Consider the following 56,189-nt stretch of genomic DNA (forward strand, 5'->3'; position numbering starts at 1 on the left):
GCGCGCCGCCCGGTCCATTTCGGCGATGCCGGTCGCGACCTTGTCGGTGCTGCCGGATTTGGAGATCAGGAAGTGCGTCGCCGCGCGGGCCGCCACCTGCGGCGCATGGGTGACCGAGAGCACCTGCACGCGCCTGGACAATCTTGCCAGCCGCTGGCCGATGGCATCCGCGACGGCGCCGCCCACCCCTGTGTCGATTTCATCGAAGACCAGCGTTGGCGCCGAGCCCCGGTCGGCCAGCGCCACCTTCAGCGCCAGCAGGAAGCGCGAAAGCTCGCCGCCGGAAGCAACCTTCATCATCGGCCCGGGCCGGGTGCCGGGATTGGTGCGCACCCAGAACTCGATCTGGTCGATGCCCTCTTCCATGCGGCTCTCGGCCTCGCTCTTCATCTCGACGATGAAGGCGGCGCGTTCGAGCTTAAGCGCCGGCAGTTCGGCCATCACCGTCTTTGTCAGCCCGACCGCCGCGGCATGGCGAAGCGAGGACAACTGCGCGGCGGCGATATCATAGGCTTCGCGCGCTGCGGCTGCCTGCTTTTCCAGCCCATGAAGGCGCTCCTCGCCGGCATCGAGATCGGCAAGATCGGCAACCATCGTGTCGCGCAATTGCGCCAAATCATCGACGGCAACGCTGTGCTTGCGCGATGCCGCGCGCAGCGAAAACAACCGCTCTTCCGCCTTTTCCAGCCGCTGTGGATCATATTCGGTGGCGCGCAAAGCCGCCTCGACACCCGACTGCGCCGCGTCGAGCGACAGCATCGCCTCATCCAGCGACTTGACCACTTCGTCGAGCAGCCCAGGGGCCTCGCCGGCCTTGCGCTGCAACCGCCTGAGCAGGCTGGCCAGTTGCGGCAAGGGCGAGGATGGACCCGAAAGCACGTCCTGCGCGTCGTGGATTTCGGAGGCGATCTTCTCGGCCCGCATCATGTGGGCGCGCAAGTCGGCAAGCTCAGTCTCCTCACCCGGCTGCGGATCGAGCTTGGTCAGCTCCGTGACCGCTGCGCGCAGGTAGTCCGCTTCGCGCGCCGCCGCCGCCACCTTGGCACGATGGCGCGAGAGCTCCTGCTCGCAGGCGCGCCAGTGCCGCCAGGCCTCGGCCGCCGACCGGACGGCGCCGAGATGGCCGCCGAAGGCGTCGAGCACGTCGCGATGCGCGCCGGGATCGACAAGGGCGCGTTCGTCATGCTGGCCGTGGATCTCGACCAGCGCGCGGCCGACGTCGCGCATCAGCGTCACGCTGGACGGCTGATCGTTGACGAAGACGCGGGTGCGGCCGTCCACCGTCTGCAAGCGGCGCAGGATGATGTCGCCGTCGTCCTCGATGGCATTCTCGGCAAGCAACGCGCGCACCGGATGGTTGCGCGGCACGTCGAACACGGCAATCACCTGGCCCTGTGCCGCGCCGTGGCGCACCAGGGAAGCGTCACCGCGAGCCCCAAGCGCCAAGGACAGAGCGTCGAGCAGGATGGATTTTCCGGCGCCGGTCTCGCCCGTCAGCACCGAGAGACCGGGCTGGAAGTCGATATCCAGCTTCTCGATCAGGACGATATCGCGGATCGACAGCCTGGAAAGCATCGTTACGCCTGCATCAGGCGCCGGTGATCAGTTTCCCGGCCTTGGATATCCACGAGCCGGCATTCTCGCGCGGCGCAAGCCCGTTGCTCTGCAGGAGCTTGTAGGAATCCTTGTACCATGGGCTGTCGGGATAATTGGTGCCGAGAACGGCGGCAGCGGTCTGCGCCTCCGAAGTCAGGCCCATCGCATAATAGCTCTCGGTCAGGCGCGCCAGCGCCTCCTCGACATGCCGGGTGTTGGAATAATTCTCGACCACATTGCGAAAGCGCTTGACCGCGGCGATGTATTCGCGGCGTTCGAGATAATAGCGGCCGATCTGCATCTCCTTGCCGGCGAGTTGGTCGTTGGCGAAGCGGATCTTTTCCTTGGCGTCATCGACATATTCTGAATTAGGCCAGCGCGTCACGAGATCCTGCATGGTCTGCACGGTCTGGCGCGCTTCCTTCTGATCCTGCGTCACGTCCTTGATCTGGCGGTAGTAGCTAAGGCCGATGATGTACTGCGCATAAGCCGCGTCATCCGTTGACGGATACAGCGTCAGATAACGCTTGGCCGACGAGATCGCTTCGTCGTAGCTGCCCTTGCGATAGTCGGCGAACGCGCCCATCACCATCGATTTGCGGGCCCACTCCGAATAAGGATGCTGGCGGTCGACCGCGTCGAACTTCTTGCTCGCCTCGTCGAGGCGTCCGGCATTCAGATTGGCGAGCCCTTGGTTGTAGAGAACGTCGGCCGGCTCGGTCTGATCGACATAGGTCGACAGGTCGATATCTTTTTCCGACGACATGCAAGCAGACAGGAAGAGCGATGGAACAACCACCGAAAGCGCCAGGAAAACGGACCGCTGCGGCGCTTTCAATTGACCGACTCGCTTGAAGAACATGATTGGATTGCGCCCTTTCGGCGTTATTTCAGTGCCTGTTGCATATCGTTTCCCCAAAACTGGTCCCCACTTCCAGGCGACATGCACTATCGACGGCAGCAGCCATAAACCATAACCGCCTTGCCCGGCAACGCTATGTCTAGGCAATCGAACATTTTTGTGGCGGCCGGGCCGCGCCGGAGCATCCCTGCGATTTCGCCGGCAAATGATGCATTCATGCAACACCAGCGAGCTGCGATGGTATCCGGAAAGTGGCGGCGACTCAGATCATCCAGGGCGCATAGAGAGGCGCGTTGACGGCGCTCATCTCGGCCGCACGGCCGCGCTCGCGGCGGGTCGTTTCGACGATCTCGAACGCGGTACGGTCCGACAGCACGCGCCGCAAGGCGGCCGCATTCAGCCTATGGCCGCCACGATAGGAGCGGAAGCAGCCGATGAAGCGGGCCCCGGCCAGTGCCAGGTCGCCCATGGCGTCCAGCGTCTTATGGCGTACGAACTCGTTGGGGTAGCGCAAGCCGCCCATGTTGATGACGCGGTTGTCGTCACCGATGACCAGCGAATTCTCAAGCGAGGATCCCAGCGCATAGCCGGCGGCCCACAGCCGCTCGACGTCCTTCATGAAGCCGAAGGTGCGGGCGCGCGCGATGTCGCGGCGGAAAATGTCCGCATTGATGTCGGACGCGAACAGCTGCCGGCCGATCGCCGGGCTTTCGAAATCGATCTCGACCTCGAAGCGGGTGCCGTCATAGGGCCTGAACTCAGCCCAGGAGGCGCCGTTCTCGATGCGGACCGGCTTGACGATCCGGATGTAGCGCCGCTTGACCGACAGCGTTTCGATGCCGGCCTGGTCTATGGCCTCGACGAACGCCATGGCGCTGCCGTCGAGGATAGGGACCTCATGGCCGTCGATCTCGATGATGACATTGTCGATGCCGAGCCCGAACAGCGCCGCCATGATGTGCTCGACCGTGGCGATGTGCTCGCCAGAGGGATCACCGAGCATGGTGCACAGGTCGGTTGCGCCGATCTCGGAAAACAGGGCGCGGAACTCGCGACCTTGCCCGTTCTCACTAAAAAGCTGGAAAACGATGCCGGTGTCGGCATCCGCCGGGAGAAAGCTGATGGAAACTTCCTTGCCGCTGTGAACGCCGGTGCCCGTAAGCGACGCGCGCGTCTTCACTGTCGTCTGATAGTCGTGCAAGACAATCCCCATAAGCCCGAAATGCCTAGGTCCGCTTCTCCAGCCCGAGGGCGCGGCTCTCTTGTAAAAATCGGCAGGCCAGGTCACTTCCCCCGAAATCCCGGCAAACCGACGACGGTAGGCAATGAAGATAATGTCCCGTCAGGGATAGTCCAAATCACGGTTTCTTACTCTTTGTAACCGCAACCGACGTATGGATAGCCTCTTAAGTGCTTGAATTTGCATTCTTTTAAACGTTAACAGGCAAGCAATTCCTTGCTTGCCTGTTAACAATTGTTACAGCCCGTTAACCGCTCAGTTGGCCTGGCGACGCAGGAACGCCGGAATTTCCAGCTGGTCGTCCTCCTGAGTCGCCCTGGCCTGCGGCGTCAGGCGGCCTTGGTCGTCGAGCTGGCCGCGACGAGGCGCGTAGAGCTGCGCGTCCTGGCTTGCCAGACGGCGCACTTCCGGTGCGGCCTGACGCAGCTTGGGCTCCCGCGGCTGCGCCGGCTGCAGGCGTGCAGGCTCTTCCTCGCGGCGCGTCAGGCCGTTGGTCAGACGCTTCAAGAGCCCCATCGGTCCGCTGTTCTCATGGTCGGCCGGGCGGCTCTTGGCGTCGACCTCGGCCTTCACGACAGGCGGAAAGTCCTCGACGCGCGGCATGCGCTGGGGAGCCATCGCGACCGGCTGCTGGACTTCGCGCAGGATCTCGCGCGGTTGCGGCGCCGGCTGCATCTGCTGGACCACGGGCTGCACCATCGGTTGCGGCTGCGCCGGCGGAGCCTGGAAGATCTTGCTCTGCGGACGGAAATCATCCGCATGGGCAATTGGCGCCGGACGGGCTTGCGCCATCGCCGCGGCGTTTGCTTCGGCCAGCTGGATCGCTTCCGCGACCGGATCGGCGGCGCGCGGCTCGTACGCAGCCTGCTGGGCCGGCGCGGGGCGGCTTTCCGCCGCGGCAACGGCCGGGCGGGCCGGCTTCTGCGGCGCGGTGCGGATCGAGATCGGCGCGGCGGCGATTTCGGCCGCCGACTTGTCGATGCCGGTGGCGACAACCGAGACGCGGATGACGCCTTCGAGCTCCTCGTCGAAAGTGGCGCCCAGGATGATGTTGGCGTCCTGGTCGACCTCCTCGCGGATGCGGGTCGCCGCTTCGTCGACTTCGAACAGCGTCAGGTCGCGGCCGCCGGTGATCGAGATCAGCAGGCCCTTGGCGCCCTTCATCGAGGTCTCGTCGAGCAGCGGGTTGGCGATCGCGGCTTCCGCGGCCGCCATCGCGCGGCCCTCGCCCGATGCCTCGCCGGTGCCCATCATCGCCTTGCCCATCTCGCGCATCACCGAACGAACGTCGGCGAAGTCGAGATTGATCAGGCCTTCCTTGACCATCAGGTCGGTGATGCAGGCTACACCCGAATAGAGAACCTGGTCAGCCATGGCGAACGCGTCGGCGAAGGTGGTCTTGTCATTGGCCAGCCGGAACAGGTTCTGGTTAGGGATGACGATCAGCGTGTCGACGCATTTCTGCAGCTCCTCGATGCCGAAATCCGCCGTCTTCATGCGGCGCTGGCCTTCGAAATGGAACGGCTTGGTGACGACGCCGACAGTGAGGATGCCCTTCTCGCGGGCGGCGCGCGCCACGACCGGCGCCGCTCCCGTGCCCGTGCCGCCGCCCATGCCCGCCGTGACGAAGCACATATGGGTGTTGGACAGGTGATCGATGATCTCGTCGATGCATTCTTCCGCTGCCGCGCGGCCCACTTCAGGCTGGGATCCGGCACCCAGCCCCTCGGTGACATGCGCGCCGAGCTGGATCAGCCGGTCGGCTTTCGACATGGTCAGCGCCTGCGCGTCGGTGTTGGCGACAACGAACTCGACGCCGCGCAGACCGGCGGTGATCATGTTGTTGACGGCGTTGCCGCCGCCGCCGCCGACGCCGAACACGGTGATGCGTGGCTTAAGCTCGGTGATGTCCGGCTTTTGCAGATTGATGGTCATTGTCTCCGTCCTTTGCCTTTCCTGCCGCTTCGCCGCCGCGGCCACTTATGGGGCTGTCCCCGTCAATTAGAAACTGTCTCTCAACCACTGACTCATGCGATGCAGTTTTCCGCCCGTTCCGGTCATCCTGAGACCGGAAATTCCTTTCGCCGGATGGCTCTCGAAGCTCGCCATCTGCGGATAGATCAACAAGCCGACGGCCGCCGAGAAGGCCGGCCCCTTCGCCGCTTCGGGCAGGCCCGCCACGCCGAGCGGGCGGCCGATGCGCACATTGCGCCCCAGGATGCGGCGCGCCGCTTCCGGCAGGCCGGCAAGCTGGCTGGCGCCGCCGGTCAGCACCACGCGCTTGCCCACCGCATTGCCGTAGCCGGACTTGTTCAGCCGGTCGCGCAAAAGCTCGAGCGTCTCGTCGATGCGGGCGCGCACGATGCGTGTCATGACGGAGCGCGGAATCTGGAGCGGCACTTCGCCCTCGTCGCCGATCGGCTGGATCGAGACCAGGTCGCGGTCATCGGCGCTGCCGGGCAACGCCGAACCGTGCATCACTTTCAGCCGCTCGGCGGCATCGAGCGAGGTCGACAGTCCCTTGGCCATGTCCAGCGTGACGTGGTTGCCGCCGATGGCGATGGCGTCTCCATGGACGAACTTGCCTTCCGAAAACACCGAGATCGTCGTCGTGCCGCCGCCCATATCGATGCAGGCGGCGCCCAGTTCCAGCTCGTCGTCGACCAATGCCGCCAGCCCGCTGGCATAGGGCGTCGCCACCATGCGCTCTACCGAAAGATGCGAGCGGTTGATGGAGAGCTCCAGGTTGCGCATCGGAGCGGCGTCGCCGGTCAGCACATGCATGTCGACGCCAAGCGTGTCGCCGACCATGCCGCGCGGATCGCGCACGCCGCGCTCAGCGTCGAGCGAGAAGCCGACGGGGAGCGAATGGACCACCTCGCGCTCGGTCTTCAGCGCCTGCTTGGCGCCGGCACCGAGCACCCGCTTGATGTCGGTCTCGTCGGCCTCATGGCCACCGAGGTTTATGGTAGCCGAGAAGGCTTCGCTCTTCAGCCGGCCGGCGGTCATGTTGACGATCAGCGAATCGACCGTCAGCCCGGCCATGCGCTCGGCGGCGTCGACGGAGAGGCGAATGGCGTGTTCGGCACGGTCGAGATCGATGACGACGCCCGATTTGACGCCCTGCGACTTCTGGTGTCCGATGCCGATCACCTGGATGCGGTGCGAGCGTCCGCGCAGCAGCTTGCCGTCATCGCATGGCTTCAGCTTCGCCACCATGCAGCAGACCTTGTTCGAACCGACATCCAGTACCGTCAAGGTGCCGGAGCGGCGCGAAGAGGCATCGCCTGAACCGCCAAGCCAGCTCATATCTTCGTCTCCGGCTTGCGCTTCAGCATTTTCGGCTTCTCGTTGAGCGCGGCTTCGCGCTGGGTCGCCGCCTCCGGCGTCAGTTGCACGACCAGCCGGTCGGACAGCCGCATGTCGACGGCGGCGATGTCGCGCGACAACAGCCCCTTGTCATGGTCCATGCCGACGAGTTCGGCGAGTGCCTGATCCTCGCCATCCTCGGGGAGCTTGACGGTGATGCCGTTGTCGAGCTTCAGGTCCCAGCGCCGATCGCCGACACGGACATAGCCCCTGATGCGGGTCGCGAGATCCGGGTATTTTTCGATCTTCGCCAGGAATTCCGGCGCCTTGGCCGGCGCGCCGGCTCCGATCAGCAATGGCAGCAGCACCTGCTTGCCACCCGAGAACGGTGCGATAACGGCACCGTCTTTTTCGATGACGGAGAGATCGCTGCCCTGCTGCCAAAGTGCGAACGCCTGACGCTCCTCGACGCGCACCTCCAACGTGTGCGGATAGACCTTGCGCACCGCGGCGACCTCGATCCAGGGCAAGGTGGCGATGCGTTCCCGCGCCGCCTCGGCATCGAAGCCGATCAGCGACGTCCAGCCGTCGAGCTCGAGCCTGTCGAGAATATCGATCTCGGACGTCTGGCGATTGCCGACCACCTTGACCTGGTCGACGGCAAAGCCGGTCCGGGCGGTGATGCTCTGGACGATGCCGTCGGCATGACCGCCGAGATAGGCACCATAGGCGCCGCTCGAGGCAATGAGCACTGCCGACATGATCGCGGCGGAGAAGCGCGGCGCCTGGAATTCGCCCTCGCCCAGGCGCGCCAGGATACGCACCGGGCGGCGAAGCACGCGCGGCAGCACGAAATGGTCGAACGACAATGGCAGGCTGAACAGCGCCGGCCCGGCCGCGCCCTTCCCCTTGCCCTGCCCCCACTTCAACGCAGACACGAAGCGTCCTCCACCATCCAACTCAACAGATCGCCGAACGAATGCCCTGCCTGGGCGGCGATTTCAGGCACCAGAGACGTCGGCGTCATGCCCGGCTGAGTATTGACCTCGAGCCATACAACCTCGCCATTTTCGGAGTGACGATCGTCATAACGGAAGTCCGACCGGGAAACGCCCCGACAGCCGACAGCTTGGTGAGCCTTGAGCGCCAGTGTCTGTATTTTTTGGTAAATATTCGGTGAAACTTTTGCGGGGCATTCGTGTTTTGATCCGCCCGCGACATATTTTGAATCGTAATCATAGAACGAATGGCCCGTCGGGATGATTTCGCAGACGCCAAGCGCCACGTCGCCCATGACGGCACAGGTCAGCTCGCGCCCATGGATGTAGCGCTCGACCATGACGGTATCGCCATATTTCCACTCGGACGAGCCGATGACCTGCGGCGGATGCGACTGCCCCTCATGCACGATCACGACGCCGAAGCTCGACCCCTCATTGACCGGCTTCACCACATAAGGCGGCTTCATCGGATGGTTGTTCTGAATGGCGAAGCGATTGGCGACCTTCGATTCGGCGACGGGGACACCGGCCAATTTCACGACTTTCTTCGACTGCTCCTTGTTCATCGCAAGCGCCGAGGCGAGCACGCCGGAATGGGTGTAGGGAATGCCGAGATATTCGAGAATGCCCTGAATGGTGCCGTCCTCGCCAAAAGGACCATGCAGCGCATTGAAGGCGACATCGGGCCTGAGATCGGCAAGCACGGAGCCGACGTCGCGCCCGACATCGACGCGCGTGACTTGATAGCCTTCCGTCTCAAGCACATCGGCACAGGCCTTCCCCGAAGACAGGGACACGGGCCGCTCGGACGAGAAACCACCCAGCAGGACGGCCACATGCTTGTTTTTCATTCCCCGTCATCCCCTCTCACGGCGGATCAAAAACCAAGATTTCCGCAACATTGAGTCCGAGTCTCCCGGCAGGTTGCCCCCCCAGACGGAAAACGCGGGAAACGCGTCGAACGACTCAAATCAGGAAACGCTTTGGAGCAGAGAATCAGAGAGTTGATTCACTGGCAAGTGCTTATGATTCCGGGAGATTCACTTTCTGAGAAAATGGATGCGAAAACCGCGCTGTTGAGTCTTTGGAGCAACGGTCGCGCGGTCGTTCCGGACCGGTTGAAGTTCATGCGTCACATGAACTTCAACCGCGGCTAGAGCAGCTGTCCAAGAAACTCCTGCACGGCGTGTCCGGGGCGGAAGTCCCCGATGCGCTTGATCTCCCAGTGCAGCCGGATGCCGGAATGTTCGAGCACCCGCGTGCGCACCGTTTCGCCGAGATATTCGAGTTCGTAGCCGGTCGCTGTCCCGGTGTTGATCATGAAATTGCAGTGCATGGGCGACATCTGCGCGCCGCCGATCAGCAGGCCGCGGCACCCGGCCTTGTCGATCTCTTTCCAGGCTGAGGTGCCTTCAGGATTCTTGAAGGTCGAGCCACCGGTCTTCTCGCGGATCGGCTGCACCGTCTCGCGATGGTTCTGCACCGCGTCCATCGCCGCCTTGATCACTGCCTTGTCCTCGGCAAAGCCCTCGAAAATCGCCGAGGTGAAGATCAGCCCGGACGGTGCCGACGAGTGCCGGTAGGCATAGCCCATATCGGCATTGCTCAGCGTCTGGACGTTGCCTTTGCGGTCGAGCGCACGCACCTCGACGACGCGCTCGCGCGTCTCGACGCCATTGGCGCCGGCGTTCATCCTCAGCGCCCCGCCGATGGCGCCCGGTATGCCGTGGTAGAAATGGAAGCCGCCGATGCCGGCTTCCAGCGCCACCGCGGCGATGCGCTTGTCGGGCGTGGCCGCGCCAGCCTTGATCGATGTCGGCGAAACAATTTCGGTTTCACCGAACCCCTTGGCCGACAGCCTTATGACGAAACCCGGAATACCCCCATCGCGCACAAGCAAGTTCGAGCCGACGCCGACTATGGTCAGCGGTATCTCTTCGGGAACCGCTTTCAGGAAAGCAGCGAGATCCGCCTCGTCCGCTGGCTGAAAGAGCGCCTCGGCCAGTCCTCCGGCGCGGAACCAGGTGATCTTGTCCATCTCGGCATTCGGCGTGATGCGGCCGCGCAGGCCGGCAAGCCGGCCGCCAAGTCTGTCGATCAGCGCCTGGCCCTGCATCATGAGACGGCCAGCTCCTTGGGCAGCGCATAGGCCCATTGCGTGATGTTGCCGGCGCCGAGGAAGACGACGAAGTCGCCGGGCCTGGCCAGATCACGGACAACAGGCGCTATTGCTTCCGGACCCTCGATGTAGCGCGCGTCGCGATGGCCCCCGGCGCGGATGCGCGACACCAGCGCATCCGAGGTCACGCCTTCGATCGGCTCCTCGCCGGCGGCGTAGACCGGCGCCACCATCACCGTGTCGGCGTCGTTGAAGCAGGCGGAGAACTCATTGAACAGATCATGCAGCCGGGTAAAACGGTGCGGCTGGGCAATGGCGATGACGCGGCCCTTGGTGGCGCTGCGCGCGGCTTTCAGCACCGCAGCGATCTCGACCGGATGGTGGCCGTAATCGTCGAACACTTCGACGCCATTCCAGGAGCCGGTTTGGGTGAAGCGACGCTTGACGCCGGCGAAGGACGACAGGCCTTTCTTGATCGCCTCGGCCGACAGACCGAGCTCATGCGCCACCGCGATCGCCGCCGTCGCATTGGAAACGTTGTGGCGGCCGGGCATCGGCAGGCGCAGATCCGATATCGTCGTCTGGCCGCGTCCCTTGCGGTCGCGGATCACCACGTCGAATTCCGAGGTCGCGCCGGCCATGCGATGGTTGGTGAAGCGCACGTCGGCCTGCGCGTTCTCGCCATAGGTGATGACGCGGCGATCCTCGATTCGGCCGACCAGCGCCTGCACCTCCGGGTGGTCGGTGCACATGACGCCGAAGCCGTAGAACGGCACGTTCTCGACGAACTGGCGGAAGGCTTCGCGCACCTTCTCGAAACTGCCGTAGTGATCGAGATGTTCGGGATCGATATTGGTGACGACGGCGATATCGGCCGGCAGCTTGAGGAAGGTCCCGTCGCTCTCGTCGGCTTCGACCACCATCCACTCGCCGTCCCCCATGCGCGCATTGGTGCCATAGGCGTTGATGATGCCGCCATTGATGACGGTCGGGTCGAGCCCGCCGGCTTCGAGCAGCGTCGCTACCATCGAGGTCGTCGTCGTCTTGCCGTGCGTGCCGCCGATCGCCACTGCCTGGCGGAAGCGCATCAGTTCGGCCAGCATTTCGGCGCGGCGCACGATCGGCAGCAATTTCTCCCGTGCCGCCTTCAGTTCGGGGTTGGATTTCTTGATAGCCGTCGAGACAACCACCACTTCGGCATCGCCGAGGTTTTCTTCCCTGTGGCCGACAAAGCATTCGATCCCCTTGTCGCGCAGCCGCTGCACATTGGCGCTGTCGGCCTGGTCGGATCCCTGCACCTTGTAGCCGAGATTGTGCAGCACTTCGGCGATGCCACTCATGCCGATGCCGCCAATGCCGATGAAATGCACGAGGCCTATGGTCTGCGGCATCTTCATGCGTGCGTTCCCTTCTTAAAATCCGAAACGGTTTTGCGGGACGCAATAGCCTCTGTGAGATCGGCGAGCAACCGTGCGGCGTCCGGTTTGCCGACCGACTTCGCCGCCGCAGCCATTGCCGTGAGCCGTTCGGGCTCGGCCATCAGGGCGCCGATCAGCGCCGCGATGCGCTCGGGCGAAAGTGAGGATTGCGGTTCCACTTCGCCACCGCCGGCGGCCGCAAGAGCGGCTGCGTTCGCGGCCTGGTCGTGATCGAGCGCATAGGGATAGGGCACCAGCAGCGCCGGCCGCCCGATGACCGCGATTTCCGAGACGGTCGACGCGCCGGAGCGCGACATCACCAACTGTGCGGCCGCTATACGCGCCGCCATGTCGCTGAAGAAGGGCGAGACCTCGACACCGACGCCAAGCGCTGCATAGGCCGCCTTCACCCGCCCGACATCATCGGCCCGAGCCTGCTGCGTGATCACCAGCCGCTTGCGGAGTGCGTCGGGGAGCAAGGCGACGGCCGCCGGCACCGCATCGGAGAAGAACTGCGCGCCCTGGCTGCCGCCGAACACCAGCAGGCGGAAGGGATCATCTCCGGCCGAGGCGACGTAGGCGGTCTTTGCGGCTTCGAGCACCTGTGGGCGAACCGGATTGCCTGTCGTCACCGTCTTGGCGCCGACGGCGCTTTCGTCTTGGGGCAGGAAGCCACCGGCAATCGCATCGACGCGGCTGGCCAGCGCCCGGTTGGCGCGTCCCATCACCGCGTTCTGCTCGTGGATCAGCGTCGGCACCTTGCGCCGCGTCGCGGCGTAGAGCGGCGGCAAGGTCGGATAGCCGCCAAAGCCGACCACGGTGTCGGGCTTGATCCTGCCGATGATGGCGGACGCCTGGCGCACGCCGCGCCAGATTTTCCAGAAAGCGCCAAGCAGGGCAACAGGATTTTTGGAGCCCAGCGTCGCGGACTGGATCGGGTGGATGGCGGCGGCCGGGAAGTGGCCGGCAAAGCGCTCAGCGCGGTCGTCGGTCGCCAGATGCACCGTCCAGCCACGCGCGTTCAACTCATGCGCCAGTGCCTCGGCCGGAAACAGATGTCCGCCGGTTCCGCCCGCCGAGAGAAGGATAACGCCTCTGGCCATGTCACTCCGCCGGCATGGCGCGCTGTGGCAAGGCAAAGCCCACCTGCTTGCGCTTTTCCGGTCGCTTGCGCGTCAGCGCCAGCACCATTCCCATCGAGATGGCGATGGCAATCTGCGAAGAGCCGCCATAGGAGATGAACGGCAGCGTCATGCCCTTGGCCGGCACCAGCTGCAGGTTGACGCACATGTTGATGACTGCCTGCAGGCCGAACACGGTGACGAGGCCGCCGACCGCATAGCGGGTGAAATCGTCATGCTCCTTCAGCGCCGTGTTGAGGCCGCGCAGCACGATGAAGGCGAAGATGGACATGATGAAGAAACACATGATCAATCCGAATTCCTCGCCCGCGACCGAAAAGACGAAATCGGCATGGCTGTCGGGGATGACCCGCTTGACGGTGCCCTCGCCCGGCCCGACGCCGAACCAGCCGCCATTGATCAATGCGTCGCGGCCCATATCGACCTGGAACGTGTCGCCTTCGCCAGTGAGGAACTTGTCGATACGCAGGGCGACGTGCGGAAATACCGTATAGGCGGCAAAGACGCCGCCGACGCCGGCCGCTCCGAGCACGACGATCCACAGCCATGGCAGCCCCGCCATGAAGAACATGATGCCCCAGGTGCCGGTCGTCAGCATGGTCTGGCCGAGGTCCGGCTGCGCCACCAGCAGCGATACGACCAGTACCAAGAGCAACATGGCGAAGAGATTGCCCGGAATGTCGGGCTGGCGCTTGTGTTCGGCGAACAGCCAGGCGCACATGATGACAAAGGCGGGTTTCAAAAACTCCGAGGGCTGGATCGACAGGCCGGCAAGCGACACCCAGCGCCGCGCGCCTTTCACCTCGACGCCGATGTAGAGCACCGCCACCATCAGCACCAGCATCAGGCACAGCATGATCAGCGCCATGCGCCGGATTTCTCTGGAATCGAGGAAGGACACCGCCAGCATCACGCCGAGCGCCGGCACGGTGAAGATGATCTGCCTGGTCGCGAAATGGAAACTGTCGAGGCCGATGCGTTCGGCGACCGCGGGACTTGCGGCGAAGGACAAAACTATGCCCAGCCCCATCAGCGACAGGAACGCCGCCAGGAACCAGCGATCGATGGTCCACCACCAGGTCGCAACCGGGCTTTTGTCGAGACGGCTCTGCATTATCGTGCCCCTCCGATGGGTTTGACGCCCTCGATAGCATTCGCAGCTTGCCTGAAGGCTTCGCCGCGGACCTCGAAATTCTTAAATTGGTCGAAACTGGCGCAGGCCGGCGACAACAGCACCACCGCCTCGCCGCCATCGTCCTTGGCCGCATCATGCGCGGCATGCTCGACCGCGGCTGCAAGCGTGCCCGATATCTCATACGGCACCGCCTCGCCCAGCGTCGCCGAAAAGGCCGGCGCTGCCTCGCCGATCAGATAGGCCTTGGCGATACGCGGGAAGAAGCCGCGCAGCGGCTCGATGCCGCCTTCCTTGGGCAGGCCGCCGGCGATCCAGTAGATGCGTGAAAAGCTCGACAGGGCGGGTGCCGCCGCATCGGCGTTGGTCGCCTTGGAATCGTTGACGAACAGCACGTGGTCCTTGCGGCCGACCTGCTCCATGCGATGCGCCAGGCCCGGAAAGCTTTCCAGTCCGGACTGGATCTCGCCGAGGTCGAGCCCGACCTTGAGGCAGGCGGCCACCGCGGCAAGCGCGTTTTGCGCATTGTGCTGCCCGCGCAGCGAGCCGATGCCTTCGAGGAAGGCGACCCGGCTGTAGCGGCCATGCACCGCTTCCATCAAATTGGTGCCATCGGCGAAATAGCCGTCGGTCAGCGGCAGCCGCTTCGAAATGCGGATGACGTGCCGCCCCGCCCGCTCCAGCCGTTCGGCAATCTGCGCACACCAGGAATCGTCGATGCCGACGATCGCGGTCTCGCTGCCGGCAACCAGCCGCTCCTTGATCGAAGCGTAATGCTGCATGGTGCCGTGACGGTCGAGGTGATCCGGCGTCAAATTGAGCAGGATGCCGGCCGTCGGATTGATCGATGGTGCGAGGTCGATCTGGTAGGACGAGCATTCGACGACATAGTGCCGGTCGGGTTGCGGCGGATCGAGTGTCATCACGGCGCGGCCGATATTGCCGCCCATCTGCGTATCGCGGCCGGAAGCCTTCAATATATGCGCCGTCAGCGCCGTGGTCGTCGACTTGCCGTTGGTGCCGGTGATGGCGATGAACGGGGCGGCTGGCGCGCCGAGCGTCCGCTCGCGGCAGAAAAGCTCGACGTCGCCGATGATCTCGACACCCGAACCGCGCGCCAGTTCCACCGTCCAGTGCGGTTTGGGATGCGTCAGCGGCACGCCGGGCGACAGCACGAAAGCGGAGAACGTCGCCCAGTCGGCTGTGTGCAGGTCGCCGGTTGCAATCCCGGCGGCTGCCGCCTTGGCGACACTGTCGGGATTGTCGTCCCAGGCCAGAACCTCAGCCCCGCCCTCGATCAGCGCGTGCGCGGTCGCGATCCCCGAGCCGCCGAGCCCGAAGAGCGAAACACGCTTGCCTGCGAAGGATGCGGCGGGAATCACGGGGCGCGCCTATCTGAGCTTGAGGGTGGAAAGGCCGACCAGCGCCAGGATGACGGCGATGATCCAGAAGCGGATCACCACCTGGCTTTCGGTCCAGCCGAGCTTTTCGAAGTGGTGATGGATCGGCGCCATTAGGAACACACGCTTGCCGGTCATCTTGAAGTAGCCGACCTGGATGATGACGGACAGGATCTCGACCACGAACAGCCCGCCGACGATGACCAGCACGATCTCGTGCTTGGTGGCGACCGCAACGGTGCCGATCAGCCCGCCCATGGCCAGCGAGCCGGTGTCGCCCATGAAGATCGCCGCCGGCGGCGCGTTGAACCAGAGAAAGCCGAGGCCGGCGCCGATGACCGCGCCTAGCACAACAGCCAGTTCGCCGGTGCCGGGCACGAAATGGATCTGCAGATACTCGGCGAACACCGCATTGCCGGAGAGATAGGCAATGACGCCGAAGGACGCCGCCGCGATCATGATCGGTACGATCGCCAGGCCATCCAGGCCGTCGGTGAGGTTCACCGCATTGCCCGCCCCCACGATGACGAAGCAGGAGAACGGGACGAAGAACCAGCCGAGATTAATCAGGAATTCCTTGGCGAAGGGGAATGTCAGCGACGAGGAGAACGGCGCCTGGCCATTATGCATGATCGCCCAGGCGGCGATGCCGGCGATGACGAATTCGAGCGCCAGCCGTGCTTTGCCGGAAAAGCCGAGATGCGACTGTTTCGTCACCTTCAGATAGTCGTCGTAGAAGCCGATCGAGCCGAAGCCCAGCGTCACCAGCAACACCACCCAGACATAGATGCTCGACAGGTTCGCCCATAGCAACGATGAGCCGATGATGCCGGACAGGATCATCAGTCCGCCCATGGTCGGCGTGCCGGCCTTCTTGAAATGGGTCTGTGGCCCGTCGGCGCGGATCGGTTGGCCCTTGCCCTGGCGCAACCTGAGCGAATTGATGATGGTCGGCCCGAAGATGAAGACAATCAGCGCCGAGGTGATCAGCGCCCCGCCGGTACGGAAGGTGATGTAGCGGAAGACATTGAAGACCGAGATCTTGTCCGCGAAATCGACGAGCAGTGTGAACATGCGCTTTTCGTCCCCGACTTGACCCTAGGTCTGTTTGCCGATTGTCGTTTCAGCCGGGAACTTGCCCAGCAACGCATCGACCAGCTTTGCAAAGCCGATGCCCTTCGACGATTTGATCATCACCACGTCGCCTGGCTTCAGTGCGGCAAACAGAACCGGCTTCAATTCCTCGACGTTGGCGCGGTATTCTGTCCTGATCTCGCCCGGCAGCGCTTCCGCCAGCGCCCGCATCTCCGGACCGCCGAGAAAGACGGTCTGCGTGCCGGTGCCGACGATGAGACCGGCAAGTGCAGCATGCAGCTTGGCCGAATACTCGCCGAGCTCCAGCATATCGCCCAGCACGGCGATGCGGCGGCCTTCGCCCGTCACCGGCGTCGCGTTGAGCAGCGCCATGGCGGCCGCCATCGAGGCGGGGTTGGCGTTGTAGCTTTCGTCGATCAGCGTGATCGGTCCACCGGGGTGGCTTGAAGTCGGGCCACCGGGATGGCTCGAAGTCGAGCCACCGGGATGACGCAGCACATAGCGTTTGCCGCGGCCGCGCTCGGCCGAGAGATCGGCCAGCGCCAGGGCAACCTTGTCGAGATCGGCGCCGACCAGACGGGCCGCGCCGAGGACCGCCAGAATGTTCTGCACCATGTGGCGGCCGGGCGCGCCGATGCGAGCCGTCACCTCGTGACCGCCGATCCTGGCGGCAATGTCGGAATGATCGGCATGGACTTCGCATTTGACCAGTCTGAAGGTTGAGCGCGCGTTCTCGCCGAACCCATAGACATGCTCGACGCCGGCGGCGTGCGCCATCTTGTCGAGAAGCTTGAAACGCGCGTCGTCGCGGTTGAGGATCGCCGCGCCGCCGGGTTCCAGCCCTTCGAAAATCTCGGCCTTCGCCTTGGCGATCTCGTCCAGATTGCGGAAGAAGCCGAGATGCGCCGCCGCGATCATGGTGACGATGGCGACATGCGGCCTTACCATCTTGACCAGCGGCCTGATCTCGTCGGGATGGTTCATGCCGATTTCGAACACGGCATAGTCGCAATCGGCCGGCATTCGCGCCAAGGTGAGCGGCACGCCCCAATGGTTGTTGAACGACTGCGCCGAGGCATGCACCTTGCCGACCGCCGACAGCACGTGGCGCAGCGCTTCCTTGGTGGTCGTCTTGCCCGCCGAACCGGTCACCGCGATGATCTTGGCCTGGGAACGGTCACGCGATGCGACACCGAGCTTTTCCAGTGCCACCAGCACGTCCTCGACGACGATCATCGGCGCCGTCAGCCGGCCAAGCGACGGCAGCTTGCCTTCGGCCACGACCAGCACCCCGGCTCCGGCCTTGATGGCGGCGGTCGCGAAATCATGGCCGTCCATCGCCTCGCCCTTGATGGCGAAGAAGGCGTCGCCCGGCTGAAGGCTGCGGCTGTCGATCGAAATGCCCGATATGCCGTCCGGCATCGGCCCGATCGGTCGTCCGTCCATGGCGGCGACCAGCGTCTCGGATGTCCACAGCAAATTCATGCGGCACGCTCCAGCAGCGCGGCACGGACTTCTTCGTGGTCGGAGAAATGCAGGGTCTCGGTGCCGATCGTCTGGCCTTCCTCATGACCCTTACCGGCCACGATCAGCGTGTCCCCGGCATGCAACATGGAAACGGCCTCGTGGATCGCCGCGCGCCGGTCACCGATCTCGATCGCGCCGGGAGCGGCGGCAAGGATCGCGGCACGGATCGTCTCCGGCACTTCCGAGCGCGGATTGTCGTCGGTGACGATGACGACGTCGGCGAGCCGCGTCGCGATCTCGCCCATGATCGGCCGCTTACCGCGATCGCGGTCGCCGCCGCAGCCGAACACGACGATGACCCGGCCGGTGGTGAACGGGCGCACCGAGGCAAGCACGTTTTCCAGCGCGTCCGGCTTATGCGCATAATCGACATAGACCGGCGCGCCGTTTGCAGTCGTCCCGACAAGGTCGAGCCGGCCGGGTGCGCCCTTGAGTTTCTCCAACGCCTTCAAGGCCTTGGCGACTGGCGTTCCCGTGGAGATGGCAAGCCCGGCCGAAACCAGCGCGTTGGCTATCTGGAAATCGCCGGCCAGCGGCAGGTCGATCTCGTAGAGCATCCCGTCGGCCTCGACCTCGGCACGCTGGCGGTGGCGCTCATGCTCGACCCGCTTCAGCTTCAGGAAATCGCCGTGGCGGCCGACCGTCAGCACGCCGAGCCTTGCGGCCTTCGCCGCCTGGATGGTTGGCGCCGACCACGGATCGTCGGCGAAGATCACGGCCGGCGCGCCCTTCGGCAGCAGCGCATCAAACAGACGCAGCTTGGCCCGGTGATAGTCCTCGACCGTCGGATGGTAGTCCATGTGGTCGCGGCCGAGATTGGTGAAGCCGCCGGCGGCCAGCCTGACGCCGTCGAGACGGCGCTGGTCGAGACCATGGCTGGAGGCCTCCATGGAGGCATGGGTGACGCCGGCGTCCGCCAGTTCAAGCAACAGCTGATGCAAGGCGACGGGATCTGGCGTCGTCAGCGAGCCATAATCGTTGCGGCCCGGCGCCACCACGCCGGTGGTGCCGATCGAGGCCGCGGCAAAGCCGGCCTGCTCCCAGATCTGCCTGACGAAAGCGGCGACCGAGGTCTTGCCGCTGGTGCCGGTGACGGCCACCATCGTCTGCGGCTGTTTGCCGAAATAACGGGCCGCGCTCAGGGCCAGCGCTAGGCGCGGGTCATCGACGGCCAACACTGGAACCGGCAGTCCCCCAAGGGCGCTGTCCTTGCCCGCGACGATGGCGGCAGCCCCTCGTGCGGCGGCGTCCGCGGCATAGGCGGCGCCATCCGCCTTGCTTCCAGCGAGCGCGAAAAAGACGACGCCGGGTTTTACCTGGCGGGAATCCGAAGAGATGCCGGTAACCTCCAGATCGGCGGAAGCTGTTCCTTCGACTGGCAGGATACCGGTTAGATTTTTGAGCTTCATCGAGTTCCGTTCACCGCAACAAAATAGCGCGCAGTTGCCGGCGCGCCCTAAGAATCATTGATAGGAAACCAGCGTTGCACCATTTTCATGGCTGAAATCTGGCTTCACGCCAAGCATGGCCGCGGAACGCCTGATGATATTGCCGGCCATGACCCCGGCATTCGCGGCCGCGACGTCCGTCATGCCCGGCTTTTCCGGGTGCGGAGCATCGGCAATCGTAAACACGAGATATTGCGGATCGTCCATCGGGAATGCGGCGACGAACGTATTGAAATTCAACTCCTTCGAGTAGCGGCCATTGATGACCTTCTCGGCTGTTCCGGTCTTGCCGCCAACGCGGTAGCCGGGGACCCTGGCATTTCTGGCCGAGCCCTTCTCGGCGTTGAGCATGTAGAGATAGCGCATGCCCTCGACCGTTTTGTCGGCTACCACTTTCTTGGCCGCCGCCATCGCGTCCTGCTGGCTGCGGATCAGGAATGTCGGCTCCATCAGATATCCGCCATTGATCAGCGCCGCGCAGCCGACAGCCGCCTGCAACGGTGTCGTCGACACGCCATGACCGAAGGCGATGGTGAACGAGTTGACCTGTTTCCAGACCTTCGGCTCAGTCGGACGGGCGACTTCCGGCAGTTCGGTCTGCATCTTGTCCAAGATGCCAAGACGATGCAGGAATTCGCGGTGCGCCTCGATGCCGACCAGTTCGGCCTCCCTGGCCGACCCGATGTTGGATGAATAGAGGAACACCTCCGGTAACGACAGCACGCGGTTCTTGCCGTGGAAATCGTGAATGGCCTGATGGCCGACCCGGATTGGATGCGAAGCGTCGAAGCGGCTCGCCATCGTCGCCTTGCCGGAATCGAGCGCCATGGCTGATGTGAAGCTCTTGAAGGTCGAGCCCATCTCATAGAGCCCCGCCGACATCCGGTTCAGCCGGTCCTTGTCTTGTGCATTGTAGGGATTGTTCGGATCAAAATCCGGCACCGAGGCCATGGCCACCACTTCGCCGGTCTTGACGTTGAGCACGACGGCGCCCGCGCCCATGGCGCGATAGCGCTCCAGGCCGGCGGCAATCTCGTCGCGCACCACGTGCTGGACGCGCAGATCGATCGAGAGCTTCACCGGCTTGAGATCCTTCGCCACCGCCAGGCCCGACGCCTGCAGGTCGCTCAGGCCCTGCTCGTCGATATATTTCTCCATGCCGGAGATGCCTTGATTGTCGATATTGGTCAGGCCGACAATGTAGGACGAGGTTTCACCACTGGGGTAGAAACGGCGCTTCTCGGTGCGGAAGCCGAAACCGGGAATGCCGAGCTGCATGATGTCGGCCTGCTGCTTGGGCGTCAGCTGCCGCTGCAGCCAGACGAAGCCGGCGCCGCTCTTCAGCTTATGGTAGGTCTGCTCGTAATCGATCTCCGGCAGCACCGTCGACAGCTTTTCGATCGCCTCGTCGGCGTCGACGATGCGGCGCGGCTCTGCAAACAGCGATGCCGTCTTGATGTCCGTCGCCAGCACCTCGCCGTTGCGGTCGACAATGTCGGGTCGCGAGGCCGTCACCCGGCTCTGCGGGCCGCCCGACATGTCGGGGGTCTGGAAGCCGAGATAGACAAGCCGCCCGGAAATGATCGAGAAGATACCGAAGAACACCGCCATCGTCATGACGATGCGCGCCTTGCCCTTGCCTCCGGTCGCCTTGCGGGCGCCATCGACCACGATTGAACCGTCTTCGCTGGCCCTGGGGCGACGTTTCAGCAGTTTGCCGATCATTGGGCGATGCCTCCGGTCACGATGGGATCCTTGCCGTCCGAGGGTGTGTTGCCGGAATTGTCTGCCATGCCGCCTTGGCGCCCGTTCAGGATGTCCTGGATGTCGAGGGTTTTGGCTGGCAGGTCGCCGAGGCCGACGATCTGGTGCGCGCTGACCGGCTCCAGTTCAAGCTGCGACTTGTAGAGCTCGGCGAGCTTCTGTAGCCGCGATGGCTGGGTGAGCAGGCTCCAGTCGGCCTTGAGCAGGTCGATCGTGTCCTCCTCGTAGCGTATCTCAGCATGGATCTTCTGCACTGCAGCCAATTGGTCCTCGGCCTCGCGCTTGGTTTTGTAGGTCAGGGCCGCCGCCGAGACCATGACGGCGATGAGGACGATGTCGCTGGAACGAAACACGTGCTTACCTCTCCCCCGGCCGCTCGATGCCGGGAAGTTTTGGGCCGGGAAGTTTTGGAAGGCCGAAAATCGAAAAATCGCCGGCACGCGCCGGCGCATCGGTGCGGATGGCGGCGCGCAGCCTTGCCGAGCGGGCGCGCGGGTTGGCCGCAGTCTCGGCCTCACCCGGCGTCACGCCGCCGCCGGACTTGCTGAAGGTGGCACTGCGTGCCCGTGCCTCCGGCATGTGGCGCGAGCCGCTCGCGGCGTCGGAGCGATCGGCAATGAAGCGCTTGACGATGCGGTCCTCCAGCGAATGGAATGTCACCACGGCAAGTCGTCCGCCCGGCTTCAGCGCCCGCTCGGCGGCGAACAGCGCCTTGGCCAACTCACCGAGCTCGTCATTGACGAAGATGCGCAGCGCCTGAAAGACGCGGGTGGCGGGATGGATCTTGTCCTTCGGCGCCCGGCCGATATGCGTCTCGATGGCGTCGGCAAGCTCCAGCGTGCGCTCGAACGGACGCTTTTCGCGACGCGCTTCGATCATGCGCGCGATGCGCCCGGCGTGGCGCTCCTCCCCGAGGAAGCCGAAGATGCGGGCAAGATCGCCCGGCTTGAAGTTGTTGACGACATCTGCGGCGCTGAGGCCCGCCTGCGCCATGCGCATGTCGAGAGGCCCATCGACGCGGAACGAAAACCCGCGCTCCGCCTGGTCGAGCTGCATCGAGGAAACGCCGATGTCGAGCACGACGCCGTCGGCACTTTCGACATGCTGGTCCAGCATCGAGAATGGCGCCTGCACCAATCGCAGGCGGCCGCCTGATTGGGCTTCGAGATTGCGACCAGCCGCTATGGCATCCGGATCGCGATCAATGGCAACCACGGACGCGCCGGCCGCCAGGATGGCCTTGGTGTAGCCGCCGGCGCCGAACGTGCCGTCGACGATGACGTCCCCTTCCGCTGGCGAGAGCGCCTGCAACACTTCGGCAAGGAGGACCGGAATGTGGCGGGCCGGTCCGCCAACGGCGTTGATATCATCGCCGTGGCCCACCGTCATTCCGGTCGCTCCCCAGGCTTCGTCCCCTGCCGAAGCTGCAAAAGCCGGGCCCGCGCCTGCGCTCCGTAGGCCGCAAGCCGTCCCGGCTCCCAGATCTGAAAGAAATTGCCGCGCCCGACAAAGGCTACTTCCGCCGAAAGGCCGGCATGTTCGCGGATGAAGTCGCTGATCGTGATGCGACCATCCTGGTCCAGCTTCAGGAATGTTCCGTCGCCATGGCAGAAGAACGACATGTCGTCCGCCGTCTGCTGGAACGGATCCTCGAGCGCGATGCGCTGCTCGTAGCGGTCGAGCAGGTCGGGCCCGCCGACATCCATGGCCGGCAGATCCAGGCAACGCAGCGCGTATAGATCCGAATAGCCGCGTTTCTGAACGACGGCGCGAAAATGCGCAGGAACGGACACCCGCCCCTTCGCATCGATCCTGCTCACCGTGTTCGACAGAAACCGGTCCATCACACGTCACGGCCGCTTGCGCCGCCGCACCCCTCTTCGTCGTGTTGCACGCGCCACCGCTACGCGTTCCCTGCCCTGAACCCGCCTCCGTGACAGGGGCGAAAACCGGCAAACGCGCAGCCGCCGCGGCTGCCCGATTGGCGTACGCTTCACTCTGACGCGGAACGAAGGCTTTGGTATCGATATGGGATATCATGGGGTGTTATGGGCGTCAACGGGAACAGGCTTCACAACATGCAGTCGCGACCGATGGAAGCGGCTTTGAAAACACGTCTCGTCTTTATGGATCATTAAGCCTAACGAAGCGTTTAGAGCCGCTTGGCCCAACCGGACGCGCCTTGTCGCGAGCTGTTGCCGGGCATAGCGTCTCACCACACGTCCAGGGTCACCAAGAGGGTTGGAATGTCGATGTCTGAAACAGCACGGTCGCGCGCCGCGGCTCTTGCCCACCTCCGTCGCAACGCACTTGCCGTCGGCGATTCCATCCCCCTGCCACTCACCATGGCTGCCATCTTTCACGCGCCTGGCGACGCCACCGGTTTCAACCAGTATGGCCGTTTCAGCAATCCGACCTGGGATGCGGTAGAACATATGCTGGCGCATCTGGAAGACGCGCCCTGCGTCGCCTTTCCTTCCGGAATGGCGGCGATTTCGGCGGCATTTTTCGCTGTCCTCAAGACCGGCGACCGCATTCTTCTGCCTTCGGATGGCTATCACACGACAAGGGCACTGGCCGAACGCTTCTTGAAACCACTCGGCATCGCCTACGATGTGAGGCCAACCTCGACCTTCCTCGATGGCGGTTTCGAAGGCTATCGTCTCGCTTTCGTAGAGACGCCCGCTAATCCGGGGCTGGACATATGCGATATCGCGGCGGTGGCCGCGGCCGCACACAAAGCGGGCGCACTGCTTGTCGTTGATAATACGACCATGACGCCTTTCGGCCAGCGCCCGCTCGACCATGGCGCGGATATTGTCATCGCCGCGGACACTAAGGCGCCCAACGGCCACTCCGACGTGCTGTTCGGCCATGTCGCGAGCCGCAACGCCGACATCATCGCCGCGGTGACGGATTGGCGCGAAACGTCCGGCGGCATTCCAGGGCCGTTCGAAGCGTGGCTTGTGCATCGTGGCCTCGAAACGCTCGACGTGCGCTTCGACCGCATGTGCTCCTCGGCGGAAGTGATCGCGCGGCGCCTGCAAGGTCACCCGGCGATCACGGGCCTGCGCTATCCCGGCCTGGAAGGCGATCCTTCGCACAATCTTGCCCGTGCCCAGATGGAACGCTTCGGCTTCCTTGTTTCCTTCGAACTCGCTTCGGAGCAGAAGGCCGAGGATTTCATCAACAACTGCGAATTGATGCAGGCCGCGACATCCTTCGGCGGCGTCCACACCTCCGCCGAGCGGCGTTCGAAACGAGGCGATGCGGTATCGCCCGGCTTCGTTCGCCTTTCTGTAGGCTGTGAGCCGGTGGAAGAGCTCTGGAAGGCGATAGAGGCGTCGCTGGACAGGATCGCCGGCTGACCGGACGATTACGAACCGAGGTCATTGGCTTCGACATTGCGATGGCCGTGCAGCACGCGAAGGATTTCGATCACATCGTCCCTAACTCGATACAGAGTGAGATAATTGCCGACCATTAGATGGCGAACACCCGGTGCGATATCGTCTCGTGGCGCGCCTGAGAAAGGATAGGTAGCCACTTGCTGCCACCGTGCCTCGATGCGGTCGAGCAGCCGGTCGGCTGCAGCCTCGTTGTCGCGCGCAATATGCAGCCAAATCGTGATCAGATCGTCTTCAGCGCGCGCGTTCCGGACGATAGAGAGCAAATTCATGCGGCGCCGTCAGATCGCAAGCGTCTCCGCGCTTCGGCCTTAATTTCCTCCATCGATTCAAATCGTCCCGGCCCGCTGTCGATCCCTTCCTGAACTAGCCTCCGCAACTCCTCGACCGTATAGCCGAAGAGGTCGCGCCGATCCTTCCATTGCCGGAGTGCATCGCGGATTACCTCGCTAGCCGAAGCGTATTCACCAGCGGCGACCACATCGTCGACCGCCGCCGCCAGTTCCGGCGAGAGGGTGATGCTGCGTTTATCGACCTGTCCCATGACCGCTCCTCGTCCACTTGCTGAAGCATGGTACGATTTAATCGTACCGAATTCAAGAAAGTCCCCTGCGGCCGTGGATGCAGATTGGCAGGCGACAAAAAAGCCGTTGAATCAACAGGCGCGCCCCAGGGCGCAACCTGCTGATCGCAAAGGCCTCTTTTCGATATCGCGGAGAAAAACTGCCAGCTGGCCTGTAAGCCGGGTTCTGTATGGCCCTCGCCCCTTGCGGCGCGAGAACGTGGCGGCCATTCATCTTGGGCGCATATTGCCATGCGCCTCACGCAACCTACCCGGACGGTGAGCCGGAAACAGCCCTCGAGGGTTTCCCCTCGCACCGCCCCTATTCGGTCTTGCTCCCGGTGGGGTTTACCGTGCCGCTCCTGTTGCCAGTCGCGCGGTGGGCTCTTACTCCACCCTTTCACCCTTGCCCCGACCCGGCAAAGCCAAGTCGTGGCGGTTTGCTTTCTGTGGCACTTTCCCTGGGGTCGCCCCCGCCGGCCATTAGCCGGCACCGTGTCTCCATGGAGCCCGGACTTTCCTCACCCGCGGCCTTTCGGCTTTTGCTGGTGCGGCCGCCCGGCCAGCTGGCCAAGCGTATAAAGGGGTTCACGCCACAAAACGCAACCAAAAAAGCCGGTTACGACCGGTTCTTGTCACGCCGGCGATCCGACAGCCGCCAGTTGCACCTTGACCTTGCTGCAATAGGCGGCCGAAACCGGGTTCATCCGGGTGGCGCCGTGGCCGGCATTGTATTTCAGGATCGTGCCGCACGTCGTGCCGCCGCCGAGATCCCGCGCCATGGCAAGATACTTCATGCCGTATTTGATGTTGGTGTCCGGATTGAAGAGCCCATTGGCCGAGCCGCTATAGCCCATCATCCGCGCCGTCGCCGGCTTGATCTGCATCAAGCCGATTTCGCCGGCGCCGCCGACGAGGTTCGGCCGATAGTTGCTCTCGATCTTGATCACGGCGTGAGCGAGCGACGCCGGCACGCCATAGCTCGCGGCATAGCGCGCCACGATGGCCGAATACTGATCGCCACTGGCCACCGCTGCCGTCGAGGCCACTGCTTCCTTGATCCCGATCGATGCCGTCGTCGTTTTATCAACGGCCTTGCGGCCTCGCCTGGTCTTCTGTTTTGTGCTCGGCTTCTTGGCCTTGGTCCAGCTCGCCTTCTCCACCTTCGCGGAAGACCGCTTCGCCGCCCTCACATCCTTGCTGCTTTTGGCCGAAATGGCCTTGCCCTTGGCGGTCGCTGCGACGAGCCCCTGATCGGCCCGTGGGCTCAGCGGCGCGGCGCTCGCCGTTCCGAAGGCAAAAGTCATTACGCCGGCAGCAAGAGCTGCCGTTACAACGGTCAATTTCTGCATGTGATCCTGTTCTGTCTGAACGCGCGAAGATCTCCGCGCGGCATTGCTTGATTAATGTCGGATCATCCGGGGGTTAGACGCCCGACAAACTGTACGGATTGCCCTTTGATGCCCGAATTGCGCGCAATGAAGGCGGGGCAATTCACTTTAAGTGACAGTTTGTAACCTAATGTCGGAAAAGCATTACTTGGACGGCATCCTGACCTAAGGTCAAGTTCCGGGGGAAGCGAGCAGCCGTTGAAGCGTGCGTATCGTCGATCCGTCCGCCACTCCATCGATCCGGCGTGGCCGGAAATGACGCTGGAAAGCCTCGACCACGACCCGCGTCTGCTGGTCGAAAACACCCGATATTTCGACCCCATAGCCGTAGAGCGCCAGCATCGATTGCAGCGCCTCGACATCGGCGCCAGCGTCGCCGGTCTTCAGCACGGCGCCGCGCCTGATCGGTGCCGCCGCCACCAAGTGGCCGACGCCGGCCTCGAACAGGGCCCGCCAGGGAAACTTCTCGCCCGGATCGATCTTGCGCCCCGGCGCCACGTCGGAGTGCGCCAGCACCCGCTGGGGGGCAATCGCATGCCGGCTGGCAATTCCGGCACACAAGCCGATCACCGCATCGATCTGTCGCTTGGGAAAACCGGGATAACCCAATGAATGCCCCGGGTTGACGATCTCGATGCCGACGGAACAGGAGTTGATGTCGGTGCGTCCGAACCACGAACTCTTCCCAGCGTGCCAGGCGCGGTCGCTTTCCCGGACCATCTGCACGATATGGCCGTTCTCATGCACCAGATAGTGCGAGGAGACTTCGCTGGCCGGGTCGCACAGCCACGCCTCGGCCCCGGCGCCTGTCGGCATGCCGGTATAGTGCAGCACGATCATGTCGGGCTTCAGCGTCTCGCGCCGTGGCCCGAAATTCGGCGATACCCTGACCTCGGCGCTCGGCTCGTCGGGCAGGAAGCCGCTCATGCGTGCCGCAGGCCCCGCTCGATCATCTCATAGGCGGTGTTGATCGCCGCGAGCCTCGTCGTCGCGATCTTGATGAATTCCTGCGGCAGGCCACGCGCGATCAGCCGGTCCGGATGATTGTCGGAAACCAGCTTGCGGTAGCGTTTCCTGACCTCCTCGAACGGCTTGCCGCGCTCGATGCCGAGCACGACATAGGGATCGGCCGCACCAAGATTGACGTGCCTGGCAAGGATCGCCTCGTAGTGCACCTCGTCTATGCGGAAGATTTCGGCGATGCGGTGCAGGAACTGGCCTTCACGCTCATGGATCAGCCCGTCGGCCTTGGCGATGTGGAACAGGCCATCGAGTATATCCTCCAGCATCATGCAGTTCGAATGGCCGGAGCCACAAAGCTGCGCCATGCGCTCGGCATAGGTCTCGAAGCCGGCAACGTCACGTTTGGCCAGATCATAGAGCCGCGCCACGTTGCGCGTCTCCTTTGGCGGCACCTCGAATATTTCCTGGAAGGCGCGTATCTCATCCTGGGTGACGACCCCGTCGGCCTTGGCCATCTTGGCCGAGAGCGCAATCATCGCCACCGAGAAAGCGACGCGACGGCGCAAATCCGCATCGCCGGAAAAAACGGTGCGTACAGCCTCGACCACGTCGGCGACGCCCGACGAGGCTGAGGACGAAATCCGCGTGATGAAGTCGCCGAGGCGGTCCCAAATCGACATGGCCGCTTCTTAGAGCCAACCGGTCCCCGCTATCAAGCCAATAACGGCCGGCATCATACCTCCGACGACAATCGATCTCGTGTCGGAACCACTACCCGCCTGGGCGAAGGGCCGGCAAGACGCCGGCCCTTCGCCAGAACACAGGTACTAATGGACTACTGCGCGGGCGCAGGAGCGGGCGTTGCCGGAGCCGGCTCGGCAGGCTTGGTCGAATTATCCGCGGGCGCCGCAGGTTTCATTGGCTGCTCGGCCGGCGGATTGGTGCTCTGGGTGGTGGTGTTATCCGTCCCCGTGCCGCTGTCGCTGCATGCAGCAACGCCGAGCAGCGCAAGCGCGGACACCGACGCAAGAATGAGTTTTTTCATGATATCTCTCCTTCAACACACGCTCACGTTGCAGTGAACGGTCGAGAAGGAAATGCATCACTCAGCCATGGGTTTCGTAACGATGCGTTTCCGCATGTAACATCGCTCGCATCCTGCCCTTGCGCCTCCCCAGGGGTGAAACAGCTTTGCGCTCCCCTGTGCGGATCGCTGTCATCCACCTGTCATAGCCGGGCGTTACCCGCTTGCGGCAAAGCAAATGGGGAATCACCTTGCCATGACGGACGTTTCCGCAGATCTGATCTTTCGCCGTGGCAAGGAAGTTGGAAAAGCCGTCTACCAGAACCGCCCCCTGTCGAAGGCAGGAATTTCCGAACGGCTGTTCGCCTTCCTGTTTTCGGGCCTGGTCTATCCGCAGATCTGGGAAGATCCCGATGTCGACATGGACGCAATGCAGCTTGGCGAAGGCCACCGCGTCGTCACTATTGCCTCCGGCGGTTGCAATATCCTGGCCTATCTCACCCGGTCGCCGGCCAGGATCGACGCCGTCGATCTCAATGCCGCTCACATAGCCCTGAACCGCATGAAGCTGGAGGCGGTGCGCCACCTGCCTTCGCAGGGCGACCTGTTTCGCTTCTTCGGTGCCGCCGGCAACAACCACAATTCTCAGGCTTACGACCGCTTCATCGCGCCGCATCTCGATCCGGTCAGCCGCCACTATTGGGAGCGCCGCAACTGGCGCGGCATCAGGCGCATCGCCGTCTTCGACCGCAATTTCTACCAGACCGGCCTGCTTGGCCTGTTCATCGCCATGGGCCACCGCACGGCTAAATTCTTCGGCGTCGACCCCGCCGGCATCATGCAGGCCAGGAACATTGGCGAGCAGCGCCGCTTCTTCCACCAGGAACTGGCCCCGGTGTTCGAAAAGCCGCTTTTGAAATGGGCGACCTCGCGCAAGGCCTCGCTGTTCGGCCTCGGCATCCCGCCGGCGCAATATGACTCTCTCATCACGTCCGGCGACGGTACCATGGCCAGTGTGCTGAAAGCCCGGCTGGAAAAGCTCGCCTGCGATTTTCCATTGAAAAACAACTATTTCGCTTGGCAAGCCTTTGCCAGGCGCTACCCCCAACCCGGCGAAGCCGCCCTGCCCGCCTATCTTGAAAGGCAGAACTATGAGGCCATTCGCGGCAATGTAGACCGCGTCGCCATTCATCATGCCAATCTGATCGAATTCCTGGCAGGCAAGGACGCGGGTTCCGTCGACCGCTTCATCCTGCTCGACGCGCAGGACTGGATGACCGACGACCAGCTCAATGCGCTGTGGTCGGAAATCACCCGCACCGCCTCCGCCGGCGCGCGTGTCATCTTCCGCACTGCGGCCGAGCCAAGTCTGCTGCCGGGCCGCGTCTCCGCTTCCCTGCTCGACCAGTGGAACTACGAGAGCGATGCCTCGCGCGAATTCTCCACCCGCGACCGCTCGGCAATCTATGGCGGCTTTCATCTGTACGTGAAGCGCGCCTCATGAGCACTACCGAGCTGCCGACCAATCACGCCGAACTGATGGACGGTGTCTACCGCTGGCAGCGTCACATCTACGACCTGACCCGCAAATATTATCTGCTCGGCCGCGACCGGCTGATATCAGGGCTGGACGTTCCGCCGGGCGGCACGGTGCTGGAGCTCGGCTGCGGCACCGGGCGAAACATCATCCTCGCCGCCCGCAGCTTTCCCGGCGCGCGCTTCTATGGCCTCGACATTTCGGCAGAGATGCTGGAGACCGCGGGCACCGCGATTGCCCGCGAAGGCCTGTCCGATCGCGTCATGCTGGCAAGGGGCGACGCCACGGAGTTCGACGCAAAGGCGCTGTTCGGCCGCGACAGCTTCGACCGTGTCTTCGTGTCCTATTCATTGTCGATGATCGCAGGCTGGGAAAAGACGGTCTCCGCCGCGCTGGCAACGCTCGCTCCGGGCGGTTCCCTGCACATCGTCGACTTCGGCCAGCAGGAAGGCCTGCCGGACTGGTTTCGGACCCTGCTTCGCGGCTGGCTCAGAAAATTCCACGTCACGCCCCGTGAAATGTTGCGCGAGGTGCTGGAATCGGAATCGCGAAAAATCGGCGCAACCTTTCGTTTCCGCACACTTTATCGCGGCTACGCCTGGCTGGCGGTGGTCCGGCCGAGCAGCTGATTGGCTAGCGCAGCGCCTTCACCAATGCCCCGACCATGGTCTGCGGCCTGTAGCCCAGCTTGGCCGGCGTCAGGCCGAGCCGCACCACCACTAATTGCTCGGATGGAATGATGGCGACGGTCTGCCCATCATGCCCCTCCATCCAATAGGTGTCCTTGGGCAGGCCCGCCGCCACGCCGGCACCGGGGTTTTCCTCGTCGCCCGGCGCCTCGATCCACAATTGCCCCTTGCTGTAGACTTTCGAGGCCGACGCAGGTTCGCGCATCCAGTCGACGAAACCGGCCGGCAGTATCTGGTTGCCGTTCCAGACCCCGCCCTGCAGCAGGAACTGGCCGAAGCGGGCCCAGTCATGGGCGGTGGCGTAGAGATAGGATGAGCCGACGAACGTGCCCTGTTCGTCGGTCTCGAGCACGGCGCTGTGCATGCCCAGCGGCTCGAACAGCGCGGTGCGCGGCCACGTCAACGCCTTGGCCTTGTCGCCGACCGCATCCTGCCAGAGCCGCGACAGCATCACCGCCGTTCCGCTCGAATAGGAGAACACCTTGCCCACCTCGCCCGTGAGCGGCTTGGCTTCGGCAAAGCCCGCCATGTCGGGTTCGAGATAGAGCATGCGCGTCACGTCGGCGACGTCGCCATAGTCTTCGTTGAATTCCAGCCCGCTCGACATCGCCATCATGTCGGCAAGGCTGATCGCGGCGCGGCCATCGGCCTTCCACGGCGCGAAAAGGCCCTGGTTGGTCATCGCCATCTTGCCGTTCTTGACCAGCGTGCCGACCATGGCGGCATTGACCGTCTTGGTCATCGACCAGCCGAGCAACGGCGTTCGGGCGGAAAAGCCCTCGCCATAGCGTTCCGCCATGACGCGGCCGTTCTTGACCACCACCACGGCGCGCATGCCGGCGCCGGTCATGGCGGCATCGTCGACGATCTTCGCCACCTCCGAGTTCTGCGAGGCTTCGACCCGCTCGCCTTCCGGCCACAGCGCATCCTGTCTTGCCGCCGAGGGTTCGACATGGATCGCCGTGCGCCGCGCCTTGCCGACATCGCCATCCGGAACCGAGGCGCAGCCCAGCCCGTCGCGGAAAACCGCGATGCTCTTGCCGAGGAAGCCAAGCAGGCCGGCGGAGACTGTGCCCCGGTTCTTGTCGACCGAGACCCGCATCAGCTTGAGCAAGGGATGACCGGGCGCCTGCACGTCGACGGCAAGCACCTCGTTGGCGTCGCGCCCCGCGACGAAAACGTTGGAGCAGACGATCTTTGCCGAATAGCCCGAGCCGACCCGGATCAGTTCGGGCGGCGCGAAATAAAGCCACCCAAACAGCGCCACGACCGCCAGCACCACCAGGCCGAGCAGCCGTTTGACGATCTTGGCAATGATCCGCATCTTTCCCGCCCCCGAATCCAGGCTCGATCCATGTCATCGATTTGCCGCCATTGCTTCCGCAAAATCATGGGCCTTGTCGAGCGTCGTCAACCAGATATCAACCATGATCGGCGATCACAGGTGCATGTCGCCCAACAGCGCGCCGCGTTTTTGGGATCACGGCAGGAAACAAAATCAAAGCGCGCCGAAAAAATTCGCGTTTTGGCGATATACCGGGCGATGCTGTGGGGCGATCGTCCGGCGGGGGCCAGACCAAGCGCCGGCCATCAGTGCACAGACCCATCAGCGACCGGCTGCAACCGGCTCGGGAGTTGCGATGCGCCGTCTTGCGGCCCTTTTCATGCTGACGCTGCTCGGCGCATGCTCGACCGTGGAGGATCTGTCGCCACTGTCGCCATCCAGCACCCCTTCGGTTGCGGTGCGCGCGCCCCGCTTCGCCGATTCCAAGCCGCATGAATGGGACAGCGGCGCGCCCTGGAATTACGCAGTTCACGGCACCGACGTCTCAAAATACCAGACCTCGGTCGACTGGCCGACCGCCAAGGCCAGCGGTATTTCCTTCGCTTTCATCAAGGCGACGGAGGGCGGCGACCGTTTCGATGATTATTTCAACGAGCATTGGGCGCGCACCAAAGCCGCCGGCGTTCCTCGTGCCGCCTATCATTTCTTCTATTTCTGCACTCCGGCGGCGGTACAGGCGCGCTGGTTCATCCGCAACGTCCCCGTCGACCGTTCGGCCATGCCGCCGGTGCTGGACATGGAATGGAACCCGAAATCGCCGACCTGCAGGCTGCGCCCCGACCCGGCCACCGTGCGCGCGGAGATGACCACCTTCCTCGAAATCGTCGAGCGGCATTACGGCAAGAAGCCGATCATCTACACGTCGGTAGACTTCTTTGAAGACAACGAGCTGTCGACCTTCCGCGGTTATCCCTACTGGCTACGCTCCGTCGCCGGCCACCCGCGTCAGAAATATGGCAGCCACCCCTTCACCTTCTGGCAGTATACGGGAACCGGCATCGTTCCCGGCATGATCGGCAAGTCCGATATAAACGTCTTCAACGGCAGCCAAGCCGCCTGGGACAAATGGTTGAGGCAGAACACCCGTTGACACCGTGTCAACGGGTGCCAAGCCGCCCGGAGGAAGGGTTGCTGCAGAACACCCGTTGACACCGGGCCTGCCGCCTGCTTTCGACACGGCCGGCGGCCAAGAGTGCAGCCGCCGGTGTTCCGGGGCGACGCGCATCCAGATGGACAGCCAGGCCGCCCGGAATCCTGAATGTCGAAAGGAAGTTTATGCGACTGCGTCCCCAAGCCCTCGCGGTGCTGTTCCTGTGCGCCACGGCCTTGCCGGCAATGGCGCAGGAATGTGGCGGCGACTTCGAAACCTGGAAGCAGGGCGTGGCTGCGGAAGCCAAGGCGGCGGGTGTCGGCCCTGTCGGCCTCGAAGCGCTCGAGGATGCCAGCTTCGACGAGAGGGCCCTGGCGCGCGACCGTGCGCAGGGCGTCTTCACCCAGACCTTCATCGAATTCTCCAACCGGATGATCTCGGCCTACCGGCTGAAGCAGGGCGCGGCGAACATGAAGAAATATGCCGATATCTTCGCCCGCGCCGACCAGCAGTTCGGCGTCCAGGCGCCGGTCATCACCGCCTTCTGGGCGCTGGAGACCGATTTCGGCGCCGTGCAGGGCGATTTCCATACGCTCAGCGCGCTGGTGACGCTTTCCCATGACTGCCGCCGCCCGCAGCTGTTCCGGCAGCAGTTGGTGCCACTGCTGGAATTGATCGACCATGGCGTGCTGCCGGCCGACGTCAACGGCGCCTGGGCTGGAGAGATCGGCCAGACGCAGATCCTGCCTTCGGATTATCTTGCGCGTGGCGTCGACGGCGACGGCGACGGCAAGATCGACCTGCGGGGCAGCGTGCCGGACGTGATCATGACGACGGCCAACAAGGTGCTGTCGCGCGGCTGGAAACGCGACGAGCCCTGGATCCAGGAAGTGCGCGTGCCCGACGAGATGCCATGGGAACAGACCGGGCGCACAAACAAATTGCCGCTGACACAGTGGACGCAGTGGGGTGTTACCAATCCCGACGGCTCGCCGCTGGTCGACAAGGGCCTGAAGGCCGGGCTGGCGCTGCCCATGGGCCGCAAGGGGCCGGCCTTCCTCACTTACGAAAATTTCGACGTCTATCTCGAATGGAACCAGTCCTTCACCTACGCGCTGACCGCGGCCAATCTTGCCGCGCGGCTTGCCGGCGCGCCACCGATCGACCCGCGCAATCCTGAACCAGGCCTCAACAACGAGCAGATGAAGGCTTTGCAGACCAAACTGGAGGCCAAGGGCTATGATGTTGGCACGGTCGACGGGATCCTGGGCACCAACACCCGCGAAGCGATCCGCAAGGAGCAGACGCGGTTGGGATTGCCCGTGGACGGCTGGCCGACGCCGGAGCTTTTAGCGAAGCTGTGAGTAGTAAGTAGTAAGTAGTAAGTAGTAAGTAGTAAGTAGTGACGGAGGCCATTTCCCTACTTCCTACTTCCTACTCCCTACTCCCTACTTAATCCGCCATCGTCTCCAGACTCGCCAATCCCACCGGCGCGTCGCCTTCGTCGAACGGCGTCGCCACCTCGACGAAAGTGTCGGGATAAAAGCCGTTGAAGCGGGTTCTCAGCGACAGCGAATAGGCACCGATATGGCCGATCTCGATCCAATCGCCGGTGTCGACGGTTTCCGGCAGCCAGAACGGCCGCGACAATATGTCGACGGAATCGCAGGTCGCGCCGCAGACCTTGAACGGCACGATGGTTTTCTCGTCGCCATTGCGCGTGCGGATCGCCGGATCGGGAATGAAGCGCGCCGGCAGCGTGATCTTGCCGGTCCATGAATCCGACAGCGACGCCCAGATGCCGTCATTGATGTAGAGCCGCTTGCCCTTGCGCAAAAGCACCCGCACGATCAGCGACAGGCAGCGCGCCACGATCACCCGGCCGGGCTCGGCCACCAGCGGCATCTGGTCGAACTGGTATTCCTTGAGGTCTCCAGAAAGCCGCGACATGATCTGGCCGAGCGACGGCATCGCGACTTGCTTGCGGTTGGGATCATGCCCGTATTCGGCCGGAAAACCGCCGCCGACATCGAGACCGGCCAGGTCGAAGGTCAGCCGGTTGCGCACCCAATCGGCGGAAGCCAATGCCCTTTCGTAGGTGTCGGGGTCCTCGATCTGGCTGCCGACATGGAAGCACAGGCCGACCTTGTAGCCGGTACGGTTCAGCCGCTCGGCCAGTTCGACCGCATAGGCCGGCCCGGCGCCGAACTTCTTCGACAGCTCGTAAGCCGCATGGCCCTTGGTCTGCACCCGCACGAACACGCTGATTGCGCCCGGGTCAATGTCGAGTGCCCTGACCACCCGCGTCAGTTTGGTGATCTCGTCCTCGTGGTCGAGCGCAATGACGCGGATGCCGTATTTCTCCAGCGCCAGCTTGATGTCCGACTGCGCCTTGACGGGATGCATGTAGAGCATCTCGGCATCGGCCGAGACCGCGCGCACGGCGGCGAACTCGCCGGGCGAGGCCACGTCGAAGGCGGAGACGCCGGCCTCGACCAGCGTCTTCAGCACGATCTGCTCGCCATTGGTCTTGACCGCATAGGCCGTCTTGCCGGGGAACATGCCCATGAACTGCAAGGCATCGGCCTTCAGCACCTGCGGGCGGAAGCAGTAGACCGGATCGTCCGGGCGAAGCGCCAGTGCCGCCTCGCGGGCATTCTCGAATCGCTGCATGGACGAATCCTTGACCTAGCCTGCGCACAATTAATCCAAGCTAGCGGCCAATGAAAACAATTCTGTGTCTCTTGCGCCTGGCGGCAGGGCGCTAGGCTTTGTCGGGGGAGACAGGCCATCGGGCAGGTTTCGGGTGGTTCTTGCCTGCGAACCCGATATGGCTTCTGTCTGGCTGCCTGCATTCGGCCGTCCGGGGAGGACGCATCACATGGCAATAGCCGCGACATCAGCACCGCGCGGACCGATGGCGCTCAAGGAATGGGCGCAGCTTCTGCTGCTCGGCGCGATCTGGGGCGGCTCCTTTTTCTTCGCCCGCATTGCCGTGGCGGAGCTTCACCCGCTGGTGCTGGTATTGTTTCGCGTCGCCATCGCGGCACTCGCTTTACAGCTCTATCTCTTCCTGCGCGGCCCATCCTCCCGCCTTGCCCTTCCTCATGCAGGACTGTTCTTCCTACTGGCCTTCACCAACAACGTCGTGCCTTTTTCGCTGATCTTCGCCGGCCAGACCGAGCTTGGCGCCGGCGTCGCCTCGGTGCTCAATGCGACCACGCCGTTCTGGACGCTGATCCTCGCCAACGCCCTGACATCGGACGAGAAGCTCTCCTGGAACAAGCTGGCCGGCATTGCGCTTGGCGTCGCCGGCACGGCTGTGATGATCGGCCCCGGCCTGGTTGCCGGCCTCGGCGGCCCGGTCTGGGCCAAATTCGCGCTGATCGGAGCATCGTTGTCCTACGGCGTCGCACTGATGGTCGCCCGTCGCTTCAAGGGCGTGCCCTCGCCGGTCATTGCCACCGGGCAGCTGACCGCCTCGACCATCATCATGATCCCGGTCGTGCTGCTTGCGCACGGTCCCGCCGGCCTATTCTCGGCCTCCCCGCCCGTCTGGGCGGCGGTGCTGGCGCTGGCGCTGCTGTCCACCGCCTTCGCCTATATCCTCTATTTCAACCTCGTCGCCTCGGCCGGCGCCACCAAGGCCTCCCTGGTGACGCTGATCGTGCCGGTCAGTGCCATGCTGCTCGGTTTCCTGTTCCTCGGCGAGCGGCTGGAATTGTTCGAAATCGGCGGCATGATGCTGATCGGTCTCGGCCTGGTGATCATAGACGGGCGCCTGTTCATCCGCAGGGTAGCGCTGCCATGACATGCCAACGACACGAAGCCGCCATAATTTATTCACAGGTTCGTATCTGCTTTTTGCCTAGAAGTTTCAACGCCTAACGGCGAAAATGAGGTCGCAAACTCCACAATCGCGTCGCAATGCAGCACATTTTCCGCTTGCCTGTGGCACAAATGACCCTAGACTCCGGGCATAGCTCTTTAAGAGGAGGCTATGTCATGGGACTTACGAGGCCAATCAACGCATTGATGATCTGTGCTGCGTTTGCATTCATCGGCGCCCTCATTATAGGCGTTCTTCCCTGAACCCGCCAAAAACGGGGAAGACCAGCACCCAATAATCAACCAGTTTGAAAGGCCGGGTTTTTACCCGGCCTTTCTGCATCTCAAGCCCGGTTCAGGCGGCTGCGGAGCCAGCCACTTCCGCCTCATGCGAGCGGATGCCGATCATGTGGCAGACGGCAAAGACGAGGTCGGCCCGGTTCATCGTATAGAAGTGGAAATCGCCCACGCCCCGCTCGACCAGGTCCAGCACCTGCTCGGCCGCCACCGCCGACGCGACCAACGCATGCGTCTGCGGATCATTCTGCAGGCCGTCGAAACGTTCGGCCAGCCATGCCGGCACCAGCGCGCCGCAACGTGCCGAGAAATTGGCGACCTGGGTGAAATTGTGCACCGGCAGGATGCCCGGCACGATCGGAATGTAGATGCCGGCTCGACGCGCGCGCTCGACATAGCGCTCGTAGAGATCGTTGTCGAAGAAGAACTGGGTGATCGCCCGCGTCGCGCCATTATCGACCTTGCGCTTCAGCATGTCGATGTCGGTGGCGAAGTCGGGGCTTTCCGGATGCTTTTCCGGATAGGCCGAGACCGAGATGTCGAAATCGCCGGCGCTCTTCAGCGCACCGACCAGCTCGGCGCCATTGGCATAGCCGTCCGGGTGCGGACGATAGGCGGTGCCGACGCCCGCGGCCGGATCACCGCGCAGGGCGACGAACCGCTTCACACCCATCTCGGCGAATTCCTGGATCACCGCATCGACCTGAGGGCGCGGGGCGTCGACGCAGGTCATGTGCGCTGCCGGCGTCAGGCTGGTCTCCTTCAGGATGCGGCCTACGGTGCGTGCCGTGCGCTCCCGAGTCGAACCGCCGGCGCCATAGGTCACCGAGACGAATTTCGGCTTCAGCGGTTCCAGTCGGGTGACCGTGTTCCACAGCCTCGCCTCCATCTCATCCGACTTTGGCGGGAAGAATTCGAAGGAAACCCTGACCTTGTCGCCAATGTCGGGGCGGCGGGAAAAGCGGAACTGGTTCATCAGGCGATTTCCCCTATCGAACTCACTTTGGTCTGCTGGCTGTCATTGGCAGGATCGGCGATCAGCAGGCGCCGGTCGCGGCCAAGCCAGAGCTTGACCGTGAGCCTGGCCTCGGTGCCGCCGCGCGGCTCGAACTCCTGGGCATCTTCGAGATCAAGGCCCGCTTCGGAGAACCACTCGCCGATCTGCCGGTCGGAAAAGCCGAGGCGCATATGCGCGTGCTCGTCGCGCAGGAATTCCAGGGTATGCGGCGCGAAATCGACGATCACCAGCCGTCCGGAAGGGCGCAGCAGCCGCGCCGCCTCATGGACGGCGCGCGCAGGATCGTCGAGATAATGCAGCACCTGATGGATGGTGACGAGATCGAAGGCGTCGCGCTCGACCGGCGGCGAGAAGATGTCGCCCTGCCGCACCTGAGCATTGGAGACGCCGGCCTTGTCGAGGTTGGCGCGCGCGACGGTCAGCATCTCGCGCGACATGTCGATGCCGATGCCGCGCCGGTAGAGCGGCGAGAATATCTCCAAGAGGCGTCCGGTGCCGGTGCCGAGATCGAGCATCGACTGGAACGGCCGCTTGCCGACGAGCTTCATGAGCGCTGCCTCGACCGCACGGTCAGGCACGTGCAGGGAGCGGATATGGTCCCAGCTTGCCGCGTTCTGCGAAAAATACTCCGCCGCGCGGTCCTGCCGCTTGCGCTTGACCGAGGCCAGCCGCTCGAGATCGCGCTCGACCTGCGGATCGGCGCCGCGAATGCCGGCGACCAGCCGCAGCACGAAGTCGCGCGCGGAATCCGTATCCGACAGCCGGAAGAAAGCCCACGACCCCTCCTGGTAACGGCCGATCAGCCCGGCCTCCAGGAGCAGCTTCAGGTGGCGTGACACGCGCGGCTGCGACTGGCCGAGAATCTCGGTAAGATCGGACACGGTGAGATCGCCGCGCGACAGCAGCGCCAGTATGCGCAGGCGGCTCGATTCGGCCGCCGCCTTCAATGTGTCCACCATGGTGTCGAGCGCGACATGCATCAGCGTATTCTCTTTGAAAAAGATATAAACATATGTTTATGTCGATTTTCACAGCCTTGCAAGCGCTATGTCGCTTCCGGACAAGAAAATGCCGCAGGTGTGATTTCTCGGTGCATATCGCCTAAAAATGTGTAGCGGTTTCAGGGCAAGACATGCGTCAACAAAAAGATGGATAAAATGACCGGGCGGCGTGAGATGTTTGAGGTGCGGGAGGGTGAAAAAAGGCTCGAGATCGATCCGGCGCTGATGCCGGCGGATGGCGGCGTCGTCTTCATCGGCCGTATCGCCTCGCCATGGACGACGCGCGAAACCTGCCCCAAGAACATGCGCGCGGCGCGCGAGACCGGGCAGCCGGCAGCACTGACGATCGACCCGCCCTACCGCGCCGGCCTGCAAGGGCTGGAGCGCACCAGCCATCTCGTCATCCTGTCGTGGCTCCACCACGCGCCGCGGACTCTGATCGTGCAGAAACCGCGCCATGCGGCTGAAGCAAAAGGTGTATTCGGCCTGCGCTCCCCTGCCCGACCGAACCCGATCGGCCTGCATGTGGCGAAACTGGTTACGCTCGACATCGCCACCGGGCGCATCGAGATCGACGCCATCGACGTGCTCGATGGCACCCCGGTGGTCGACATAAAACCCTATTTCGCATCGACCGATGCCTTTGCCGAGGCAACCATCGAAGGACGCGACGAATGATGAAGGCGCCGACCGGCCGCCGCCGCGCCGTCGCCAAGGCGCTGACCGCGCTTCTGCCGCTGGCACCCTATGCCGATATGGAGAAGATCCGAGCCGATGCCGGCTCCGTCCACATGAAGACCCTGCCGCCGACCATTGCCGTGTGGCTGGCGACGGTTGCCCATATCCGCCACGCCCATACCGACTACGAAAAGCTGCTCGCCGAAGGTTATGACCGCGACTCGGCGCGTTTCTTCGTCATCGAGCAGACCAATGTCGTACTTACCCGCTGGCGCGCCACCCGCCTGCTCGACGCCGACGACGAGGATGATTGAAGCTGTTGCCGGTCCGGCACGGCGCTCGGTAGCATGGCTGGCAGCTTTTCACTTCGAGGACGAACGACGCCGGATGACTGGCTCTATGCCCTCTGCCTGACACCGATAGCCTGTGATGCAAGGAGGTGCCGATGAGCCAGACCGCACAGGATACACGGCCGCTGCCTGTGGTGAGCGACCGCCACGTCGACCCGCATGCTTATCCCGACGGCATCGCCTTCCTCGACGGCCAGTACCTGCCGATGTCGCAGGCCAAGGTCTCCGTGCTGGACTGGGGGTTCCTGCATTCCGATGCCACTTACGACACGGTGCATGTCTGGAACGGCCGCTTCTTCCGGCTTGACCTGCATCTCGACCGCTTCTTCGGCGGATTGGAGAAATTGCGCATGACGATCCCGTTCGACCGCGATGGCGTGACGGAGATCCTGCACAATTGCGTGGCACTGTCGGGACACCGCGCCGCCTATGTCGAAATGCTGTGCACGCGCGGCGCTTCCCCTGCTTTCAGCCGCGATCCGCGCCAGGCGATCAACCGCTTCATGGCGTTTGCCGTGCCGTTCGGCTCGGTCGCCAATGCCGAGCAGCTACAGCGCGGCCTGCATGTCGCCATCAGCGACAAGATGCGCATTCCGCCGGCCTCGATCGACCCGGCGATCAAGAACTACCACTGGCTCGACCTGGTGCGCGGCCTTTACGATGCCTATGACCGCGGCGCCGAGACAGCGCTCATTCTCGACTTCAACGGCAATGTCGCCGAAGGTCCGGGCTTCAACGTCTTCTGTATCAAGGACAACAAGCTCTCGACGCCGGCGATCGGCGTGCTACCCGGCATAACCCGCCGCACTGTCTTCGATCTCTGTGCGCTGGAAGGCCTCTTCGCCACCCCGGCGGACGTCAGTGTCGCGGCATTGCGCGAGGCCGACGAGGTCTTCATCACCTCTACCGCCGGCGGCATCATGCCGGTCACGATGATCGACGGCAGCCCAGTCGCGGACGGCAGGCCCGGCGCTATTACCGGCCGACTGATGGCGCTCTATTGGGACAAGCATAAGGATCCGGCCTGGTCGAGCGCTGTACGCTACCCCTGACCGGTCGCCGCTCCCGTCCAAATAATTCCGCCACCGCCTCTGGAAAGTCGCGGGACGCACCGTACATGGCACAAAGCGGAGAGGCCTCCACTTATCTCTGAAAAAATTCCAGTTTGCACGGGCAAGGACTTCATCATGACAAACAAGGTTTGGTTCATCACCGGATCGTCGAAAGGTTTTGGCCGGGTCTGGGCCGAGGCCGCGCTCGCCCGCGGCGACCGCGTCGCGGCAACCGCCCGCGATGCCGGCACACTCGCCGCTCTCGTCGAGAAATATGGCGACAACATCGCCGCGATAGAGCTCGACGTCACCGACAAGAAAGCCGTCGATGCCGCAATCACCGGGGCGCACAAGCGCTTTGGCCGGCTCGACGTCGTCGTCAACAATGCCGGCTATGGCCATTTCGGCGCCATCGAGGAGGTCAGCGAGCAGGAAGCCCGCGACCAGATCGAAACCAATGTGTTCGGCGCGCTGTGGGTCACCCAGGCCGCCTTGCCGATCATGCGTGCGCAGCGCTCCGGCCACATCATCCAGATCTCTTCGATCGGCGGCGTCAATGCCTTCGCCTCGCTTGGCCTCTACCACGCCTCGAAATGGGCGCTGGAAGCTTTCAGCCAGTCGCTGAGCCTCGAGGTCGCCGAGTTCGGCATCCATGTCACGCTGGTCGAGCCCGGCGGCTTCTCCACCGACTGGGCCGGTCCGTCGGCCAAGGTCTCCAAAGCGCTGGACGCCTATGCGCCCGTCCGCGCCGCCATGGCGGAGCGCCGCAGCCGCGCCGTGGCCGGCGATCCCGAGGCCACCGGACCGGCGATGCTGGCCATCGTCGACGCGGCCGAGCCGCCTCTCAGGGTATTCTTCGGCGACGGCGGGCTGCCGATGATCAAACAGGAATACGCCAATCGCATCGCCACGTGGGAAAAGTGGGACCACGTCTCGGTCATGGCGCAAGGCGCCAACAAGAACCGCAACGCCTAGTCGGATCACTCAGCCCACGCCGTTTCGAGCGGCGGCGAGGCTGCCTCGTCAGGCGCGATAAATCCACTGCTCGGGCACCCGCACGGAGATTTCCTCGCCGGACCTGACGATTCCGGGCTTCTCGACCCAGGCGACAAGGCCCCGCAGCCGCTTGGCGACTTTCGGGAAGAGCAGCGCGGTGGCGTCGCGGTCCGCCGCCCGGACATGCTCGGAGATCGAGTGTCCGGCGACGCGGCATGGCTTGTTCTGGGCATCGATCTTGACCGTCACGCCGCCCTTGAAGAACAGCAGCGAGCCGGATGGCAGCATCGAAAGATGCGGTATCCCTTCGATCAGCAAATTGGCGCCGATCCACTCAGGCTTGATCTCCTTGAGGCCCATGCGTTCGGCGACCAGCGCGAGTTCGTCCGCCGACACCAGCGACAATTGTCTCTCGTTGCGCATCTCGGTGCCGCGCTGATACCAGGGTTCGCGCCCGCCGGAGCGTCGCGTTATCCCGGCATGAAAATCGCCCGCTATGCCGTCGAAGCCCAACTGCAATTCCTCGACCGCCTTGGTTTCGAAATGGTCGAACGGAGCGGCATAGAGCGCCGCCGCTCTTGCCGCCAGCTTGCGGCCCGGCACGATGTCGACCGTCAGGTCCGCCGGAAAAAGGTCGAGGTTGGTTTCCTGCATCAGTCTCGTCTAGAGGCCCTCCGCAATGCGGTCCAGTCGAAAGCGCTGATGATCCGATCACGCCGTTTGATGCCGATCACGACTTTCTTACCGGAAACGCCGTTGCCGTCCTCAGCGCACCGCATTGCCGCCGCGCCGCGGGCATAGACGATGGCGCCAGATCGGGAGGAGGTTCGGGTCATGCAGGTGGGACACGCCGTTGCCGCGCTCTGGTTGTTCTGGCTGGTATCGTGGATCCTTGCCGCATCATGGGCCGATCCCGTGCGCAAGCGGGCGGATTTCAGGGCGGAGGCGCGATATCGGGTTCTCTGGCTCGCCGGTACCGTCCTGCTGTTCGTCCCGGCGCACGGCTATGTGGGTCGGCTTCGGCTCTGGACACCGACGCTCACCCAAGCCTGGATTTGCGTCGCCTTGATCGCCATCGGCATCGGCTTTGCATGGTGGGCCCGCCTGCATCTCGGCCGGCTGTGGTCCAGCACGGTAACGGCCAAGGCCGATCATCGCATCATCGACACCGGCCCTTACGCGCTTGTCCGTCATCCGATCTATACCGGCCTGCTGCTTTCGGTCCTCGCCACCATGGCCGTCAAGGGCACGGTATGGGGCGTCGCGGGCGCCGCCCTGCTGCTTGTCGGGATCGTCATCAAGGCGAGGCTGGAGGAAAGTTTCCTGCGCGGCGAGCTTGGGCCCGCCTATGACGATTACGCGCGCCGCGTGCCGATGCTCGTTCCCTTTTCGCCGGCCTGAAGCGGCAAGCGCGTCCTACAGCATCCGCAGCAGCGCGCCGCCGATCGAATACCCCGCGCCGAAAGCGCAGATCAGCCCGAAGTCGCCCGCCTTCATGTCGGCATGGTTCTCCGACAGCGCGACGATGGCGCCGGCGCCCGCCGTGTTGCCGAGACGCTCCAGCACCATGGGCGCGCGGTCATGATCGACCTCGTGGCCGAATGAGAGTTTCAGGATCATGGCGTTCATGCGCGCATTGGCCTGGTGCAGCCAGAAGCGTCGCACCGCCTGCGGCGTCAGGCCGTGCTCGGCCAGGAACTCCACGATGAATTTGTGCCCGGCGACGGTGACTTCCTTGAACACCTTGTTGCCGACCTGCTTGATCAGATTGCCCTCCAGATCGATCCTGTAGGGATCGTCCTGTGCGGTGCGGGTGTGGTAGCCGAGATTGGTGCGGATGTTGTTCGACATCTGCGTCCAGATGCGCGTGTCGAGCACTTCGAAACGTCCCGGCCGTTTCTCGCCGAGTGCCAGCCCTTCGACCACCATCGACACCGAGGCGTCGCCGAAGATGAAATGCGTCTGCCGGTCGCGGAAATTGAGATGGCCGGTGATGATCTCGGGCGTCGTCACTAGGATGCGCTTGTGGGCGCCCGCACGCACGAGATTGACCGCCATGTGCAATGCTGCCGCGGCGGAGGAACAGCCGAGCCCCATGTCGAAGCCCGCCCCCTTGGTGCCCAGGGCCTGCTGCATCTCGATGGCGATCGCCGGATAGGGCCGCTGGTGGTGCGAGGCCGAGCAGATCACTAGGTCGATATCGGAGGGCAGCAACCCGGCATGGTCAAGCGCCTTGCGGGCCGAAGCGATGCCGAACTCGGCCTCCAGCGACAGCGCATCGTCCGGCCGCGCCGGAATGCGCGGTGCCATACGGGTCGGGTCGAGTATGCCTTCGCGCTCGATCACATGACGGCTGCGCACGCCCGAGGCGTGGACGATGAAGTCGCTGTCCGATTTCTGCAGCAGCGGCTGGTCCGTGCCCGACCGGCGCGCGTTTTCCGTGTCGACCCAGCTGTTGAAACTGGCGACCAGTTCCTCATTGCTGATCTCAGGCTCGGGGATTTCGACGCCGATACCGCTGATGATGACGCGATGCATGTCCAGTCCGTCCCATCCGCAGGCGTTCAGGGGCTTTGATGTGGGCGTAAGGGAGGCCCGGCGCAACCCTTGTCGCATTGAGCCGGTTTATGCCAGCTTAAACCGGTTCCCGCGTCCCCTCACCATGCGCACAGTTTGGTGTTAGTCTGTGAGTTGTTCCAGCATGCGCCGCCGTCGCGGCTGCACACGAACTGCCCCGGCTCCTCATCGACGTTGGTCGTTCAAGCCCGCTTGGCGACAATGAAAATGCGCGGGAAACGCAACAGCACCTTGCCATTTGCGGTCTTCTTATAGGCCTTGGCGATCCTGGCCGTGTAGCTTTCGAGGAACAGCATCTTCTCGTCCGCATCGAGCGGGTCGACAAAAGGCTTCAAGCCCGTCGACTTCACCCATTCCACGATCGCCCCGGCGTCGGCCAGCGGATGGTTATAGACCGTGTGCCAGATGTCGAGCCGGTCCGAGAGCGGCGACAACAGATCATAATAGAACGACACCGGCGGCAGCGGCGCGCGCGCCGCCCCCTTCAGCTTGGCTGCGAACGGCATTTCGGCGGCGGTCTCGCGCATCAGCCTGTGGGAATCCTCGCCCATATTGTCTGGCATCTGCACGGCGAGCGCGCCGCCGGGCGCAAGAAAACCCATCAGCCGCTGGAAGACATCAGGATGTTCCGGCAGCCACTGGAACACGGCATTGGCGAAGATCACATCGACCGGTTGAGCCGGCGCCCATGTCGAGGCATCGGCAAGGTCGAAGCTGACATTGGGCAGGCGTGCCCTAGCCTTCTCGATCATGTCGGGAGACGTGTCGAAGCCGCTCACCTGTGCATCCGGCCAGCGCGCGACCAGAAGCTCCGTCGAATTGCCCGGCCCGCAGCCTATGTCGACAACCCTGCGGGGGAAGTCGACCGGCACCTGCGCCACCAAGTCGCGCACAGGACGCGTGCGCTCGTCCTCGAACTTCAAATATTGGGCGGCGGACCAATCGGGCTTTGCTGGGCTGTTCAACGGTAAGACCTCGCAGCGGTTGCCACCTTCCATGACCGGCGCGACAAGCCGGCTATCCCAATTGGGTGACGATCCCGTCGTCGCCGACCCGGAACCGCCACTGCAATAACGGCCCTTACCGCGTCAGCCTCTTATGCGTCATGCGGTGCGGAGCCGCCGCCTCCGCGCCCAGGCGGCGAAGCTTGTCCTTCTCATACTCCTCGAAATTGCCTTCGAACCATTCGACATGCGCGTCGCCCTCGAAGGCGAGCATGTGGGTCGCCATGCGATCGAGGAACATGCGGTCGTGGCTGATGATGACAGCGCAGCCGGCATAGGCTTCCAGCGCGTCTTCGAGCGCGCTCAGCGTCTCGGTGTCGAGGTCGTTGGTCGGTTCGTCGAGCAAAAGCACATTGCCGCCGCCTTTGAGCATCTTGGCCAGATGCACGCGGTTGCGTTGGCCGCCCGAAAGGTTGCCGACCTTCTGCTGCTGATCGCCGCCACGGAAGTTGAAGGACGAGCAATAGGCGCGGCTGTTGACCTCGTGCTTGCCAAGCTTGATGACTTCGGCGCCACCGGAGATTTCTTCCCACACCGTCTTGTTCGAGTCCAGCGCGTCACGGCTCTGGTCGACATAGCCGAGCTTGACCGTCTCGCCGATGCGGATCGACCCCGCATCAGGCTTTTCCTGGCCAGTGAAGGTCTTGAACAGCGTCGTCTTGCCGGCGCCGTTCGGGCCGATGACGCCGACAATGCCGCCCGGCGGCAGCCTGAACGACAGGTCCTCGATCAAAAGCTCATCGCCGAAGCCCTTGGTGAGCCCTTCAACCTCGATGACGACATTGCCGAGGCGCTCGCCCGACGGAATGACGATCTGCGTGTCGGTCGGCTTGCGATTCTGCGACTGCTCGACCAGTTCCTCATAGGCCTTGATACGGGCCTTGGACTTGGTCTGGCGCGCCTTCGGCGAGGATTGGATCCACTCACGCTCGCGCCAGATCGACTTCTGGCGGGCGTCGTCCTCGCGGCCTTCCTGGATCAGGCGTTTGGCCTTGGCGTCGAGATATTTGGTGTAGTTGCCCTCGTAAGGGATGCCACGGCCGCGATCGAGCTCGAGAATCCATCCCGTGACGTTGTCGAGGAAGTAGCGGTCGTGGGTGATGATCAGCACCGAGCCCGGATAGTCGCGCAGGTGCTTTTCCAGCCACGCCGTGGTCTCGGCGTCGAGATGGTTGGTCGGCTCGTCGAGCAAAAGCAGGTCGGGCTGTTCCAGGAGCAGCCGGCACAGCGCCACGCGGCGGCGCTCGCCGCCCGACAGATTGGTCACCTCGGAATCGGCCGGCGGGCACTGCAGCGCGTCCATCGCCATCTCGACCTGCTGCTCGAGGTCCCAAAGGTTGAGCCGATCCATCTCGTCCTGGAGCTTGGCCGACTCGTCTGCCGTCTCGTCGGAATAGTTCATCATCAATTCGTTGTAGCGCTCGATGATGGCGGTCTTCCTGCCGACGCCGTCCATGACGTTTTCACGCACGGTCTTGCTGTTGTCGAGCTGCGGCTCCTGCGCCAGGTAGCCGACCGTGGCGCCTTCGGCCAGCCACGCCTCGCCCTGGAACTCCTTGTCGAGCCCGGCCATGATGCGCAGGATGGTCGACTTACCCGAACCGTTAGGACCGAGAATGCCGATCTTGGCGTCCGGGTAGAAGGACAGATGAACGTTATCGAGCACCTTCTTGGTGCCGTAGGCCTTTGACAGGCCTGACATGTGATAGATGAACTGGCGTGCCACGCGCGCTTTCCCTGAAAAACTGACTGATTTGTCGATCTGAATGGAGGTTGGCCGCTATGTAGGCGATGCGGAGCCGAACGGCAATCGCTTTCGCCGCATCGAACCGATCACAGGCCGCACAACAACGGGCGTTGGCGCCCCGGCCTGCCTGCCGGCTGGAATGAGCTCAGGGCCTACTGGAACCCGATTGCGTCGACGGTTCCGGTCGGGCAACCGGCCTTGTTGGTCGGCACCGAGGCCAGCAGCAGGTCCTTGAGCGAGCTGTTTGGGCCGATCGGACCGGCAAGGCCAAGCGTCAACTCTCCGATCAGCCGCCGGCCGCTCGACGGATCGATGACGCAGGAGACGCGCACGCGATCGCCGGCGCCGGCGCCAAAGGCCTGGTCGAAGGCGCCGCGGATCTGATCCGCCGTCAGCTTGCCGCCGATGTTCTTGGCGAAGAGATCGCGCACCGCTGAGCCGTTCACCGCACGCATCAGGCTGAGTGCGTCGGAAAAGTACTCCTGCTGGTTCTTGCCGTAGCAGGTGCCGTGCTTGATCCATTCATGCCGCTCCAACTGCGAAGCAGTGCCCGGCATCACCTTGTCGAGTTCCGTGCGCGTGCCGGCGTCCAAATTGACAGGCGGAAGATCCTTCCAGTGCGCCGGACTGTCGTTGGCCTTGTCGCTGGCCGGTACCTGGCAATAGAAGTTCCCGTTCGGCTGCGGCCACAGGCCGTGCAAGGTGAAGTTGCTGGCATCGAATTCATTCGGGTTTTGTGCCTTGCATTCGCTCTTGCTGGACTTGGTCTCGCAAAAAGCCGGCTGCCAGCTCAGCGCGAAGACATATTCGGGTTTTCCCGACGCCGCCGGCTTGCCCTGCCCGCCGGGGGTCGCCGGCAGCGTTGCTGCGCTGCTGCCGGAGAGATGTCCGCAACTGACCTTCACCCAGCGCCGATCCGGATCTGCGCCCGGCACCAGAATGAGATAGTGCGTCGGCGCATCCTTGTTGCCCGCCAGCAGTTGATAGCTCTGTCCGGCATCAGTCGAGACATTGCCGGGATTCTTGCCGTTCTTGATGGCTTGCGTCGCCGGACAGGAGGCGTCGGCAACGAAGGTGCCACTCATCCTGACGTCGGCATGGGCCGCACCCGTTAACGATGCCGCCAACATGGCCAATCCGAAAACAACAGCAATGCGCATGGGGAATCCCTGGATGAAAAAGGTGGGCGACAGACTGAAGCTGTCTCCATGTCAGAATTGCGATATTCCACCGGCCAGATGCAAGAAACATCATCGCGAGAAATCCGGAATGGCGGATTGACGCTGAACCGGCCCCGGCGCAAACAAGGCCGGCGCCACCGAGGCGGGCCAGGGTGGAAATCACTGAATGTCATTCAGCCAGCAGCGCATGGTCCGTTCGCCGACCGGCGCCGACCTCAATCTTCTGGTCCGGCAGGCCGACGGCCATCCGCGCGCCGTCATCCAGATCAATCACGGTCTGGCAGAACATGCGGCGCGCTATGATCGTTTTGCCGATTTCCTGGGCGCGCGCGGCGGCTTTAGCGTCTATGTTCACGATCATCGCGGCCATGGCGCAACGAAGGCGCCCGACGCACCGCTGGGCAGGTTCGCGCATGAGGACGGCCCCGCCAAGGTCATCGCCGATGTCGGCGCCATCCATGATCTCATCGCCAGGGAGCAGCCGGGCCTGCCCGTCATCCTGTTCGGCCATTCGATGGGCGCGTCCGTGGCGCTGAACTTTCTCCTGGCCCATTCGAACCGCGTTCACGCCGCCGCCATCTGGAATGGCAATTTTTCAGCTGGCCTGCTCGGGCAGGTGGCGCTCGGCATCCTTGCATGGGAAAGGATGCGGCTCGGCTCGGACGTCCCATCGCGCCTGCTGCCGAAGCTCACCTTCCAGGCCTGGGGCAAGGCGGTGCCCAACCACCGGACCTTGTTCGACTGGCTGTCACGCGACGGGGCCGAGGTCGACAAATACATCGCCGACCCGCTATGCGGCTGGGACGCCTCAGTGTCGATGTGGCGCGATGTCGTCCAGATGGCGCTCAATGGCGGCAGGGACGCAGCTTTTGCCGGCGTTCGGCGCGACCTGTCCGTCAGCGTCGTGGGGGGCGAAAAAGACCCTGCCTCGGATTATGGCAAAGGGATCATCCAGCTTGCCGGACGCATGCGCAAAATGGGCTTTTCGAATCTCGTTTCAAAGGTTTACAGCGAGACCCGCCACGAAAGCCTGAACGAGGTGAATCGCGACATCGTCATGGACGATTTCGCGGCATGGGCCGAGACGATCCTGACGCGATGAAGCGTTGGCCCATTGCAAGAGCCGTGACAGCGGCAATCTCTGTTGATAGAGGCTTCGGTTCCGACCAATTCTGGTGATTTATGGCTGAGCCCCCGCTGAAAGGCGTCCGCGTCGTCGAACTCGCCCGCATCCTTGCCGGGCCTTGGGCCGGGCAGTTGCTTGCTGATCTCGGCGCCGACGTCATCAAGATCGAAAGCCCGGACGGCGGCGACGACACCCGCAAATGGGGCCCCCCCTTCGTCATGGGCAAGGATGGCGAGAACCTGTCGGCCGCCTATTACCATTCCTGCAATCGCGGCAAGCGCTCCATCGCCATCGATTTTTCGACACCGGAGGGCGCCGAAACCGTGCGCCGGCTGGTGGCAACGTCTGACGTGCTGATCGAAAACTTCAAGCTTGGCGGTTTGAAGAAATACGGACTCGACTATGACAGCCTGCGCAAGATCAATCCGCGCCTCGTTTATTGCTCGATCACCGGATTCGGCCAGGACGGTCCGTACGCGCCGCGCGCCGGCTACGATTTCATCATCCAGGGCATGGCCGGCATGATGTCGATCACCGGCGAGGCGGGACGCGAGCCGCAGAAGGCCGGCGTCGCCATCTCCGACATCTTCACTGGCCTCTATTCCGTCATCGCCATCCAGGCGGCCCTTCGCCACGCCGAAAAAACCGGCGAAGGCCAGCACATCGACATGGCATTGTTCGACACCCAGATCTCGGCGCTCGGCAATCAGAACCTCAACTATCTCGTCTCCGGCAAGTCGCCTGTGCAGATGGGCAACGCGCATATGAACATCGCGCCCTACGAGGTGCTGCCGGTCCGGGACGGTCACATCATCCTGGCGGTCGGCAATGACGGCCAGTTCGCCAGGTTCTGCGCGGTGGTCGGGCTGGACGAATTGCCCGGCAATCCCGATTTCGCCACCAATCCGGCCCGCGTCGCCAACCGGGCGGCGCTACGCGAGCGGATCGTCGAGGCGCTGAAGACCAAGGATCGCGACCCGCTGCTGGCCAAGCTGGAAGCGGCCAGCGTGCCGGCGAGCCCGATCAACACGATCGGACAGATGTTCGCCGACCCGCAGGCGATCGCGCGCGGCATGCGGCTCGATCTCGACGACGGCCATGGCAATCTTCTGCCCTCGGTTCGCGCACCGATGATCATGTCCGAAACACCGCTCGTCTATGAGCGCCCCTCGCCCCGCCTGGGCGAACATACTGACGAAATCCTTGCCGAACTGGAGAGAGCAAAATGAAAACCGGCGGACAATTGATCGTCGACGCGCTCGAGGCCAACGGCACCGACCGTATCTTCTGCGTGCCAGGCGAATCCTACCTCGCGGTGCTCGACGCGCTGCACGATTCGGCGATCCGCACCATCGTCTGCCGCCAGGAGGGTGGCGCCGCCATGATGGCCGACTGCCAAGGCCGCCTGACCGGCAAACCCGGTATCTGCTTCGTCACCCGCGGCCCCGGCGCCACCAATGCCTCCGCCGGCATCCATATCGCCATGCAGGATTCAGTTCCCGTGATCCTGTTCATCGGCCAGGTCGCCAGCCACGCCAAGCAGCGCGAGGCCTTCCAGGAAGTGGACTATGTCAGGTTCTTTGGCGACATCGCAAAATGGGTGGTAGAGATCGACGATGCGTCGCGTATTCCCGAATTCGTCACCCGCGCCTTTGCCGTGGCGACCTCCGGACGCCCAGGTCCCGTCGTCATCTCGCTGCCGGAAGACATGCTGACCAGTGTCGTCGATGCACCGGCCGCGATCGCCTACACCCCGGTCGAGACCAGCCCCGCCGAAGCCGAACTCGACCGGCTCGAGGCGCTGCTCAATGCCGCCAAACGACCGATCGCGATCCTGGGCGGCACACGTTGGGATTTCCAGGCTGTTCAGGAAATCACCCGCATCGCCGAGGCGTGGTCGCTACCGGTCGGCTGCTCCTTCCGCCGCCAGATGCTGTTCGATCATCTGCACCCGAACTATGCCGGCGATGTCGGCATCGGCATCAACCCGAAGCTGGCGACAGCAATCAAGCAGGCCGATCTGGTGCTGCTGATCGGCGGCCGCATGGGCGAGATGCCGTCCTCGGACTATACGCTGCTGAAGAGCCCCTACCCTGACCAGACGCTGGTCCATGTCCACCCCGATGCCGGCGAACTAGGCCGCGTCTACCGTCCAACGCTTGCGATCAACGCCTCGCCCGCCGCCTTCGTGCGCGCCTTCGCCAACCGGAAGGGACCGGCATCGCCGGGCTGGGCGGCGGAGACGGCAAAGCTCCATGCCGCTTATCTCGACTGGTCGACCCCACCGGAAAGCGGTCCGGGCGCCGTCCAGATGGGGCCGATCATGACCTATCTCGAAACGGTGCTGCCCGACGATGCCATCCTGACCAACGGCGCCGGCAACTACGCCACGTGGGTGCACCGCTTCCATCGCTTCCGCCGCTTTGCCACACAGGGCGCGCCGACCTCAGGCTCGATGGGTTACGGAACGCCGGCGGCGGTAGCGGCCAAGGCGCTTTATCCGGATCGCACCGTAGTCGCTTTCGCCGGCGACGGCTGCTTCCTGATGAACGGGCAGGAATTCGCCACCGCCGTACAATACGGGTTGCCGATCATCGTCATCGTCGTCAATAATGGCATCTACGGCACCATCCGCATGCACCAGGAGCGTGAATACCCCGGGCGGGTGGTGGCCACGGACCTCAAGAATCCGGACTTCGCCGCCCTGGCGCGTGCCTATGGTGGCCATGGCGAAACGGTGGAGAAAACCGCCGACTTCGCCCCTGCCTTCGAGCGTGCTCGCGCCAGCGGCAAGCCGGCAATCGTCGAAATCCGGCTCGATCCGGAGGCAATCACCCCGACCCGAACGATGACGCAGATAAGAGACAAGGCCTGAAAGTCGGTTTCCGGCAGGAGAAAGGGCGGCGCTGTCCCGCAAAGCTTTCGCAAGCAAATACGGGCGCGCGCCCCGAGCGACGTCGCGTTACATCGACGCCGCCGCCTTTTCGATCTGACCGCGGATCTCGCCGTCCTTGTTGGCCGCGGTGTGTATGTTGACGTAATATTTGCCGGCTTCCAGATCGGTCACCTGCGTATCGGTCAATGTCGCCGATCCCTTGATCGGGCTCTTGAGTTTTTTGAACGGGATTACGGGGTCCGCATTTTCCCCCTTCGCGGCCGGGCCATGAATATGTGCGGCCGTCGCCGGCCCGCTGAGGCCGGAGTATTTGACGTTCCAATTGAGTTTCTTCTTGGCGGTGTCAAAGGTGAATGTGGCGGTTCCCTTGCCCTTGGTGGTAACGGGTGGGCTCTGCTGGCTGCCATCGAGCGTCGCCTTGAACTTCATCATGTCGGCCAGGGCCGGCGACGCGAACAGGAAAGCGGTCGAAATGGCCAGCGCCGAAAGCGTCGGCAAGACGGTCTGTGTGCGCATGAAGAACCTCCGATTGGCTGTAGCATCCGCCGTGGCTCCCCGCACGCGCATGCCTCCGACGCAACGCTCGGCCGCCCCAATGTATCCAGGCACACGCTTTTGTGATTTGGCCGCATGAAAAAGGGGCGGTCGCCCGCCCCTCCAACATCGTCCATCAAGCCCCGTCACGAGGCCGCTTTGAGGCCTACTTGATCGCCTTGTCGGTGATCGCGGTGGTATAGGCGCCCTTCGGCTCCTTGGTGATGATCTTCTGGTCGAGCAACGCCTTGGCGGTACGCTCATAGGTCGCCGGGTCGAGCTTGCCGTCGGCATTGTCGATGAGCTTGGCGACTTCGCTCATCATACGCTTCTGGTGATTCTCGTCCTGGCCGCCACCATCCATGACGATCTCCGCCGCTTCGTCATTGTTGTCGACGGCGTATTTCCAACCCTTCATCGAGGCGCGCACGAAACGCACCATCTTGTCCTCGAAGGCCGGATCCTTGAGCTTGTCCTCCGAGGCATAAAGCCCGTCCTCGAGCAGGTCGTTGCCCATCGCCGAGTAGTTGAACACGGTGAGCTGCTCCGGCTTGTAGCCGGCGTCGATCAGCTGCCAATATTCATTGTAGGTCATGACCGAGATGCAATCCGCCTGCTTCTGAATCAGCGGCTGCACGTCAAAGCTCTGCTTGAGAACGGTGACGCCGTCCGGGCCGCCATCGGTCTTGAGGCCAAGCTTGTTCATCCAGGCGTAGAACGGATATTCGTTGCCGAAGAACCAGACGCCGAGCGTGTGGCCCTTGAAGTCGGCTTCGGTCTTGATCGGGCCGTCTTTCGGACAGACCAGTTCCATGCCGGCCTTCTTGAACGGCTGGGCGATGTTGACCAGCGGCACGCCCTTTTCGCGGGCTGCCAGCGCGCCGCCCATCCAGTCGACGATGACATCGGCGCCGCCGCCGGCGATCACCTGCTCGGGCGCAATGTCGGGACCGCCCGGCTTGATGTCGACGTCGAGACCCTCGGCCTCGTAGAAGCCCTTCGCCTTGGCGACGTAATAGCCGGCAAACTGGGCCTGCGTGACCCATTTCAGCTGCAACGTCACCTTGTCGGCGGCCATTGCCTGGAACGCGGCCAGCGACATCGCGCCGGCCAGTACAGGAACAATCAGTCTTTTCATTTTTTCCCTCTGGAGTTAGTGCCCAAACCCACCGCCCCTATCCACCACGGACAGAGGGATGCCAAAACGTGACGGCTCTTTCGACAAGAGCGACCACACCATAAAAGACCGAACCCGCAAGGGCTGCAACTGCGATTTCGGCCCAGACCATGTCGATGTTCATCCGTCCGACTTCGGTCGAGATGCGGAAGCCCATGCCGACGACGGGCGTGCCGAAGAACTCGGCGACGATGGCGCCGATCAGCGCCAGCGTCGAGTTGATCTTCAGCGCGTTGAAGATGAAGGGAGCGGCGGCCGGCAGCCTGAGCTTGATAAGCGTCGGCCAGTAGCCCGACGCATAGGTGCGCATCAGGTCGCGCTCCATATGGCCGGACGCGGCCAGACCGGCGACGGTGTTCACCAGCATCGGGAAGAAGGTCATGATGATGACGACAGCCGCCTTGGACTGCCAGTCGAAGCCGAACCACATCACCATGATCGGCGCCACGCCGATGATCGGCAGCGCCGAGACCATGTTGCCGATGGGCAGCAGGCCGCGCCGCAGGAACGGCACCCGGTCGGCGAGAATGGCCGTGACAAAGCCGGCGCCGCTGCCCACGATATAGCCGAAGATAACAGCCTTGAAGATGGTCTGCCGGACATCGGCGCCAAGGATCGGCAGCGAACTGGCGATGCGCGCGCCGATGGCGCTCGGCGGCGGCAACAGGATGAACGGGATGCCGGCGCCACGCGTCACCGCTTCCCAGATGATCAGGATCCAGGCGCCGAAGATGGCGGGGATGATCAGGCGCAGCGCCGTGCGCATCCAGCTTGCGGTGGGGTGCAGTCCCGATAGCACCGCGACGCAGCGCCAGCCAAGCAGCCAGGCGGCCGTGAGCAGCACGAAATACGGCGCCAGTGCCGTGCCTTCGAAACCAGCGATACCTGAGATCAGCAGCCAGGCGACGAGGTGGGCGCCGACGAACAGTACGACCGCTTCCACAAAGCGCGAAATCCTGATCATCGAGACCAGGGCCGTCAGCATGGCAAGGCCAAACATCAGGCCCTTCGTTCCGAGATAGGGATAGTTGGCGCTGGTTGTCGGGTCCGCTAGCGCCGCCGCTTCCGGCTTCGACATGGCGCCGAGTGCGACCGCCATCAGGCACAGCACGATGGCCAGCACAGCCTGCCAGGAAGGCTTCAGCCGGTTCATGCCGGCCTCCCGCCCATGGCGCGGTCGACGAGGCGCCCGGCAATGCCGACCACCATGACCAGCAGCGCGGCCACGATCGAGCCCGCGACAAGCGCCGACCAGATGTCGATGGACTGGCTGTAATAGGCGCCAGCGAGCAGCTTGGCGCCGATGCCGGCGACGGCGCCCGTCGGCAGTTCGCCGACAATGGCGCCGACCAGACTGGCCGCCACCGCCACCTTCATCGAGGTGAACAGGAACGGCACCGAGGCCGGCACGCGCAGCTTCCAGAAGGTCTGCGCACGGCTGGCATTGTAGGTGTGCATCAGGTCGAGATGCATGATCTCGGGCGAGCGCAGGCCTTTCACCATGCCAACCGTCACCGGGAAGAACGACAGATAGGTCGAAATCATCGCCTTCGGGATCAGGCCGGTGATGCCGATCGCCGCCAGCACCACGATGATCATCGGCGCCACCGCCAGGATCGGGATGGTCTGCGAGGCGATGATCCATGGCATCAGGCTGCGGTCGAGC

At 63.6% G+C, this 56,189-nt stretch carries 52 protein-coding genes and 1 other RNA gene (2 of these 53 only partly in view); 14 read left to right on the plus strand and 39 right to left on the minus strand.

Annotation, left to right across the window (positions count from 1 at the left end; translation table 11 throughout):
• The 19 genes from recN to mraZ all read right to left on the minus strand — a co-directional run.
• Positions 1-1,575, minus strand: the 5' portion of a protein-coding gene (recN, locus tag FJ986_RS18485; protein WP_140675388.1) for a DNA repair protein RecN. It extends 99 nt beyond the left edge of the window; only the first 1,575 of its 1,674 coding nucleotides appear in the window; it begins with the start codon at positions 1,573-1,575; its stop codon lies off the left edge, out of view.
• Positions 1,576-1,588: 13 nt separating this feature from the next.
• Positions 1,589-2,458, minus strand: coding sequence for an outer membrane protein assembly factor BamD (locus FJ986_RS18490; RefSeq protein WP_140495233.1), 870 nt, complete (start codon positions 2,456-2,458; stop codon positions 1,589-1,591).
• A 262-nt stretch (positions 2,459-2,720) separates the two neighbouring features.
• On the minus strand, positions 2,721-3,671 hold the full coding sequence (lpxC, locus tag FJ986_RS18495; RefSeq protein ID WP_140495231.1) for a UDP-3-O-acyl-N-acetylglucosamine deacetylase: 951 nt from the start codon (positions 3,669-3,671) through the stop codon (positions 2,721-2,723).
• Between the two features lie 282 nt (positions 3,672-3,953).
• The gene (gene ftsZ, locus FJ986_RS18500; protein ID WP_140516587.1) at positions 3,954-5,633 is read right to left on the minus strand and encodes a cell division protein FtsZ; all 1,680 of its coding nucleotides are present in this window, start codon (positions 5,631-5,633) and stop codon (positions 3,954-3,956) included.
• A gap of 66 nt (positions 5,634-5,699) precedes the next feature.
• On the minus strand, positions 5,700-7,007 hold the full coding sequence (gene ftsA / locus FJ986_RS18505; protein ID WP_140675391.1) for a cell division protein FtsA: 1,308 nt from the start codon (positions 7,005-7,007) through the stop codon (positions 5,700-5,702).
• Positions 7,004-7,945 carry a cell division protein FtsQ/DivIB gene (locus FJ986_RS18510; RefSeq protein ID WP_140675394.1) on the minus strand — a complete coding sequence of 314 codons (942 nt, stop codon included), beginning with the start codon at positions 7,943-7,945 and terminating at the stop codon, positions 7,004-7,006. Before FJ986_RS18510 ends, ftsA begins: the two co-directional genes overlap by 4 nt.
• Entirely contained in the window at positions 7,933-8,859 is a 927-nt protein-coding gene (locus FJ986_RS18515) for a D-alanine--D-alanine ligase (RefSeq protein ID WP_140495223.1), read from the minus strand. Before FJ986_RS18515 ends, FJ986_RS18510 begins: the two co-directional genes overlap by 13 nt.
• Positions 8,860-9,161: 302 nt before the next feature.
• Positions 9,162-10,127, minus strand: a complete 966-nt coding sequence (murB, locus tag FJ986_RS18520; RefSeq protein ID WP_140495221.1) for a UDP-N-acetylmuramate dehydrogenase — start codon at positions 10,125-10,127, stop codon at positions 9,162-9,164.
• Positions 10,124-11,524, minus strand: a complete 1,401-nt coding sequence (gene murC / locus FJ986_RS18525) for a UDP-N-acetylmuramate--L-alanine ligase (protein WP_140495219.1) — start codon at positions 11,522-11,524, stop codon at positions 10,124-10,126. The genes murB and murC overlap by 4 nt, the downstream gene beginning before the upstream one ends.
• Entirely contained in the window at positions 11,521-12,648 is a 1,128-nt protein-coding gene (gene murG / locus FJ986_RS18530) for an undecaprenyldiphospho-muramoylpentapeptide beta-N-acetylglucosaminyltransferase (RefSeq protein WP_140559522.1), read from the minus strand. Before murG ends, murC begins: the two co-directional genes overlap by 4 nt.
• 1 nt (position 12,649) lies before the next feature.
• Complete coding sequence (gene ftsW, locus FJ986_RS18535; RefSeq protein WP_140516599.1) at positions 12,650-13,801, minus strand: putative lipid II flippase FtsW; 1,152 nt, start codon at positions 13,799-13,801, stop codon at positions 12,650-12,652.
• A complete protein-coding gene (gene murD / locus FJ986_RS18540) occupies positions 13,801-15,201 on the minus strand; it encodes a UDP-N-acetylmuramoyl-L-alanine--D-glutamate ligase (RefSeq protein ID WP_140495213.1) in 1,401 nt (466 codons plus the stop codon). Before murD ends, ftsW begins: the two co-directional genes overlap by 1 nt.
• Positions 15,202-15,210: 9 nt before the next feature.
• Positions 15,211-16,293 carry a phospho-N-acetylmuramoyl-pentapeptide-transferase gene (gene mraY, locus FJ986_RS18545; RefSeq protein WP_140495211.1) on the minus strand — a complete coding sequence of 361 codons (1,083 nt, stop codon included), beginning with the start codon at positions 16,291-16,293 and terminating at the stop codon, positions 15,211-15,213.
• Positions 16,294-16,317: 24 nt separating this feature from the next.
• Positions 16,318-17,799: a UDP-N-acetylmuramoylalanyl-D-glutamyl-2,6-diaminopimelate--D-alanyl-D-alanine ligase gene (locus tag FJ986_RS18550; protein WP_140495209.1), complete on the minus strand. Its 1,482-nt coding sequence runs from the start codon at positions 17,797-17,799 to the stop codon at positions 16,318-16,320.
• Positions 17,796-19,250: a UDP-N-acetylmuramoyl-L-alanyl-D-glutamate--2,6-diaminopimelate ligase gene (locus FJ986_RS18555; protein ID WP_140672398.1), complete on the minus strand. Its 1,455-nt coding sequence runs from the start codon at positions 19,248-19,250 to the stop codon at positions 17,796-17,798. The genes FJ986_RS18550 and FJ986_RS18555 overlap by 4 nt, the downstream gene beginning before the upstream one ends.
• Positions 19,251-19,304: 54 nt before the next feature.
• Positions 19,305-21,014: a penicillin-binding protein 2 gene (locus FJ986_RS18560; RefSeq protein ID WP_140580012.1), complete on the minus strand. Its 1,710-nt coding sequence runs from the start codon at positions 21,012-21,014 to the stop codon at positions 19,305-19,307.
• On the minus strand, positions 21,011-21,406 hold the full coding sequence (locus FJ986_RS18565) for a hypothetical protein (protein WP_140495202.1): 396 nt from the start codon (positions 21,404-21,406) through the stop codon (positions 21,011-21,013). Before FJ986_RS18565 ends, FJ986_RS18560 begins: the two co-directional genes overlap by 4 nt.
• Positions 21,407-21,410: 4 nt before the next feature.
• On the minus strand, positions 21,411-22,442 hold the full coding sequence (gene rsmH / locus FJ986_RS18570; protein WP_140495200.1) for a 16S rRNA (cytosine(1402)-N(4))-methyltransferase RsmH: 1,032 nt from the start codon (positions 22,440-22,442) through the stop codon (positions 21,411-21,413).
• A complete protein-coding gene (gene mraZ / locus FJ986_RS18575; RefSeq protein WP_140495198.1) occupies positions 22,439-22,897 on the minus strand; it encodes a division/cell wall cluster transcriptional repressor MraZ in 459 nt (152 codons plus the stop codon). The genes rsmH and mraZ overlap by 4 nt, the downstream gene beginning before the upstream one ends.
• Positions 22,898-23,305: 408 nt before the next feature.
• Between mraZ and FJ986_RS18580 the strand changes: the two genes are divergently transcribed.
• A complete protein-coding gene (locus FJ986_RS18580) occupies positions 23,306-24,421 on the plus strand; it encodes a cystathionine gamma-lyase (protein WP_140623125.1) in 1,116 nt (371 codons plus the stop codon).
• 8 nt (positions 24,422-24,429) lie between these two features.
• On the opposite strand, the gene FJ986_RS18585 is transcribed toward FJ986_RS18580, so the two are convergent.
• The 7 genes from FJ986_RS18585 to FJ986_RS18615 all read right to left on the minus strand — a co-directional run bounded on the left by FJ986_RS18585 (position 24,430) and on the right by FJ986_RS18615 (position 28,421).
• Positions 24,430-24,732, minus strand: a complete 303-nt coding sequence (locus FJ986_RS18585; RefSeq protein WP_140675397.1) for a type II toxin-antitoxin system RelE/ParE family toxin — start codon at positions 24,730-24,732, stop codon at positions 24,430-24,432.
• The gene (locus FJ986_RS18590) at positions 24,729-25,004 is read right to left on the minus strand and encodes a type II toxin-antitoxin system ParD family antitoxin (protein WP_140516612.1); all 276 of its coding nucleotides are present in this window, start codon (positions 25,002-25,004) and stop codon (positions 24,729-24,731) included. The genes FJ986_RS18585 and FJ986_RS18590 overlap by 4 nt, the downstream gene beginning before the upstream one ends.
• 178 nt (positions 25,005-25,182) lie before the next feature.
• Positions 25,183-25,592, minus strand: an RNA gene (rnpB, locus tag FJ986_RS18595) — RNase P RNA component class A.
• Between the two features lie 65 nt (positions 25,593-25,657).
• Entirely contained in the window at positions 25,658-26,374 is a 717-nt protein-coding gene (locus FJ986_RS18600; protein WP_140495190.1) for a transglycosylase SLT domain-containing protein, read from the minus strand.
• 210 nt (positions 26,375-26,584) lie between these two features.
• Positions 26,585-27,340 (minus strand): N-acetylmuramoyl-L-alanine amidase, encoded by a 756-nt coding sequence (locus tag FJ986_RS18605; RefSeq protein WP_140516616.1) that lies wholly within the window; start codon positions 27,338-27,340, stop codon positions 26,585-26,587.
• The gene (locus tag FJ986_RS18610; RefSeq protein WP_140495186.1) at positions 27,337-28,056 is read right to left on the minus strand and encodes a DnaJ family molecular chaperone; all 720 of its coding nucleotides are present in this window, start codon (positions 28,054-28,056) and stop codon (positions 27,337-27,339) included. Before FJ986_RS18610 ends, FJ986_RS18605 begins: the two co-directional genes overlap by 4 nt.
• Before the next feature lie 155 nt (positions 28,057-28,211).
• Positions 28,212-28,421 (minus strand): hypothetical protein, encoded by a 210-nt coding sequence (locus tag FJ986_RS18615; protein WP_140495184.1) that lies wholly within the window; start codon positions 28,419-28,421, stop codon positions 28,212-28,214.
• A gap of 235 nt (positions 28,422-28,656) precedes the next feature.
• Here FJ986_RS18615 and FJ986_RS18620 point away from each other — a divergent pair, with 235 nt between their 5' ends.
• Together FJ986_RS18620 and FJ986_RS18625 are read left to right on the plus strand one after the other, a co-directional pair.
• A complete protein-coding gene (locus FJ986_RS18620) occupies positions 28,657-29,904 on the plus strand; it encodes a DUF3419 family protein (RefSeq protein WP_246681811.1) in 1,248 nt (415 codons plus the stop codon).
• Complete coding sequence (locus FJ986_RS18625; RefSeq protein WP_140630900.1) at positions 29,901-30,566, plus strand: class I SAM-dependent methyltransferase; 666 nt, start codon at positions 29,901-29,903, stop codon at positions 30,564-30,566. The genes FJ986_RS18620 and FJ986_RS18625 overlap by 4 nt, the downstream gene beginning before the upstream one ends.
• A 4-nt stretch (positions 30,567-30,570) precedes the next feature.
• Here the strand turns inward: FJ986_RS18625 and FJ986_RS18630 are convergent, their stop codons facing one another.
• Positions 30,571-31,950, minus strand: a complete 1,380-nt coding sequence (locus tag FJ986_RS18630; RefSeq protein ID WP_140675403.1) for a serine hydrolase — start codon at positions 31,948-31,950, stop codon at positions 30,571-30,573.
• Positions 31,951-32,266: 316 nt separating this feature from the next.
• On the opposite strand from FJ986_RS18630, the gene FJ986_RS18635 reads away from it, so the two are divergent.
• Together FJ986_RS18635 and FJ986_RS18640 are read left to right on the plus strand one after the other, a co-directional pair.
• Positions 32,267-33,061: a GH25 family lysozyme gene (locus FJ986_RS18635; protein ID WP_140516622.1), complete on the plus strand. Its 795-nt coding sequence runs from the start codon at positions 32,267-32,269 to the stop codon at positions 33,059-33,061.
• 185 nt (positions 33,062-33,246) lie between these two features.
• Positions 33,247-34,425, plus strand: coding sequence for a lytic murein transglycosylase (locus FJ986_RS18640; protein ID WP_140516624.1), 1,179 nt, complete (start codon positions 33,247-33,249; stop codon positions 34,423-34,425).
• An 88-nt stretch (positions 34,426-34,513) separates the two neighbouring features.
• Here the strand turns inward: FJ986_RS18640 and FJ986_RS18645 are convergent, their stop codons facing one another.
• Positions 34,514-35,734, minus strand: coding sequence for an alanine racemase (locus FJ986_RS18645; RefSeq protein WP_140672404.1), 1,221 nt, complete (start codon positions 35,732-35,734; stop codon positions 34,514-34,516).
• A 208-nt stretch (positions 35,735-35,942) separates the two neighbouring features.
• On the opposite strand from FJ986_RS18645, the gene FJ986_RS18650 reads away from it, so the two are divergent.
• Positions 35,943-36,872 carry a DMT family transporter gene (locus FJ986_RS18650; RefSeq protein WP_140656795.1) on the plus strand — a complete coding sequence of 310 codons (930 nt, stop codon included), beginning with the start codon at positions 35,943-35,945 and terminating at the stop codon, positions 36,870-36,872.
• A 372-nt stretch (positions 36,873-37,244) separates the two neighbouring features.
• On the opposite strand, the gene metF is transcribed toward FJ986_RS18650, so the two are convergent.
• Both metF and FJ986_RS18660 read right to left on the minus strand, forming a co-directional pair.
• On the minus strand, positions 37,245-38,162 hold the full coding sequence (gene metF / locus FJ986_RS18655) for a methylenetetrahydrofolate reductase [NAD(P)H] (protein WP_140672405.1): 918 nt from the start codon (positions 38,160-38,162) through the stop codon (positions 37,245-37,247).
• Positions 38,162-39,184: a metalloregulator ArsR/SmtB family transcription factor gene (locus tag FJ986_RS18660; protein WP_140567399.1), complete on the minus strand. Its 1,023-nt coding sequence runs from the start codon at positions 39,182-39,184 to the stop codon at positions 38,162-38,164. Before FJ986_RS18660 ends, metF begins: the two co-directional genes overlap by 1 nt.
• Before the next feature lie 177 nt (positions 39,185-39,361).
• Here FJ986_RS18660 and tsaA point away from each other — a divergent pair, with 177 nt between their 5' ends.
• The 4 genes from tsaA (at position 39,362) to FJ986_RS18680 (ending at position 42,260) form a co-directional block, all read left to right on the plus strand.
• Entirely contained in the window at positions 39,362-39,883 is a 522-nt protein-coding gene (gene tsaA / locus FJ986_RS18665) for a tRNA (N6-threonylcarbamoyladenosine(37)-N6)-methyltransferase TrmO (protein WP_140672406.1), read from the plus strand.
• Positions 39,883-40,197: a DUF2293 domain-containing protein gene (locus FJ986_RS18670; protein WP_140495859.1), complete on the plus strand. Its 315-nt coding sequence runs from the start codon at positions 39,883-39,885 to the stop codon at positions 40,195-40,197. The genes tsaA and FJ986_RS18670 overlap by 1 nt, the downstream gene beginning before the upstream one ends.
• Before the next feature lie 131 nt (positions 40,198-40,328).
• Entirely contained in the window at positions 40,329-41,285 is a 957-nt protein-coding gene (locus FJ986_RS18675; protein WP_140672407.1) for an aminotransferase class IV, read from the plus strand.
• 135 nt (positions 41,286-41,420) lie between these two features.
• Positions 41,421-42,260, plus strand: coding sequence for an SDR family oxidoreductase (locus FJ986_RS18680; protein WP_140623116.1), 840 nt, complete (start codon positions 41,421-41,423; stop codon positions 42,258-42,260).
• 48 nt (positions 42,261-42,308) lie between these two features.
• On the opposite strand, the gene FJ986_RS18685 is transcribed toward FJ986_RS18680, so the two are convergent.
• Positions 42,309-42,935: an MOSC domain-containing protein gene (locus FJ986_RS18685; protein ID WP_140675406.1), complete on the minus strand. Its 627-nt coding sequence runs from the start codon at positions 42,933-42,935 to the stop codon at positions 42,309-42,311.
• 180 nt (positions 42,936-43,115) lie between these two features.
• Between FJ986_RS18685 and FJ986_RS18690 the strand changes: the two genes are divergently transcribed.
• Positions 43,116-43,682, plus strand: coding sequence for an isoprenylcysteine carboxylmethyltransferase family protein (locus FJ986_RS18690; protein ID WP_140675409.1), 567 nt, complete (start codon positions 43,116-43,118; stop codon positions 43,680-43,682).
• 15 nt (positions 43,683-43,697) lie between these two features.
• On the opposite strand, the gene FJ986_RS18695 is transcribed toward FJ986_RS18690, so the two are convergent.
• The 4 genes from FJ986_RS18695 to FJ986_RS18710 form a co-directional block, all read right to left on the minus strand.
• Positions 43,698-44,819 carry a beta-ketoacyl-ACP synthase III gene (locus tag FJ986_RS18695; protein WP_140559509.1) on the minus strand — a complete coding sequence of 374 codons (1,122 nt, stop codon included), beginning with the start codon at positions 44,817-44,819 and terminating at the stop codon, positions 43,698-43,700.
• A gap of 221 nt (positions 44,820-45,040) precedes the next feature.
• Positions 45,041-45,856: a trans-aconitate 2-methyltransferase gene (gene tam / locus FJ986_RS18700; protein WP_140675412.1), complete on the minus strand. Its 816-nt coding sequence runs from the start codon at positions 45,854-45,856 to the stop codon at positions 45,041-45,043.
• Between the two features lie 82 nt (positions 45,857-45,938).
• A complete protein-coding gene (gene ettA, locus FJ986_RS18705; protein ID WP_140516642.1) occupies positions 45,939-47,588 on the minus strand; it encodes an energy-dependent translational throttle protein EttA in 1,650 nt (549 codons plus the stop codon).
• 173 nt (positions 47,589-47,761) lie between these two features.
• On the minus strand, positions 47,762-48,769 hold the full coding sequence (locus FJ986_RS18710) for a ribonuclease (RefSeq protein WP_140516644.1): 1,008 nt from the start codon (positions 48,767-48,769) through the stop codon (positions 47,762-47,764).
• A 187-nt stretch (positions 48,770-48,956) separates the two neighbouring features.
• On the opposite strand from FJ986_RS18710, the gene FJ986_RS18715 reads away from it, so the two are divergent.
• From FJ986_RS18715 to FJ986_RS18725, 3 genes are all read left to right on the plus strand, one after another.
• Positions 48,957-49,892, plus strand: coding sequence for an alpha/beta hydrolase (locus tag FJ986_RS18715; RefSeq protein ID WP_140675415.1), 936 nt, complete (start codon positions 48,957-48,959; stop codon positions 49,890-49,892).
• Between the two features lie 80 nt (positions 49,893-49,972).
• Complete coding sequence (locus tag FJ986_RS18720; protein WP_140675418.1) at positions 49,973-51,145, plus strand: CaiB/BaiF CoA-transferase family protein; 1,173 nt, start codon at positions 49,973-49,975, stop codon at positions 51,143-51,145.
• Positions 51,142-52,791 (plus strand): thiamine pyrophosphate-binding protein, encoded by a 1,650-nt coding sequence (locus tag FJ986_RS18725; protein WP_140495142.1) that lies wholly within the window; start codon positions 51,142-51,144, stop codon positions 52,789-52,791. The genes FJ986_RS18720 and FJ986_RS18725 overlap by 4 nt, the downstream gene beginning before the upstream one ends.
• Positions 52,792-52,878: 87 nt before the next feature.
• Here the strand turns inward: FJ986_RS18725 and FJ986_RS18730 are convergent, their stop codons facing one another.
• From FJ986_RS18730 to FJ986_RS18745, 4 genes are all read right to left on the minus strand, one after another.
• Positions 52,879-53,328, minus strand: a complete 450-nt coding sequence (locus tag FJ986_RS18730; RefSeq protein WP_140675420.1) for a CHRD domain-containing protein — start codon at positions 53,326-53,328, stop codon at positions 52,879-52,881.
• A 184-nt stretch (positions 53,329-53,512) separates the two neighbouring features.
• Positions 53,513-54,484 carry an ABC transporter substrate-binding protein gene (locus FJ986_RS18735; RefSeq protein ID WP_140495139.1) on the minus strand — a complete coding sequence of 324 codons (972 nt, stop codon included), beginning with the start codon at positions 54,482-54,484 and terminating at the stop codon, positions 53,513-53,515.
• Between the two features lie 37 nt (positions 54,485-54,521).
• Positions 54,522-55,676 carry an ABC transporter permease gene (locus FJ986_RS18740; RefSeq protein WP_140580026.1) on the minus strand — a complete coding sequence of 385 codons (1,155 nt, stop codon included), beginning with the start codon at positions 55,674-55,676 and terminating at the stop codon, positions 54,522-54,524.
• Positions 55,673-56,189, minus strand: the 3' portion of a protein-coding gene (locus FJ986_RS18745; RefSeq protein WP_140664778.1) for an ABC transporter permease. The gene runs 362 nt beyond the window's last position; 517 of the gene's 879 nt are visible here — the last part of the coding sequence; its start codon lies beyond the right edge, outside the window; the stop codon is at positions 55,673-55,675. The genes FJ986_RS18740 and FJ986_RS18745 overlap by 4 nt, the downstream gene beginning before the upstream one ends.

The organism is Mesorhizobium sp. B1-1-1, assembly GCF_006442955.1.
Taxonomy (GTDB): domain Bacteria; phylum Pseudomonadota; class Alphaproteobacteria; order Rhizobiales; family Rhizobiaceae; genus Mesorhizobium.

What these genes read in the sequence shown, in the direction of transcription:
- FJ986_RS18695 (WP_140559509.1), bottom strand. Translation starts at nt 44,819, where the DNA reads ATGCATCGCGTCATCATCAGCGGTATCGGCGTCGAAATCCCCGAGCCT.
- FJ986_RS18605 (WP_140516616.1), bottom strand. Translation starts at nt 27,340, where the DNA reads ATGAGCGGCTTCCTGCCCGACGAGCCGAGCGCCGAGGTCAGGGTATCG.
- murC (WP_140495219.1), bottom strand. Translation starts at nt 11,524, where the DNA reads ATGAAGATGCCGCAGACCATAGGCCTCGTGCATTTCATCGGCATTGGC.
- FJ986_RS18715 (WP_140675415.1), top strand. Translation starts at nt 48,957, where the DNA reads ATGTCATTCAGCCAGCAGCGCATGGTCCGTTCGCCGACCGGCGCCGAC.
- FJ986_RS18555 (WP_140672398.1), bottom strand. Translation starts at nt 19,250, where the DNA reads ATGAAGCTCAAAAATCTAACCGGTATCCTGCCAGTCGAAGGAACAGCT.
- FJ986_RS18640 (WP_140516624.1), top strand. Translation starts at nt 33,247, where the DNA reads ATGCGACTGCGTCCCCAAGCCCTCGCGGTGCTGTTCCTGTGCGCCACG.
- FJ986_RS18670 (WP_140495859.1), top strand. Translation starts at nt 39,883, where the DNA reads ATGAAGGCGCCGACCGGCCGCCGCCGCGCCGTCGCCAAGGCGCTGACC.
- FJ986_RS18580 (WP_140623125.1), top strand. Translation starts at nt 23,306, where the DNA reads ATGTCTGAAACAGCACGGTCGCGCGCCGCGGCTCTTGCCCACCTCCGT.
- FJ986_RS18560 (WP_140580012.1), bottom strand. Translation starts at nt 21,014, where the DNA reads ATGATCGGCAAACTGCTGAAACGTCGCCCCAGGGCCAGCGAAGACGGT.
- murG (WP_140559522.1), bottom strand. Translation starts at nt 12,648, where the DNA reads ATGGCCAGAGGCGTTATCCTTCTCTCGGCGGGCGGAACCGGCGGACAT.
- metF (WP_140672405.1), bottom strand. Translation starts at nt 38,162, where the DNA reads ATGAACCAGTTCCGCTTTTCCCGCCGCCCCGACATTGGCGACAAGGTC.
- FJ986_RS18515 (WP_140495223.1), bottom strand. Translation starts at nt 8,859, where the DNA reads ATGAAAAACAAGCATGTGGCCGTCCTGCTGGGTGGTTTCTCGTCCGAG.
- FJ986_RS18725 (WP_140495142.1), top strand. Translation starts at nt 51,142, where the DNA reads ATGAAAACCGGCGGACAATTGATCGTCGACGCGCTCGAGGCCAACGGC.
- FJ986_RS18615 (WP_140495184.1), bottom strand. Translation starts at nt 28,421, where the DNA reads ATGAAAAAACTCATTCTTGCGTCGGTGTCCGCGCTTGCGCTGCTCGGC.
- FJ986_RS18735 (WP_140495139.1), bottom strand. Translation starts at nt 54,484, where the DNA reads ATGAAAAGACTGATTGTTCCTGTACTGGCCGGCGCGATGTCGCTGGCC.
- FJ986_RS18550 (WP_140495209.1), bottom strand. Translation starts at nt 17,799, where the DNA reads ATGAATTTGCTGTGGACATCCGAGACGCTGGTCGCCGCCATGGACGGA.
- mraZ (WP_140495198.1), bottom strand. Translation starts at nt 22,897, where the DNA reads ATGGACCGGTTTCTGTCGAACACGGTGAGCAGGATCGATGCGAAGGGG.
- ftsZ (WP_140516587.1), bottom strand. Translation starts at nt 5,633, where the DNA reads ATGACCATCAATCTGCAAAAGCCGGACATCACCGAGCTTAAGCCACGC.
- mraY (WP_140495211.1), bottom strand. Translation starts at nt 16,293, where the DNA reads ATGTTCACACTGCTCGTCGATTTCGCGGACAAGATCTCGGTCTTCAAT.
- murB (WP_140495221.1), bottom strand. Translation starts at nt 10,127, where the DNA reads ATGATGCAGGGCCAGGCGCTGATCGACAGACTTGGCGGCCGGCTTGCC.
- FJ986_RS18610 (WP_140495186.1), bottom strand. Translation starts at nt 28,056, where the DNA reads ATGTCGATTTGGGACCGCCTCGGCGACTTCATCACGCGGATTTCGTCC.
- FJ986_RS18625 (WP_140630900.1), top strand. Translation starts at nt 29,901, where the DNA reads ATGAGCACTACCGAGCTGCCGACCAATCACGCCGAACTGATGGACGGT.
- tsaA (WP_140672406.1), top strand. Translation starts at nt 39,362, where the DNA reads ATGACCGGGCGGCGTGAGATGTTTGAGGTGCGGGAGGGTGAAAAAAGG.
- ftsW (WP_140516599.1), bottom strand. Translation starts at nt 13,801, where the DNA reads ATGCAGAGCCGTCTCGACAAAAGCCCGGTTGCGACCTGGTGGTGGACC.
- FJ986_RS18645 (WP_140672404.1), bottom strand. Translation starts at nt 35,734, where the DNA reads ATGCAGCGATTCGAGAATGCCCGCGAGGCGGCACTGGCGCTTCGCCCG.
- FJ986_RS18740 (WP_140580026.1), bottom strand. Translation starts at nt 55,676, where the DNA reads ATGAACCGGCTGAAGCCTTCCTGGCAGGCTGTGCTGGCCATCGTGCTG.
- FJ986_RS18720 (WP_140675418.1), top strand. Translation starts at nt 49,973, where the DNA reads ATGGCTGAGCCCCCGCTGAAAGGCGTCCGCGTCGTCGAACTCGCCCGC.
- FJ986_RS18620 (WP_246681811.1), top strand. Translation starts at nt 28,657, where the DNA reads ATGACGGACGTTTCCGCAGATCTGATCTTTCGCCGTGGCAAGGAAGTT.
- FJ986_RS18675 (WP_140672407.1), top strand. Translation starts at nt 40,329, where the DNA reads ATGAGCCAGACCGCACAGGATACACGGCCGCTGCCTGTGGTGAGCGAC.
- FJ986_RS18635 (WP_140516622.1), top strand. Translation starts at nt 32,267, where the DNA reads ATGCGCCGTCTTGCGGCCCTTTTCATGCTGACGCTGCTCGGCGCATGC.
- FJ986_RS18685 (WP_140675406.1), bottom strand. Translation starts at nt 42,935, where the DNA reads ATGCAGGAAACCAACCTCGACCTTTTTCCGGCGGACCTGACGGTCGAC.
- FJ986_RS18730 (WP_140675420.1), bottom strand. Translation starts at nt 53,328, where the DNA reads ATGCGCACACAGACCGTCTTGCCGACGCTTTCGGCGCTGGCCATTTCG.
- FJ986_RS18680 (WP_140623116.1), top strand. Translation starts at nt 41,421, where the DNA reads ATGACAAACAAGGTTTGGTTCATCACCGGATCGTCGAAAGGTTTTGGC.
- ftsA (WP_140675391.1), bottom strand. Translation starts at nt 7,007, where the DNA reads ATGAGCTGGCTTGGCGGTTCAGGCGATGCCTCTTCGCGCCGCTCCGGC.
- FJ986_RS18660 (WP_140567399.1), bottom strand. Translation starts at nt 39,184, where the DNA reads ATGCATGTCGCGCTCGACACCATGGTGGACACATTGAAGGCGGCGGCC.
- FJ986_RS18600 (WP_140495190.1), bottom strand. Translation starts at nt 26,374, where the DNA reads ATGCAGAAATTGACCGTTGTAACGGCAGCTCTTGCTGCCGGCGTAATG.
- FJ986_RS18590 (WP_140516612.1), bottom strand. Translation starts at nt 25,004, where the DNA reads ATGGGACAGGTCGATAAACGCAGCATCACCCTCTCGCCGGAACTGGCG.
- FJ986_RS18490 (WP_140495233.1), bottom strand. Translation starts at nt 2,458, where the DNA reads ATGTTCTTCAAGCGAGTCGGTCAATTGAAAGCGCCGCAGCGGTCCGTT.
- FJ986_RS18710 (WP_140516644.1), bottom strand. Translation starts at nt 48,769, where the DNA reads ATGCGCATTGCTGTTGTTTTCGGATTGGCCATGTTGGCGGCATCGTTA.
- FJ986_RS18650 (WP_140656795.1), top strand. Translation starts at nt 35,943, where the DNA reads ATGGCAATAGCCGCGACATCAGCACCGCGCGGACCGATGGCGCTCAAG.
- FJ986_RS18585 (WP_140675397.1), bottom strand. Translation starts at nt 24,732, where the DNA reads ATGAATTTGCTCTCTATCGTCCGGAACGCGCGCGCTGAAGACGATCTG.
- lpxC (WP_140495231.1), bottom strand. Translation starts at nt 3,671, where the DNA reads ATGGGGATTGTCTTGCACGACTATCAGACGACAGTGAAGACGCGCGCG.
- FJ986_RS18690 (WP_140675409.1), top strand. Translation starts at nt 43,116, where the DNA reads ATGCAGGTGGGACACGCCGTTGCCGCGCTCTGGTTGTTCTGGCTGGTA.
- tam (WP_140675412.1), bottom strand. Translation starts at nt 45,856, where the DNA reads ATGGAAGGTGGCAACCGCTGCGAGGTCTTACCGTTGAACAGCCCAGCA.
- rsmH (WP_140495200.1), bottom strand. Translation starts at nt 22,442, where the DNA reads ATGACGGTGGGCCACGGCGATGATATCAACGCCGTTGGCGGACCGGCC.
- FJ986_RS18630 (WP_140675403.1), bottom strand. Translation starts at nt 31,950, where the DNA reads ATGCGGATCATTGCCAAGATCGTCAAACGGCTGCTCGGCCTGGTGGTG.